At 73.7% G+C, this 55219-nt stretch carries 54 protein-coding genes and 2 pseudogenes (1 of these 56 cut by a window edge); 31 read left to right on the forward strand and 25 right to left on the reverse strand.

Features of this window, described 5'->3' with window-relative positions; translation table 11 throughout:
- Positions 1-304 precede the first annotated feature (304 nt).
- Positions 305-2425 carry a restriction endonuclease gene (locus tag AB0O11_RS32255; RefSeq protein ID WP_363394089.1) on the reverse strand — a complete coding sequence of 707 codons (2121 nt, stop codon included), beginning with the start codon at positions 2423-2425 and terminating at the stop codon, positions 305-307.
- 259 nt (positions 2426-2684) lie between these two features.
- Positions 2685-3314, reverse strand: a complete 630-nt coding sequence (locus AB0O11_RS32260; protein WP_363394092.1) for a maleylpyruvate isomerase N-terminal domain-containing protein — start codon at positions 3312-3314, stop codon at positions 2685-2687.
- A 130-nt stretch (positions 3315-3444) separates the two neighbouring features.
- On the opposite strand from AB0O11_RS32260, the gene AB0O11_RS32265 reads away from it, so the two are divergent.
- Together AB0O11_RS32265 and AB0O11_RS32270 are read left to right on the forward strand one after the other, a co-directional pair.
- Positions 3445-4389, forward strand: coding sequence for a DUF2797 domain-containing protein (locus AB0O11_RS32265; RefSeq protein WP_363394095.1), 945 nt, complete (start codon positions 3445-3447; stop codon positions 4387-4389).
- Between the two features lie 82 nt (positions 4390-4471).
- Positions 4472-5128 (forward strand): hypothetical protein, encoded by a 657-nt coding sequence (locus AB0O11_RS32270; RefSeq protein ID WP_363394098.1) that lies wholly within the window; start codon positions 4472-4474, stop codon positions 5126-5128.
- A gap of 374 nt (positions 5129-5502) precedes the next feature.
- Here AB0O11_RS32270 and AB0O11_RS32275 read toward each other — a convergent pair whose 3' ends face one another.
- The 3 genes from AB0O11_RS32275 to AB0O11_RS32285 are packed head-to-tail and all read right to left on the reverse strand — an operon-like array spanning position 5503 to position 8902.
- Positions 5503-6240 carry a succinate dehydrogenase/fumarate reductase iron-sulfur subunit gene (locus AB0O11_RS32275; protein WP_363394101.1) on the reverse strand — a complete coding sequence of 246 codons (738 nt, stop codon included), beginning with the start codon at positions 6238-6240 and terminating at the stop codon, positions 5503-5505.
- Complete coding sequence (locus AB0O11_RS32280) at positions 6237-8201, reverse strand: fumarate reductase/succinate dehydrogenase flavoprotein subunit (RefSeq protein ID WP_363394103.1); 1965 nt, start codon at positions 8199-8201, stop codon at positions 6237-6239. Before AB0O11_RS32280 ends, AB0O11_RS32275 begins: the two co-directional genes overlap by 4 nt.
- Positions 8198-8902, reverse strand: a complete 705-nt coding sequence (locus AB0O11_RS32285; RefSeq protein ID WP_363394106.1) for a succinate dehydrogenase cytochrome b subunit — start codon at positions 8900-8902, stop codon at positions 8198-8200. The genes AB0O11_RS32280 and AB0O11_RS32285 overlap by 4 nt, the downstream gene beginning before the upstream one ends.
- Positions 8903-8997: 95 nt before the next feature.
- Here AB0O11_RS32285 and AB0O11_RS32290 point away from each other — a divergent pair, with 95 nt between their 5' ends.
- Positions 8998-9918 (forward strand): LysR substrate-binding domain-containing protein, encoded by a 921-nt coding sequence (locus AB0O11_RS32290; protein ID WP_363394109.1) that lies wholly within the window; start codon positions 8998-9000, stop codon positions 9916-9918.
- A gap of 46 nt (positions 9919-9964) precedes the next feature.
- On the opposite strand, the gene AB0O11_RS32295 is transcribed toward AB0O11_RS32290, so the two are convergent.
- The gene (locus AB0O11_RS32295) at positions 9965-10453 is read right to left on the reverse strand and encodes a glutathione peroxidase (RefSeq protein ID WP_363394112.1); all 489 of its coding nucleotides are present in this window, start codon (positions 10451-10453) and stop codon (positions 9965-9967) included.
- A gap of 155 nt (positions 10454-10608) precedes the next feature.
- A complete protein-coding gene (gcl, locus tag AB0O11_RS32300) occupies positions 10609-12390 on the reverse strand; it encodes a glyoxylate carboligase (RefSeq protein WP_363394115.1) in 1782 nt (593 codons plus the stop codon).
- Between the two features lie 737 nt (positions 12391-13127).
- On the opposite strand from gcl, the gene AB0O11_RS32305 reads away from it, so the two are divergent.
- Positions 13128-14609, forward strand: coding sequence for a SulP family inorganic anion transporter (locus AB0O11_RS32305; protein ID WP_363394241.1), 1482 nt, complete (start codon positions 13128-13130; stop codon positions 14607-14609).
- 72 nt (positions 14610-14681) lie between these two features.
- Positions 14682-14993 (forward strand): MTH1187 family thiamine-binding protein, encoded by a 312-nt coding sequence (locus tag AB0O11_RS32310; protein ID WP_363394118.1) that lies wholly within the window; start codon positions 14682-14684, stop codon positions 14991-14993.
- Here AB0O11_RS32310 and AB0O11_RS32315 read toward each other — a convergent pair.
- Positions 14982-15452 carry a DoxX family protein gene (locus AB0O11_RS32315; protein WP_363394120.1) on the reverse strand — a complete coding sequence of 157 codons (471 nt, stop codon included), beginning with the start codon at positions 15450-15452 and terminating at the stop codon, positions 14982-14984. The two genes, AB0O11_RS32310 and AB0O11_RS32315, sit on opposite strands and share 12 nt — an antisense overlap.
- Positions 15453-15605: 153 nt before the next feature.
- Here AB0O11_RS32315 and AB0O11_RS32320 point away from each other — a divergent pair, with 153 nt between their 5' ends.
- From AB0O11_RS32320 to AB0O11_RS32330, 3 genes are all read left to right on the forward strand, one after another.
- Positions 15606-16184 carry a helix-turn-helix domain-containing protein gene (locus AB0O11_RS32320; protein ID WP_363394123.1) on the forward strand — a complete coding sequence of 193 codons (579 nt, stop codon included), beginning with the start codon at positions 15606-15608 and terminating at the stop codon, positions 16182-16184.
- Positions 16185-16261: 77 nt separating this feature from the next.
- Positions 16262-17671 carry an MFS transporter gene (locus AB0O11_RS32325; protein ID WP_363394126.1) on the forward strand — a complete coding sequence of 470 codons (1410 nt, stop codon included), beginning with the start codon at positions 16262-16264 and terminating at the stop codon, positions 17669-17671.
- The gene (locus AB0O11_RS32330) at positions 17671-18432 is read left to right on the forward strand and encodes a glucose 1-dehydrogenase (RefSeq protein ID WP_363394128.1); all 762 of its coding nucleotides are present in this window, start codon (positions 17671-17673) and stop codon (positions 18430-18432) included. The genes AB0O11_RS32325 and AB0O11_RS32330 overlap by 1 nt, the downstream gene beginning before the upstream one ends.
- Before the next feature lie 12 nt (positions 18433-18444).
- Here the strand turns inward: AB0O11_RS32330 and AB0O11_RS32335 are convergent, their stop codons facing one another.
- Positions 18445-19131, reverse strand: a complete 687-nt coding sequence (locus tag AB0O11_RS32335) for an SMI1/KNR4 family protein (RefSeq protein WP_363394131.1) — start codon at positions 19129-19131, stop codon at positions 18445-18447.
- Between the two features lie 311 nt (positions 19132-19442).
- Between AB0O11_RS32335 and AB0O11_RS32340 the strand changes: the two genes are divergently transcribed.
- Genes AB0O11_RS32340 through AB0O11_RS32350 form a run of 3 tightly spaced genes read left to right on the forward strand, consistent with a single transcriptional unit; the run spans position 19443 to position 22626 of the window.
- A complete protein-coding gene (locus AB0O11_RS32340; RefSeq protein ID WP_363394134.1) occupies positions 19443-20282 on the forward strand; it encodes a sugar ABC transporter permease in 840 nt (279 codons plus the stop codon).
- A complete protein-coding gene (locus AB0O11_RS32345) occupies positions 20279-21181 on the forward strand; it encodes a carbohydrate ABC transporter permease (RefSeq protein ID WP_363394137.1) in 903 nt (300 codons plus the stop codon). Before AB0O11_RS32340 ends, AB0O11_RS32345 begins: the two co-directional genes overlap by 4 nt.
- Positions 21182-21231: 50 nt before the next feature.
- Positions 21232-22626 carry an ABC transporter substrate-binding protein gene (locus AB0O11_RS32350; protein ID WP_363394139.1) on the forward strand — a complete coding sequence of 465 codons (1395 nt, stop codon included), beginning with the start codon at positions 21232-21234 and terminating at the stop codon, positions 22624-22626.
- Between the two features lie 161 nt (positions 22627-22787).
- On the opposite strand, the gene AB0O11_RS32355 is transcribed toward AB0O11_RS32350, so the two are convergent.
- Positions 22788-23057 carry a helix-turn-helix transcriptional regulator gene (locus tag AB0O11_RS32355; protein ID WP_363394142.1) on the reverse strand — a complete coding sequence of 90 codons (270 nt, stop codon included), beginning with the start codon at positions 23055-23057 and terminating at the stop codon, positions 22788-22790.
- A gap of 97 nt (positions 23058-23154) precedes the next feature.
- Between AB0O11_RS32355 and map the strand changes: the two genes are divergently transcribed.
- The 4 genes and pseudogenes from map to AB0O11_RS32375 all read left to right on the forward strand — a co-directional run bounded on the left by map (position 23155) and on the right by AB0O11_RS32375 (position 27912).
- A complete protein-coding gene (map, locus tag AB0O11_RS32360) occupies positions 23155-23922 on the forward strand; it encodes a type I methionyl aminopeptidase (protein WP_363394145.1) in 768 nt (255 codons plus the stop codon).
- Between the two features lie 48 nt (positions 23923-23970).
- Positions 23971-24666, forward strand: a complete 696-nt coding sequence (locus AB0O11_RS32365) for an HAD-IA family hydrolase (RefSeq protein ID WP_363394147.1) — start codon at positions 23971-23973, stop codon at positions 24664-24666.
- Positions 24667-25030: 364 nt separating this feature from the next.
- Positions 25031-25432: pseudogene (locus AB0O11_RS32370) on the forward strand (alpha/beta hydrolase); the annotation flags it as partial.
- A gap of 170 nt (positions 25433-25602) precedes the next feature.
- Positions 25603-27912 carry a transglycosylase domain-containing protein gene (locus AB0O11_RS32375; protein ID WP_363394149.1) on the forward strand — a complete coding sequence of 770 codons (2310 nt, stop codon included), beginning with the start codon at positions 25603-25605 and terminating at the stop codon, positions 27910-27912.
- 110 nt (positions 27913-28022) lie between these two features.
- On the opposite strand, the gene AB0O11_RS32380 is transcribed toward AB0O11_RS32375, so the two are convergent.
- A complete protein-coding gene (locus tag AB0O11_RS32380; protein WP_363394243.1) occupies positions 28023-29021 on the reverse strand; it encodes an asparaginase in 999 nt (332 codons plus the stop codon).
- Between the two features lie 239 nt (positions 29022-29260).
- Here AB0O11_RS32380 and AB0O11_RS32385 point away from each other — a divergent pair, with 239 nt between their 5' ends.
- Positions 29261-29911 (forward strand): GntR family transcriptional regulator, encoded by a 651-nt coding sequence (locus AB0O11_RS32385; protein ID WP_363394151.1) that lies wholly within the window; start codon positions 29261-29263, stop codon positions 29909-29911.
- Positions 29912-29942: 31 nt separating this feature from the next.
- On the opposite strand, the gene AB0O11_RS32390 is transcribed toward AB0O11_RS32385, so the two are convergent.
- Together AB0O11_RS32390 and AB0O11_RS32395 are read right to left on the reverse strand one after the other, a co-directional pair.
- Positions 29943-30554 carry a hypothetical protein gene (locus AB0O11_RS32390; protein WP_363394154.1) on the reverse strand — a complete coding sequence of 204 codons (612 nt, stop codon included), beginning with the start codon at positions 30552-30554 and terminating at the stop codon, positions 29943-29945.
- A gap of 19 nt (positions 30555-30573) precedes the next feature.
- The gene (locus AB0O11_RS32395; RefSeq protein ID WP_363394156.1) at positions 30574-31122 is read right to left on the reverse strand and encodes an alpha/beta fold hydrolase; all 549 of its coding nucleotides are present in this window, start codon (positions 31120-31122) and stop codon (positions 30574-30576) included.
- 256 nt (positions 31123-31378) lie between these two features.
- Here AB0O11_RS32395 and AB0O11_RS32400 point away from each other — a divergent pair, with 256 nt between their 5' ends.
- On the forward strand, positions 31379-31945 hold the full coding sequence (locus tag AB0O11_RS32400) for a DJ-1/PfpI family protein (protein WP_363394159.1): 567 nt from the start codon (positions 31379-31381) through the stop codon (positions 31943-31945).
- Positions 31946-32098: 153 nt separating this feature from the next.
- The gene (locus AB0O11_RS32405) at positions 32099-32617 is read left to right on the forward strand and encodes a gamma carbonic anhydrase family protein (protein ID WP_363394161.1); all 519 of its coding nucleotides are present in this window, start codon (positions 32099-32101) and stop codon (positions 32615-32617) included.
- Here the strand turns inward: AB0O11_RS32405 and AB0O11_RS32410 are convergent.
- On the reverse strand, positions 32581-33843 hold the full coding sequence (locus tag AB0O11_RS32410) for an MFS transporter (protein WP_363394164.1): 1263 nt from the start codon (positions 33841-33843) through the stop codon (positions 32581-32583). The two genes, AB0O11_RS32405 and AB0O11_RS32410, sit on opposite strands and share 37 nt — an antisense overlap.
- Positions 33844-33999: 156 nt before the next feature.
- Here AB0O11_RS32410 and AB0O11_RS32415 point away from each other — a divergent pair, with 156 nt between their 5' ends.
- From AB0O11_RS32415 to AB0O11_RS32430, 4 genes are read left to right on the forward strand one after another with little or no spacing between them, the layout of a single operon-like run.
- Positions 34000-34245, forward strand: coding sequence for a DUF2277 domain-containing protein (locus AB0O11_RS32415; RefSeq protein ID WP_363394166.1), 246 nt, complete (start codon positions 34000-34002; stop codon positions 34243-34245).
- 15 nt (positions 34246-34260) lie between these two features.
- A complete protein-coding gene (locus tag AB0O11_RS32420) occupies positions 34261-34497 on the forward strand; it encodes a DUF6296 family protein (protein ID WP_363394169.1) in 237 nt (78 codons plus the stop codon).
- A 59-nt stretch (positions 34498-34556) separates the two neighbouring features.
- The gene (locus tag AB0O11_RS32425) at positions 34557-34841 is read left to right on the forward strand and encodes a DUF427 domain-containing protein (protein ID WP_363394172.1); all 285 of its coding nucleotides are present in this window, start codon (positions 34557-34559) and stop codon (positions 34839-34841) included.
- Between the two features lie 53 nt (positions 34842-34894).
- Positions 34895-35791 carry a hypothetical protein gene (locus AB0O11_RS32430; RefSeq protein ID WP_363394174.1) on the forward strand — a complete coding sequence of 299 codons (897 nt, stop codon included), beginning with the start codon at positions 34895-34897 and terminating at the stop codon, positions 35789-35791.
- 138 nt (positions 35792-35929) lie between these two features.
- On the opposite strand, the gene AB0O11_RS32435 is transcribed toward AB0O11_RS32430, so the two are convergent.
- From AB0O11_RS32435 to AB0O11_RS32450, 4 genes are all read right to left on the reverse strand, one after another.
- Positions 35930-36271, reverse strand: coding sequence for a hypothetical protein (locus AB0O11_RS32435; RefSeq protein WP_363394177.1), 342 nt, complete (start codon positions 36269-36271; stop codon positions 35930-35932).
- Between the two features lie 103 nt (positions 36272-36374).
- Positions 36375-36539: a hypothetical protein gene (locus AB0O11_RS32440; protein WP_363394180.1), complete on the reverse strand. Its 165-nt coding sequence runs from the start codon at positions 36537-36539 to the stop codon at positions 36375-36377.
- 150 nt (positions 36540-36689) lie between these two features.
- Complete coding sequence (locus AB0O11_RS32445; protein WP_363394183.1) at positions 36690-37904, reverse strand: cytochrome P450; 1215 nt, start codon at positions 37902-37904, stop codon at positions 36690-36692.
- A gap of 96 nt (positions 37905-38000) precedes the next feature.
- On the reverse strand, positions 38001-38261 hold the full coding sequence (locus AB0O11_RS32450) for a ferredoxin (RefSeq protein ID WP_363394185.1): 261 nt from the start codon (positions 38259-38261) through the stop codon (positions 38001-38003).
- A gap of 373 nt (positions 38262-38634) precedes the next feature.
- Here AB0O11_RS32450 and AB0O11_RS32455 point away from each other — a divergent pair.
- The 4 genes and pseudogenes from AB0O11_RS32455 (at position 38635) to AB0O11_RS32470 (ending at position 43655) form a co-directional block, all read left to right on the forward strand.
- A pseudogene (locus tag AB0O11_RS32455) lies at positions 38635-40007 on the forward strand (FAD-dependent oxidoreductase).
- A 262-nt stretch (positions 40008-40269) separates the two neighbouring features.
- The gene (locus AB0O11_RS32460) at positions 40270-40749 is read left to right on the forward strand and encodes a GNAT family N-acetyltransferase (protein ID WP_363394188.1); all 480 of its coding nucleotides are present in this window, start codon (positions 40270-40272) and stop codon (positions 40747-40749) included.
- A 115-nt stretch (positions 40750-40864) separates the two neighbouring features.
- Entirely contained in the window at positions 40865-41851 is a 987-nt protein-coding gene (locus tag AB0O11_RS32465; protein ID WP_363394190.1) for a CAP domain-containing protein, read from the forward strand.
- A 199-nt stretch (positions 41852-42050) separates the two neighbouring features.
- Positions 42051-43655 (forward strand): sigma-70 family RNA polymerase sigma factor, encoded by a 1605-nt coding sequence (locus AB0O11_RS32470; RefSeq protein ID WP_363394193.1) that lies wholly within the window; start codon positions 42051-42053, stop codon positions 43653-43655.
- 38 nt (positions 43656-43693) lie between these two features.
- Here AB0O11_RS32470 and AB0O11_RS32475 read toward each other — a convergent pair whose 3' ends face one another.
- Complete coding sequence (locus AB0O11_RS32475; protein WP_363394196.1) at positions 43694-43930, reverse strand: hypothetical protein; 237 nt, start codon at positions 43928-43930, stop codon at positions 43694-43696.
- A gap of 232 nt (positions 43931-44162) precedes the next feature.
- Positions 44163-45716 (reverse strand): M1 family metallopeptidase, encoded by a 1554-nt coding sequence (locus tag AB0O11_RS32480; RefSeq protein WP_363394198.1) that lies wholly within the window; start codon positions 45714-45716, stop codon positions 44163-44165.
- 337 nt (positions 45717-46053) lie between these two features.
- On the opposite strand from AB0O11_RS32480, the gene AB0O11_RS32485 reads away from it, so the two are divergent.
- Positions 46054-47004 carry a carbohydrate kinase gene (locus AB0O11_RS32485; RefSeq protein ID WP_363394201.1) on the forward strand — a complete coding sequence of 317 codons (951 nt, stop codon included), beginning with the start codon at positions 46054-46056 and terminating at the stop codon, positions 47002-47004.
- Here AB0O11_RS32485 and AB0O11_RS32490 read toward each other — a convergent pair.
- On the reverse strand, positions 46976-47515 hold the full coding sequence (locus AB0O11_RS32490) for a GNAT family N-acetyltransferase (RefSeq protein ID WP_363394204.1): 540 nt from the start codon (positions 47513-47515) through the stop codon (positions 46976-46978). The two genes, AB0O11_RS32485 and AB0O11_RS32490, sit on opposite strands and share 29 nt — an antisense overlap.
- A gap of 227 nt (positions 47516-47742) precedes the next feature.
- Between AB0O11_RS32490 and AB0O11_RS32495 the strand changes: the two genes are divergently transcribed.
- Positions 47743-48738, forward strand: coding sequence for a polysaccharide deacetylase family protein (locus AB0O11_RS32495; protein WP_363394206.1), 996 nt, complete (start codon positions 47743-47745; stop codon positions 48736-48738).
- Positions 48739-48782: 44 nt separating this feature from the next.
- Here the strand turns inward: AB0O11_RS32495 and AB0O11_RS32500 are convergent, their stop codons facing one another.
- The 3 genes from AB0O11_RS32500 to AB0O11_RS32510 are packed head-to-tail and all read right to left on the reverse strand — an operon-like array spanning position 48783 to position 51510.
- Positions 48783-49214 carry a YchJ family metal-binding protein gene (locus AB0O11_RS32500; protein ID WP_363394208.1) on the reverse strand — a complete coding sequence of 144 codons (432 nt, stop codon included), beginning with the start codon at positions 49212-49214 and terminating at the stop codon, positions 48783-48785.
- A 52-nt stretch (positions 49215-49266) separates the two neighbouring features.
- Positions 49267-50868, reverse strand: a complete 1602-nt coding sequence (locus AB0O11_RS32505) for an FAD-dependent monooxygenase (protein ID WP_363394211.1) — start codon at positions 50866-50868, stop codon at positions 49267-49269.
- 27 nt (positions 50869-50895) lie between these two features.
- Positions 50896-51510 (reverse strand): TetR family transcriptional regulator, encoded by a 615-nt coding sequence (locus AB0O11_RS32510; RefSeq protein ID WP_363394214.1) that lies wholly within the window; start codon positions 51508-51510, stop codon positions 50896-50898.
- Between the two features lie 204 nt (positions 51511-51714).
- Between AB0O11_RS32510 and AB0O11_RS32515 the strand changes: the two genes are divergently transcribed.
- Complete coding sequence (locus tag AB0O11_RS32515) at positions 51715-52116, forward strand: hypothetical protein (protein WP_363394217.1); 402 nt, start codon at positions 51715-51717, stop codon at positions 52114-52116.
- A gap of 94 nt (positions 52117-52210) precedes the next feature.
- Here AB0O11_RS32515 and AB0O11_RS32520 read toward each other — a convergent pair whose 3' ends face one another.
- Positions 52211-53833, reverse strand: coding sequence for a ubiquinol-cytochrome c reductase cytochrome b subunit (locus AB0O11_RS32520; RefSeq protein ID WP_363394245.1), 1623 nt, complete (start codon positions 53831-53833; stop codon positions 52211-52213).
- Positions 53834-54241: 408 nt separating this feature from the next.
- Here AB0O11_RS32520 and AB0O11_RS32525 point away from each other — a divergent pair, with 408 nt between their 5' ends.
- The gene (locus AB0O11_RS32525; RefSeq protein WP_363394219.1) at positions 54242-54568 is read left to right on the forward strand and encodes a hypothetical protein; all 327 of its coding nucleotides are present in this window, start codon (positions 54242-54244) and stop codon (positions 54566-54568) included.
- A 239-nt stretch (positions 54569-54807) separates the two neighbouring features.
- Positions 54808-55219 carry the 5' portion of an iron uptake transporter permease EfeU gene (efeU, locus tag AB0O11_RS32530; RefSeq protein WP_363394221.1) on the forward strand. The gene runs 1649 nt beyond the window's last position, so only the first 412 of its 2061 coding nucleotides appear in the window; its start codon is at positions 54808-54810; its stop codon lies off the right edge, out of view.

Below are 55219 nucleotides of genomic sequence, written 5' to 3' on the forward strand. Positions count from 1 at the left end.
GTCGAGGGCGACGACGCGGGTCTCCCCCTCCCCGTAGACCTTGTTCAGGCCGGTGGCTCGGGCGGCCGCCAGGCCGGTGTGGACGGCGGTTGCGGAGAACGTCACGTGGACTCCTGGTGCGGATGAACGGAATGTTTGGTTCCGTAACATCATCCCAAGCTGTTCGAATGCGACGCGTATGCCGCGAGGGCGGTCGGCCCCCGCCGACCCGGCGGGGTGGCGGGGGCGCTCTCCTCCTCAGGTATGACCCGACCCCTGAGGACCAAGGGCCCGGCCGGCTGCTGGGGGCCGGGATCGAGACCGCCTATTCCACTGCCACGCCGAAGGCCGACGCCAGCCCGGCCAGACCGTTCGCCACCGCCCGTCCGGACGGGCTGAACTCCCAGCCGCCGCCGGCCCGGCGGAACGCCCCGAGCAGCATCGCGCTGTCCGGTACCCCGCCGGTCGGGCCCGCCCAGGTGCCCGGGCCGCCCGCGCCCGGCCCGTACGCGGCGGCGAGAGCCAGCCCGTGCACATAGCCGAGCGGCAGCGCCGGGTGCTCCTCCTCCTCGGTGGAGACGGCGACCACCACCTCGTCCACGGCGGCCGGCAGCCGGTGCAGGTCCAGGGCCAGCCGGACCGCCCGGGTCGGCCGGCCCGGCACCGAGTGGGTCGGATGCAGCCGGACGGCGCCGTCCGGGTCCTGCGGGCTGTTGAAGAACACGAAGTGCTCGTCGCTCAGCACCCGGCCGCCGGCGCACAGGAAGGCGGTGACGTCCAGCTCCACCGCGTCCCCGCCGGCCGTCCGGCTCTGCCAGCTCACCGTGAGGGCGGTCTCGCCGGCCTCCTCGGGCTTGTCGTCCGCAGCCGTGGCGGCGGCGGCGGCACCGCCGCCGAGCCGGCCGCGCAGGCCCTGCTCGGCGAGCAGGGCGACCAGCTCCGGGCCGCTCACCAGGGTCAGCGGCTTGCCCTCGATGTAGCTGTACGAGCCGCGGCCGAACCCCGCGGTGGTGACCAGGATGCCCTTGATCGCGCCGTGGTGGCGGACGGTGGACTCCAGGTCGCGCACCGCCGTCGGCGGGACGGTCTTCTTGTAGCGCTTCGCCTGGATCACGATCTTGCCGCCGGTCACCGGGTCCAGGTCCTCGGCCACCACGTCCACCCCGACGTCGCCGCTGCGGGCCGTGGTCATCACCCGGAAACCGCGCAGCCGGAACAGCTCGGCGATCAGGTCCTCGAAGTCCAGCGGGTCCATCGCGAACAGGTCCGGCTCGTCCTCGCCGCCGTGTCCGGCCAGGCTCCCGCCGATGCTCTCCGGCCGCCGCTCCGGGCGCACCTCGTCCAGCCGCTCCGGGCGCGCCGACAGCCGGCCGCCCAGGCCCTGGAAGCACTCCACCGGGGCCACCCGGTCCAGCGCCAGGGCGGCGAAGCCGGCCCGGGTGGCGGTCAGGGTGGAGAGGAAGCGCTCGGCCTCCCGGCCGGTCGCCGGGTCGATGCCGAGGACGAAGCCGTTCAGCACCACCGAGTCCAGGAGCCCGTCCCGGTCCGCCCGGAACAGCTCCGCCGCCACCCGCAGCGCCGACTGCGCCAGCACCTCCCGGTACAGCGCCTTGCGCTCCGTCGCCGGACGGGCCACCTCCGCCTCGCGGTCGTCCGTCTTCACGTACCGCACCCGGGCGGCGGCCGGCACCACGTCCGGCCCGGGCAGCTCCCAGTCCACCACCAGCTGGCGGCTCCCGGCGTCGAAGGCCGCCACCAGCCGGTGCGGGAAGCCCTCCGGCCAGGCCGCCGAGGCGTACAGGCCGGCCGTGAAGTACTCCTGCACCGCCTCCGGCTCACCCGCCCGCAGCCGGCGCAGCAGCTCCTCGGTCCGGGCGCCGAGCTCCTCCTGCTGCCGACGGGACTGCTCGACCCGGGCCAGGTACTCCTGGTGGTACGCGGCCAGCCGGTGCTGCCGGTCGGCCTCCCGGGCCTGCGCGGCGTACCAGTCCTGCTCGAACCGCGCACGGGCCTGGGCCAGGTACTGCTCGTACTGCTGCCGCACACCCGGGTTGCGGGCCTGGACCGGGTCCGGCGGCGGCACGAAGTACCGGGCCGAGGACTGGTCCGGCATCGGCACCGGCTCGCCCAGCGGCCCCGGGTCGAACGGCGGCACCGGCTGCGGCGCCAGCAGGGCCTGCGGGCCGAAGGCCGGCGCGGCCAGCCCGGCGGCCAGCAGCCCCCTCAACTCCTCGACCCGGGCGTCCAGCTCGGCCGTCCGCCGGGCGACCTCCGCCTCCCGCGACTGCTGGTAGGCGCGCTGCGCCTCGCGCTCGTCGCGGGCGGCCGCCTTCTGCGCCTCGCGCTGTTCCCGCTCCCGGCGGCGCTGCTCCGCCGCCTCGGCGCGCCACCGGGCCTCCTCCCGGCGCTGCTGCTGTCGCTGCGCCTCCGCCCAGATCGCCAGCACCCCGCTGCTCCGCCGCCCCGACACCGTCCGCCCACCCCATTCGTCTCGCGCCGACTCGGCCGCTGCCGCGTCGCCTCCCGGCCACGCCGCCGACCGCGCCCGCCACAATAGAACGTGAACACCCCGCCCGGCCAAGTGCCGGTGACCTGCGGGCCCGTCCGGCCCCGGCGGGGCGGTGGTGGCGCTCCGTCAGCCCCCTTCCGGGCCGTCCCGCCGGGGTTCCGGCCCCGGGGCGTCGGCCGCGGTGCGCGGGGGACGTTCACTCCGCCGGGGCGGCGTGCCAGCGCCAGTCGGTGCGCGGCGGGTGGCCGGGCAGCGGTGCGCGGCCGGTGGCCCAGAGGAGGGTGGGCCAGGGGTCGGCGATCGGGACGTCGGGGAACAGCCGGGCGAGGGTGCGCTCGCACAGGTGGGCGGGCGGGCTCCAGGGCAGGCCGAGGCCCTGGGCGACGTCGTGGAGGTGGACCAGCGTCTCGACCAGGCTCATGGCCACGAAGCCGGTCGGGTCGGCGAGTCCCCACGGGTGGTAAGCCCGGGCCTCCGGCGGGGTGACGCGGGCCACGGCGACCATCAACCCGCCGCTCGCCTCCAGGACTTCGAGCAGTCCGTCGGGGCCGGCGGCCGGCTCGGCGCGCACGAAGTTGTTCGGCGCCCCGGGCGAGCGGCGGGTCGCCGCGAAGGGCACGTACCGGTCTTGCGGCGGCCGGGCCGGGCCGAGCTGGGCGGCGTAGGCGAGCAGGTCGTCGGCGAGGTGCTCGACCGTTTCCCGGCAGGTCCAGGCGATCGGGCCGGCGGTCCGTGACCAGTCCGCGTCCGCCGGGGCGGCGCGCAGGGTGTCGACGGCGAGGCGCAGGGCGAGGGCGAGGTCGTCCGGGGTGGGTGAATCGATCATGCCGGGACGGTAGCAAGGCCCCGGGGCCGGAGCCCGCGGAAGGTCCGGCCGCCCGGTGCCCTCCGGCGGACCGGGCCGCCCTGTCGGTGGGTCCGGGTAGTCTCGACGGCTACCGACGGCAAGGAGAAACGTGACGATCCCCCCGCAGCACCCCCGGCCGTCCGCCCGGCCCGGCGGCTGGATCTCCACCGGCCTGAGCTGGCGGGACGGCCACGCCGTGCTCGGGGCCGCGTGCGGCGCCCGGGTGCACGAGCGCGCCGTCGCGCCGGGGGCGGAGGTCGGCTGGCTGCTGGGCGGCCCGCGCCGTTGCGTCGGGGCCTGGCTGGCCGGGGCGACGGAGCGAACGCCCTGCCCGCACCACGCGGTGATCGATCCGGACGGCGGCGCGACGCAGTGCCCGGCCTGCCAGAGCGTGGACCGCGGCCTCGCCCTCGCCCGGGACCAGATCCTCGACGACGGCCGCACCTACCTGCTCTACCTCGCCTGGTTCGGCGAGGGCCTGCTCAAGGTCGGCCTGACCGCCGAGCAGCGCGGTGACAGCCGGCTGCTCGAACAGGGCGCGCTGGCCTACGCGTTCACCGCCCGCGGCGCCCTGCCGGCGATCCGGCGCGCCGAACTCACCGTCGCCGCCTCGGGCCTGGCCCGCGAGCGGTACAAGTCCCGGCTCAAGACCGACCACTGGTGGTCGCACGGCGACGCCCCGCACCGCCGCACGGTGCTCGCCGAGGCCCGCGCCCGGGCGCACGGGCTGCTGGAGGGCCACGCCCTGGAACTGCTCGCCGACCGTCCGGTGGTCGACCACGTCGAGCGCTACGGCCTGGCCGGCGGCGCCCCGGAGGCGTACCGGGAGATCGTCGGGCTGGCCGACGGCGCGGTCGTCGCGGGCCGGCTCCGGCCGCCGGTGGGCCGGCACCTCTTCCTCGACCAGACGGACGGCTCGGGCCCGCTGCTGCTGGACACCCGGCTGCTCACCGGCTGGACGCTCAGCCCGGTCACCGGCCGCGGCTGCGAGGGGCTGACCCTCCACGAGCGACTGCGTCCGCCGGAGCCGGACACCCAGGAGGCGCTGTTCTGAGAGCTCCTGCGGAACCGCTCCGAACAACGCCCTGATCACCGACACCTGGCTGGCCGCCTACGGCGCGGCCTTCCCCTCCCGTGTGGAGGCCGCCGGGGCGATCGGCTGGGCGAAGGGCTTCGCGACCGGGGCGCACGCCTTCGAGACCCCGAGCGCCGAGGCCCGCGCGGCGCTCGCCGCCCTGCCCGCGCTCGCCCTGTGGGGTGCGGCCGACCGGACGCTCGCTGCCCGGCATTTCCTGCCGCTGTTCGCCGAGGCCTTCCCGCGCGGCCGGGCCGTCGAACTGCCCGGCGTCGGCCACTACAGCCCCGAGGACGCCCCGGACACCGTGGCCGACCTGGTGGAGCGGTTCTTCGCCGAGAGGAGGGGGAGCGGTGTAGGCCGGCGCCCGGGGGCGCCGGGCACCGGCCGGGCGGTCAGCCGCTGGTCAGGGCCAGGAGTCGGTGGGTCCGCGAGCGTGGCCCGCGGTGGTCAGCCCAGCTTGCTGCGCACCACGCCGGGGCCGGACCTGGCCCGGCGGGACAGCGGCGGCCGGGACGGGCGGACGTCGAAGCGCGCCGGCTGCTCGGCCGCCTCGGCGGCCCGCCTGGCCAGCGCGGCCCGGGCGGCGGCCAGCGCGACCCGGGCGAGCAGCGGGTCCTCCCGGACGCCGGTTGCGTGCTTGGCGCTCTGGCAGGCGGTGCACCAGACCGGCGAGGCCGGCCCGTCCGGGTACACCATCTCCTCGGGCGGCAGGTAGTGCCCACCGCACTCGACGCACTCGAAGACGAACCTCATCCGATGATCACCGTCCCGGATCCGTGGCACCGACCGCAGGGCGACCAGAAGGTGTGGACGCTGGGCACCATGCTTCCTTCCTCGTCCAGTTCGACCGTTGCCTCGGTCTTCTGGGTCCCCCCGGACCCGCCGCAACCGGAACAGGACTGAACCTCGGGCATATGCCGTCCTTCCGTGGCGGAGCACCACCGTAGCGCGATTCTCCGTCAGGAAGCACCGCTCCCGGCGATCCACCACCCGTACGGGTAGCGCGAATCGCCGCCGCACGCCCCGCGGAACGGCGTCGGCCCCTCGCCTGAGCACCGGAGCGAGGGGCCGACCGTACGAGAGGGAGTGTCAGCCGCGGGCGGCCCGCAGGAACTCCCGGTTCATCGCCGCGATGCTGGGCAGCGGGATGCCCTTGGGGCAGGCGGTGGCGCACTCACCGGTGTTGGTGCAGCCGCCGAAGCCCTCGGCGTCCATGGCCGAGACCATGTTCCGCACCCGGGCGGCCCGCTCCGGCGCACCCTGCGGCAGCACGTTGAGGTGCACCACCTTGGCGGAGGTGAAGAGCATCGCCGAGCCGTTCGGGCAGGCCGCCACGCAGGCACCGCATCCGATGCACTCGGCGTGCTCGAAGGCGGTGTCGGCGGCCTCCTTGGGGACGGGTGTGGCGTGCGCCTCGGGGGCGCTGCCGGTGGGCGCGGTGATGTAGCCGCCGGAGCCGATGATCCGGTCGAAGGCCGAGCGGTCCACCACCAGGTCCTTGACCACCGGGAAGGCCGCCGCCCGCCAGGGTTCGACGTCGATGGTGTCGCCGTCCCGGAAGTGCCGCATGTGCAGCTGGCAGGTGGTGGTGCGCTCGGGGCCGTGTGCCTGGCCGTTGATGACCATGCCGCAGGCGCCGCAGATGCCCTCGCGGCAGTCGTGGTCGAAGGCGACCGGCTGGTCGCCGCGGGTGATCAGCTCCTCGTTGAGGGTGTCCAGCATCTCCAGGAAGGACATGTCCGGGCTGATCCCGCTGACCCGGTAGGTGGTCATCGAGCCGGGTGCGTCCGGGCCCGCCTGGCGCCAGATGCGCAGGGTGAGGTTCATGCGTAGCTCCGCTGGGTGGGGTGGACGTACTCGAAGTCGAGTTCCTCGCGGTGGAGGACGGGTGCCGCGCCGGTGCCGGTGAACTCCCAGGCGGCGGCGTAGGAGAACTCCTCGTCGCGGCGGGCGGCCTCGCCGTCGGGGGTCTGGCTCTCGGTGCGGAAGTGGCCGCCGCAGGACTCGGCGCGGTGCAGCGCGTCCAGGCACATCAGCTCGGCCAGCTCGAAGTAGTCGACCAGCCGGTTGGCCTTCTCCAGCGACTGGTTGAGCTCCTGTCCGGTGCCGGGCACCTTGATCCGGCGCCAGAACTCCTCGCGCAGCCGCGGGATCCGCTCCAGCGCCCGCCGCAGCCCGGTCTCGTCGCGGGCCATCCCGCACTCGTCCCAGAGCAGTTCGCCGAGCTCGCGGTGGAAGGAGTCCGGGGTGCGGTCGCCGTCCACCGCGAGGATCAGGTTGAGCCGGTCCTCGACCTCGGCCTCCGCCTCGGCGAGCACCGGGTGGTCGGCGGGCACGGCCGGCAGCGGGTGGCGGGCCAGGTAGTCGTTGACGGTGGGCGGCAGCACGAAGTACCCGTCGGCCAGGCCCTGCATCAGGGCGCTGGCGCCGAGCCGGTTGGCGCCGTGGTCGGAGAAGTTGGCCTCCCCGATCGCGAACAGCCCCGGGACGGTGGTCTGCAGGTCGTAGTCGACCCAGAGCCCGCCCATCGTGTAGTGGATCGCCGGGTAGATCCGCATCGGCACCCGGTACGGGTCCTCGGCGGTGATCCGCTCGTACATCTCGAAGAGGTTGCCGTACTTGGCCTCGACGGCGTCCCGGCCCAGCCGGCGGATCGCGTCGGCGAAGTCCAGGTAGACGCCCTGGCCGCCGGGGCCGACACCGCGGCCCTCGTCGCAGACGTTCTTGGCGGCCCGGGAGGCGATGTCGCGTGGCACCAGGTTGCCGAAGGAGGGGTAGATCCGCTCCAGGTAGTAGTCCCGCTCCTCCTCCGGGATCTGCCCTGGAGGCCGGTTGTCGCCCTCGGCCTTGGGCACCCAGATCCGGCCGTCGTTGCGCAGCGACTCGCTCATCAGGGTGAGCTTGGACTGGTGGTCGCCGGAGCGCGGGATGCAGGTCGGGTGGATCTGGGTGAAGCACGGGTTGGCGAAGTAAGCGCCGCGCCGGTGCGCCCGCCAGATCGCGGTGGCGTTGGAGTTCTTGGCGTTGGTGGAGAGGTAGAACACGTTGCCGTAGCCGCCGCTGGCGAGCACCACGGCATCCGCGGTGTAGGAGCGGATCTCCCCGGTGACCAGGTCGCGGGCGACGATGCCGCGGGCCCGGCCGTCGACCACCAGCAGGTCCAGCATCTCGGTGCGCGGGTGCAGCTCCACGTTCCCGGCGGCGATCTGCCGGGAGAGCGCCTGGTAGGCGCCGAGCAACAGCTGCTGGCCGGTCTGGCCGCGGGCGTAGAAGGTCCGGGAGACCTGTACGCCGCCGAAGGACCGGGTGTCCAGCAGGCCGCCGTACTCGCGGGCGAACGGCACGCCCTGGGCCACGCACTGGTCGATGATCTCCACCGACACCTGGGCCAGCCGGTGCACATTGGACTCGCGGGCGCGGAAGTCGCCGCCCTTGACGGTGTCGTAGAACAGCCGGCGGATCGAGTCGCCGTCGTTGCGGTAGTTCTTGGCCGCGTTGATGCCGCCCTGGGCGGCGATCGAGTGGGCCCGCCGGGGGGAGTCCTGGAAGCAGAACTGGACCACGTGGTAGCCCTGTTCGGCCAGGGTGGCGCCGGCCGCACCGCCGGCCAGGCCGGTGCCGACCACGATCACCGTGTGCTTGCGCCGGTTGGCCGGATTGACCAGCTTGGCGTCGAACCGCCGCTGGTCCCAGCGCTGTTCGATCGGCCCGGCGGGGGCCTTGCCGTCGGCGACCGGCTCGCCGAGGGTGTAGTCGACGTACCTGCTGCTCACTTCACCACTGCTCATTTGACGACTCCGGTCATCACGGCCACGGGGACGGACAGGAAGCCGGCCGTCAGCACCAGCGCCAGGCCGTTCGCGATCAGCTTGAGAGCCCGGTCGCGGCGGGCGTTGTTGGCACCGAGGGTCTGCGCGGCGCTCCAGAACCCGTGCCGGATGTGCAGGCCGACGGCCAGCATCGCGACGACGTAGAACACGTCCACGTACCAGCGGCCGAAGGAGGCCACGACGTTCTGGTACGGGTGGCCGTGCTCGGCGGCCGGGTTCACGGTCAGCGTGGTGAGGTCGAGGATGTGCCAGACGATGAACAGCGCCAGGATCACCCCGCCCCAGCGCATCGTGCGGGTCGCGTAGCTCGCGCGGCGGCGCCGGTGCACGTACGTGCTCGGGCGGGCCGCGAGGTCGCGGCGGCTGAGCTGGTAGGCGGAGACGCCGTGCAGCACCACGGCGGCCAGCAGGCCCGCCCGGGCGATCCACAGGAACCACTCGTGGCCCAGGAAGGGCTGCCCGATGGTGCGCAGCCAGGCCGCGTAGCCGTTGATGTCGTCCGGGCCGAAGAACACCTTGAGGTTCCCCAGCATGTGCGCGACCAGGTACAGCAGCATGACCAGTCCGGTGACGGCCATGACCGCCTTCTTGCCGACGGTCGACCGCCACAGGGTCGCCAGGGTGGACGGATGCCGGGCCGTCCGAGTCGCGGTTGTCATGGCTGCAACGGTAGGGACGGCGGTTCGGTGCGTCCAAGACATGATGCGGCTCGTGACGATAGGCACTGACTATCGATGCGGCCTATCCTGGCCATGTGCAGCTCCAGCAACTCCGCTACTTCCTGGCCGTGGCCGAGACCCGGCACTTCACCCGGGCCGCCGAGGCGGCGCACGTCGCGCAGCCGTCGCTCTCGCAGCAGATCCGTTCACTGGAACGGGAGTTGGGCGCCGAACTGTTCCACCGCACCCGGGGCAACATCGCGCTGACCGACGCCGGGGACGCCCTGCTGCCGCTGGCCCGGCGCATCCTCGCGGACACCGAGAGCGCCCGGCTGGCCGTGCAGGAGACGGTGCAGCTGCGCCGCGGCCGGGTGCGGCTGGGGGCGCCGCCGAGCCTGTGCACCAGCCTGGTGCCGGACGTGCTGCGGGTCTTCCGGGACCGCTACCCGGGGGTGACGCTGATGGTCCGCGAGGGCGGCTCGCGCGACCTGGTGCGCTGGCTGGCGGCGGGGGAACTGGACCTCGCGCTGGTCATCACCCCGCCGAGCGGGGAGTCGGCCCCCGCCCTCGCGGTCACCGAACTGCTGCACGAGGAACTGGTGCTGGTCTCCGCCGTGGGGCGCGCCCGGCGCACCGTGCGGGTGGCCGAACTCAAGGGGCGGCCGCTGGTGATGTTCCGGGAGGGCTACGACCTGCGCGAGGCGACCCTGGCGGCCTGTCGGGCGGCCGGGTTCGAGCCGGAGTTCGCGGTGGAGGGCGGCGAGATGGACGCGGTGCTCGGCTTCGTCCGGGCCGGGCTCGGACCGGCCGTGCTCCCCGGCATGGTGGCGGCCCGCTCGGGCCTGACCGTCACCCCGTTCGCCGGGCCGGGCCTGGGCCGCACCATCGCGGTCGCGCACGGCCACGAGGTGCCGCTCACCCGCGCCGCCGAGGCGCTGCACACCACCCTGCTGGCGCACCTGCGGGACGCCGCCCGGGACGGCGAACTGCCGCCGGGCACCCGGCTGTTGCTGTGACGGAGGCCCGGGGTGGGCTCACCCCGGGCCTCCGCCTGCCGTAGTGTCAGGCCGGCAGCACGCCCTCGATCGCGGCGACCAGCTCCGCCGACTCCGGCTCGATGCGCGGGCGCAGCCGCGCCGCCACGGTGCCGTCCGGGGAGATCAGGAACTTTTCGAAGTTCCAGGAGACGTCCCCGGCCTGGCCCTCCTCGTCGGCGACCTCGGTCAGCCGGGCGTACAGCGGGTGCCGGTCCTCCCCGTTGACGTCGATCTTCTCGAAGAGCGGGAAGGTCACACCGTAGGTGGTGGAGCAGAAGGTGCGGATCTCCTCGGCGCTGCCCGGCTCCTGCCCGGCGAACTGGTTGCAGGGGAAGCCCAGCACGGTGAAGCCGCGCCCGGCGTACCGCTGCTGGAGCCGCTCCAGGCCCTCGTACTGCGGGGTCAGGCCGCACTTGGAGGCGACGTTGACGATCAGCAGCGCCTTGCCCTTGTGGTCGGCCAGCGAGGCGGGCGCGCCGTCGAGGGTGCGCAGCGGGATGTCGTACAGGCTCACGGTGGTGGTCCTTTCGGAAAGTCGTCGGGCCGGGCCTCTTCCGGGGCCACGGTAGCGGGCGCGACCTGATCGACTCCGGTCGGCGTGCCGGTGTTCCGGGCGTGCGGGGGCGTGCGAGCGGCTCGTCGCCCCGCACGACCGGCGCGCGCGACCGGTCAGGGCGCCAGCGGCCTGACCGCCGTCGGGGCGTGCTCGGGGAGGGTGGCGAGCTCCTCGAACTCGTTGACCTTGTCGATGTCAGCGGCGGCCATCGAGATGTTGGTGACCCGTTCCAGGATCGCCTCGACCACGACCGGGACGCGGAACTCGGCGGCCAGCTTCTTGGCTTCCTCGAAGGCCGGCAGCAGGCCCTCCGGTTCGGTGACCCGGATCGCCTTGCAGCCCAGGCCCTCGACGACCTTGACGTGGTCCACGCCGTAGACGCCCAGCTCCGGCGCGTTGACGTTCTCGAACTCCAGCCTGACCTGGAAGTCGATGTCGAAGTTTCGCTGCGCCTGGCGGATCAGCCCCAGGTAGGAGTTGTTCACCAGCACGTGGACGTACGGGATGCGGTGCTGGGCGCCGACCGCCAGCTCCTCGATCATGAACTGGAAGTCGTAGTCGCCGGAGAGCGCGACGACCTGGCCCCCGGGATCGGCGGTGGCGACGCCCAGCGCGGCCGGGATGGTCCAGCCGAGCGGGCCGGCCTGGCCGCAGTTGATCCAGTGCCGGGGCCGGTAGACGTGCAGCAGCTGCGCGCCGGCGATCTGGGACAGACCGATGGTCGTGACGTAGCGGGTCTCCGGGCCGAAGGCCCTGTTCATCTCCTCGTACACGCGCTGCGGCTTGAGCGGCACGTTGTCGAAGTGGGTGCGGCGCTGGAGCCGGGCCCTGCGCTCCTGGGTGGAGGCGGCCCAGGCGCTGCGGTCCTTGAGCGTGCCGGCGGCCCGCAGCTCGCGCGCCACCTCGACGAACAGCTCCAGCGCGGCCTTGGCGTCGGAGGCGATGCCGAGGTCCGGGGCGAAGATCCTGCCGAGCTGGGTGGGCTCGATGTCGACGTGGACGAACGTGCGGCCCGCGGTGTAGACGTCCAGGCCGCCGGTGTGGCGGTTGGCCCAGCGGTTGCCGATGCCGAGGACGAAGTCGGAGGCGAGGAAGTTCTCGTTGCCGTAGCGGTGCGAGGTCTGGAGGCCGACCATGCCGGCGTTCAGCTCGTGGTCGTCCGGGACGATGCCCCAGCCCATCAGGGTCGGGACCACCGGGACGCCGGTGAGCTCGGCGAACTCCAGCAGCAGCTCGCAGGCGTCGGCGTTGATGACGCCGCCGCCCGCGACGATCAGCGGGCGCTCGGACTCCTGGAGCAGTGCGACGGCCTTCTCGATCTGGGTGCGGTTGGCGGCGGGCTTGTAGACCGGAAGCGGCTGGTAGGCCTCCGGGTCGAAGTCGATCTCGGTCAGCTGGACGTCGATCGGCAGGTCGATCAGGACCGGGCCGGGGCGGCCGGAGCGCATCAGGTGGAAGGCCTGCTGGAACACCCCGGGGACCTGGGCGGCCTCCAGCACGGTGGTGGCGGCCTTGGTGACGGGCGCCGCGATCGAGGCGATGTCGACGGCCTGGAAGTCCTCCTTGTGCAGCCGGGCGACGGGCGCCTGACCGGTGATGCAGAGGATCGGGACGGAGTCGGCGATGGCCGAGTACAGGCCGGTGATCATGTCGGTGCCGGCCGGGCCGGAGGTGCCGATGCAGACCCCGATGTTGCCGGCCTCGGCACGGGTGTAGCCCTCGGCCATGTGGGAGGCGCCCTCGACGTGCCGCGCCAGCGTGTGCCCGATTCCGCCGGAGGCCTTGAGTGCGGCGTAGAACGGGTTGATGGCTGCGCCCGGCACGCCGAACGCGACCTCGACTCCTTCGAGCTTGAGGATCTCCACGGCCGCGCGGGCGGCTGTCATACGAGGCATCGGATCTCTCCTGCGTCGGCCCGCAGTGGCTCGGAGGGCTCATCTCTCGAATTCCACCATACGGAAGATTGGTTTCTGTATGCGAAAACAAGGTAGGGCGGGGTTCGTGAGGGCGTCAAGAGGACTTCAACAGAATGTGGAGGCCCGGGGCGGGGCGGCCGGGCAGGGAGATTCGCACGTCAGGACGGTCATCGCGCTGGTGTGCCCGTGGAAGCGGACGCTCCGCGCCGGAAAGCGCAGCCGGTGTGCAGTGCCCGTGAAGGGGCGGTGCCGCCTGTGGGCCCGCCCCGCCACCCTGGGTACCGTCGGTGGCACGCCGGGCCCGTGACGTCCAACTGAGGCCGCGGCAGGGGGGATCGGGAGCGCCGGGGAGCGGGGGAACTCCGCCGGCGGCCCCGCCCAGGACCAGCGTGCCCGGTCCGCCGCACCCGAGCGAGGAGCGCGCCCCCCGGCCGCACCGACCCGACACCCGCCGCCGCGATCCGGTCCGCCCGGACCCGTGGCCGTACCGCTGTCGCCGCCCCTCCGCGGCCCCTTCCCCCTCTCCCTGCTCCCCGCCCTGCAACGGCGCGCCCGCTGCGGCGGGTGCGCGGAAGGAACGTCCCCATGCGCTGCTGCACCCCTGCCCGGTCCCTGGCGGTGACCGGGTGAACCCGCCGCCCCACCGGAGCGACAGCCCGCCGGGCCGCCTCCGCAAGCACGGCCCGCCGGGCCGGCCCCGCACCCCGGCCGCCGCCCTGCGCGCCGTCCCCTGGCGCCATGACCTGCCCGCCTCGCTGGTGGTGTTCCTGGTCGCCCTCCCGCTCTGCGTCGGGGTGGCCGTCGCCTCCGGCGTCCCGGCCGAACTCGGGCTGGTCACCGGGATCGTCGGCGGCCTGGTGGCCGGCCTGCTGCCCGGCAGCAGCCTCCAGGTCAGCGGACCCGCCGCCGGGCTGACCGTCCTGGTCGCCGACGCCGTGCAGCGCTTCGGTGTCGGCGCGCTCGGCCTGCTGGTGCTCGGCACCGGCCTGCTCCAGCTGGCGATGGGCGCCCTGCGGCTCGGTCGCTGGTTCCGGGCGATGTCCGCCTCGGTGGTGCACGGCATGCTGGCCGGCATCGGACTGACCCTGGTGTTCGGCCAGCTCTACGCGCTCGCCGACCGCCGCGCCCCCGCCACCGGGCCGGAGAAGATCGCCGGACTGCCCGAACTGCTGGGCGACGTGCTGACCGCCGAGGCCGACCGGAGCGCGGTCGCCCTCGGCCTCGGCACCCTGCTGGTCCTGGTCGGCTGGAAGTACCTGCCGGAGCGCGCCGCCCGCGCCGTCCCCGCTCCGCTGGCCGCCGTCGGCCTGGCCGCCGCCGTCACCGCGGCCGCGGACCTGCCGGTGGCCCGGATCCGGGTGGCCGGGCTGCTCGACGTGGTCCACCTGCCCGACCGCGACTCGCTGACCGCCCTGGCCGGCACCGCCGGGCTCGGCACGGTCGTCGCCTTCACCCTGATCGCCTCCGCCGAGACGCTGTTCAGCGCCGCCGCCGTCGACCGGATGCACCACGGCCCGCGCACCGACTACGACCGCGAGCTCACCGCCCAGGGCGTCGGCAACGCCGTCTGCGGACTGCTCGGCGCGCTGCCGATGACCGCGGTGATCGTGCGCAGCGCGACCAACGTCCAGGCCGGCGCGCGCACCAAGGCCTCGCGGGTGCTGCACGGCGGCTGGCTGCTGCTGTTCACCGCGCTGCTGCCCGGCGTGCTCGGGCTCGTCCCGATCACCGCGCTGGCCGCCGTGCTGGTGCACGCCGGCGCCAAACTGGTGCCGGTGCGCCGGATCGTCGCCCTCTGCCGCGGACACCTGGGCGAGGCGCTGGTGCTGGCCGTGACGGCGGTCGCGATCATCGCCACCGACCTGTTCGACGGGGTGCTGATCGGCGTCGGTCTGGCGGTGGCCAAGTCGGCCTGGCAGACCTCGCAGCTCCAGATCGCGGTGGAGGAGCAGGTGCAGCCGACCGGTCAGCCACTGCACCGGGTGCGGCTGACCGGCAACGCCACCTTCCTGCGGCTGCCCCGGCTGCTGGACGCCCTGGAACGGCTGCCGGGGGACCGGCCGGTGGAACTGGACTGGTCCGGGCTGCGCCACCTGGACCACGCCTGCACGGTGGCCCTGGTCTCCTGGGCCGACCAGCACCGGGCCCGGTCCACGGCGCCGCTGGCGGTCGAACCGCCGCTGCCGAGCGTGGCCTGACGTCTAGCCTGGTCGTGGCCCGGGGCAGCCCCGGGCCACGACCGTGCCGTCGACCACAAGGAGCGTAGAGCCGTGATCGCAGCCTTTTCGGTGACCCCGCTGGGGATCGGCGAGGACGTGGGGGAAGCGGTGGCCGCCGCCGTCCGGGTGGTGCGGGCGAGTGGTCTGCCCAACCGCACGGACGCGATGTTCACCAGCATCGAGGGGGAGTGGGACGAGGTGATGCCGGTGATCAAGGCGGCGATCGAGGCGGTGAAGGTGCACAGCAACCGGGTGAGCACGGTCATCAAGATCGACGACCGGGCCGGGGTCACCGACGGCCTCACCGCCAAGGTCGCCTCGGTCGAGCGCCACCTGGCCGCGGACGGTCCGTCAGGCCGTTGACGTCGGCCGAACCGCCGGCTCGGCCGTGGCCAGGGGCCGGCGGGCGAACAGGCGGTCCAGGGCGTACGGGCCGGAGCCGAGCGCCGCGATGGCCAGGAAGGCCCAGCAGAACATCACCGAGGGCTCGCCCCCGTTCTGCAGGGGCAGCAGCGCGTGCTCCTGATGGACGGTGAAGTAGGCGTAGGCCATCGAACCGGAGCACAGCAGGGCGGCCGCCCTGGTGCCGGCGCCGAGCAGCACCAGGGCGCCGCCGACCAGCTGGATCAGCGCGGCCCACCAGCCGGGCCACTGGCCGAGCGGGACGGTGCCGCCGCCCTTGGCGCCGCCGAGCACGCCGAACAGCGAGGCGGCGCCGTGGCAGGCGAAGAGCAGACCGACGACGATCCGGAACGCCGTCAGCACGACGGGCCTGACGGCTTCGGCGCTCTGTCGGGGGTGGTTGGGGCGGTGTGCGGGCATGCGGAACGCCTCCTGTGGGGGGAAGGAGGTGGACGGGAGCGGTAAGGGTAGCCATGGTCTAGTCCACTTGGCAATGCTCCGTCAGATGTCAGGTCTGGACCATTGATCGCCCTTTCTTGACCGACCGATCCAGAAAGGGCTACCGTTCCCGCCATGGCGCGAACGAAGGAATTCGACCCGGACGCGGCGTTGCAGGCAGCCCTGGAGCTGTTCTGGCAGCGCGGCTACGAGGCCACCTCGATGGCCGACCTGGTCGAGCGGCTCGGCATCGCCCGGGCCAGCATCTACGCGACCTTCGGCAGCAAGCGCGAGCTGTACCTGCGGGCGCTGGAGCGCTACTGCGAGCAGAGCGACTCGGCGCGGCTGCTCGATCTCTCCCGGCCCGGCCCGGCGCTGCCGGCGGTCCGGATGCTGGTCCGTCAGTACGCCGCCACGGGCGAGCGGGAGCGCCTGCGCGGTTGCTTCGTCACCAACGCGGCGGTGGAGCTGGCCCCGCACGACCCGGACGCGTCCCGTCGGGTGGAGGCGAGCCTCGACCGCCTGGAGACGCTGCTCACCGCCACCCTGGTGCGGGCCGCCGTGCAGGGCGAGCTGCCCGCCGGGCGGGACCCGCGGTCGCTCGCCCGGATGCTGGTGGTGCTGCTCCAGGGCATCCGGGTGGTGGGCAAGACCGCCGACGGCGCGACCCGGGCGCGGGACGCCGCCGAGCAGGCGCTGGCACTGCTGGACTGACGCCCGGTCGGCTCGGACCGGCGCCTTCTGTTGGGTCCATTCTGGATCGAACGGTCTTTATAGGGGGAGGGTTTTACATGGCCGTCATCACTACCCGCCGGTACGGCTTCGCGCTGCTCGGCGTCGTCCAGGCGGCGCTGATCTTCACGATCACGATCCTGACCGTGCCGCTGCCCCTGGTGGCACGGGAGTTCGCTCTCGGCCCGTCCGGGGTGCTGCTGCTCAGCGCCGCCTACGGGCTCTCCTTCAGCTCCTTGCTGCTGTTCGGCGGGCGGTTGACGGACCGTCGCGGCGGGCGCCCGGTGCTCCGGGCGGGCCTGGTGCTGCTGGCCGCAGCCTCTCTCGCCTGCGCCCTCGCGCCCGGCTACCCCGTCCTGCTGGCGAGCCGCTTCGTCCAGGGTGTCGGCGCCGCCCTCACCGCCCCGGCGGCCGTCGCGGTGGTCCGGGTGCTGTACCCCGAACCCGCCGCCTACCGTCGGGCGATGGCCACCTGGGGCGGACTGTCGGTGCTCGGCGCCACCGCCGGCAGCGTGGTCTCGGGCGCGGTCGCCGCCGCGGTCTCCTGGCGCTGGCTGTTCACGGTGCCCGTGCTGGTCGCCCTGGTCGGCCTGGCCCGTTCCGCCGCCCTGCCCGCCGCCGCCGCCGTCGGCCGCCGTCCAGGGCGAGGACCCGCTCTGGACCTTCGCGGCGCCGCGCTCGCCACCGCCGGTATCTGCGCGACGAGTTACGCCCTGGTGGCATCCGCCGAGCACGGCTGGCGCAGCCCCGGGACGTACGGCCCGCTGGCCGCCGGGCTCGCCCTGCTGCTCGCCTTCGCCGCCGCCGAACGCCGCACCGCAGACCCGCTGCTGCCGCCCGGCTTCCTCGCCGACCGGCGCCGCGCCACCGCGCTCGTTGCCGTCATGGCCACCGCCGCCGGCACCGCGCTCACCTTCGTCCTGCTCTCGCTCTACCTCCAGCAGCTGCGCGGCTGGAGCGCCGCGGCCACCTCCGCCGCCTTCCTGCCGTACGCGGCCGCCCTGCTGCTCTCCGGCCGGCTGGCCGGCCCGCTGACGGTCCGGTACGGGCCGGTGGCGGTCACCGCCGGCGGCCTCGCCGTGGCGGCCGCCGGACTCGGCCTGCTGTCCGGGCTCGCCCCCGGCAGCGGGTACACCCCCGGCCTGCTGCCCGGACTGCTCCTGCTGCCCACCGGCGCCGCCGCGGCCTTCGCCGGTGCGGCCGTGCTCGCCACCGGCGGGGTGCCACCCGAGCGCACCGGGCTGGCCGCAGGAGTGTTCAACACCGCCATGGAACTCGGCCCCACGGCCGGCCTGGCCGCCCTGATGGCGCTCGCCGCCACCCGCCCGAGCACCGTCGGCGGCTACGCCGCGGCCTTCGCGGCAGCCGCCGCCGGGCTGGCGCTCACCGCCGTCGCGGTCGCCGCCCTGCCCCGGACCGTCACCCCAACCGCACCCGAACGCACCATCCGAATCAAGGAGTTCACCTGATGAGCACGCGTTTCGCCGACAAGTCCGTCCTGGTCACCGGCGCCGGCAGCGGCATCGGCCGGGCCATCGCGCTCGCCTTCGCCCGCGAGGGCGCCAGGGTCGCGGTCGCCGGGCGCGGCGCCGGCCCGCTCGCCGGGACCGTCGAGCTGATCGAGCAGGGCGGCGGCAAGGCGGTCGCGCTGACCGGCGACGTGACGAACGCCCAGGACGCGGCCCGACTGGTCCGGGAGACCGTCGAGCGGTTCGGCGCCCTGGACGTCGCCGTCAACAATGCCGGAGTGTTCGGCGCCGCCGGCCCGGTCGCCGAGATCGACGAGGCCGAGTGGCAGCGGGTGATCGGCGTCAACGTCACCGGCACCCTGCTCGCCATGCAGCAGCAGATCGCCCACATGCGGGCCCACGGCGGCGGCGCGATCGTCAACGTCTCGGCCAACCTCGGTGCCCACAAGCGGATCGCGGGCGTCGGCGCCTATGCCGCCAGCAAGGCCGCGGTCACCGTGCTGACCCGCGCCGCCGCCCTCGACCACATCGCCGAGGGCGTGCGGATCAACACCGTCAGCCCCGGCGCGGTGGACACCCCGATGTCCTCCCGGCCGGGCGAGGACGCCGAGGCGAAGGCCGAGCGGATGAAGGCCGAGGTCCCGGTCGGCCGGTCCGGCGCGACGGAGGAGGTGGCCGCCGCGGTGCTGTACCTGGCCTCGCCGGAGGCGGGCTACACCGTCGGCAGCGACCTCGTGCTGGACGGCGGCTCCTCCGCCTGACCGCTGGCGGGTCTACCCGCCCAACCACGGCCCGGGCACCGCCTCGTAGAGCGCCTCCAGCGCCTCCGGGGTGCGTGCCCGGGCCGCCACCCAGACGTCCTCCGCCGCCCCGACCAGCACGTCCGGCGCCTGGTACCAGCGGAAGTTGCGGCCGAGCGCGGGCAACTCCCGGAAACAGCCCGGGAGCTCCTCGTCGGATTCCAGGAAGTCGCTCAGCTCGTGGTCCTCCAGCAGTTTCTCCATCAGTGCCATCGCTGCGGCCGCCGTCGAGAAGCGCTCCTCCCAGGGCTCCCACCGTTCCTGTGACTTGTCCGCCAGGTCCGGCCGCATCACCGTCGGCGGGTCCTCCCGGTCGAGCTCCTCCAGCGGCACGCCCCAGTGCGCGCAGCCCTGGTTCTCCGCCCGGTACACCAGCGCGCCGTCCAGCACGTGCAGCTCGTCCGGCGTCAGCAGCACGTCGTGACTGCTGGTCAGGTCCGCCCGGCGGCCGAACAGCCGGTACGCCTCGCGCAGCGCCACCGGCAGCCGCAGGCCCAGCCGGCGCTCGGCGGCGTCCAGCTCCGCGTCCGTGAAGCCGTCACCGGGCACCAGGGGCTCGCCCCAGTACGCGGCGAAGCCCCTGACGAGCGCCCAGGCACCCGCGCGGGAGCGCACACTTTCGGCCATTGCGGCCGGGATGTCGAATTCCGTTTCGTCCACCAGCGCACCGTACGCCACCCCTCCGACAGCGCGGTGAACCGCCCAACTGCCCGTCCGCCGCCCGTCCAAAGCCCCTCCGCGCACGACCGGCCGGATCTGACGCGAACGCGTAATCCCGGCGACACCCGTTGATCACCACGGGGTTTCCGCGCCGTCGTTCGGGCAAGACACGGTTTCGGCCGGAACCGACATCACGAAAGGCGGACGCGCGAAAGATGCCGACCGCACCGCACACCGGGCCCCTTCAGGGCCGCCCACGACCACATCGGCGAGGGCGCTGGGGCGAACACGGGCTCGCCTGGGCCTTCCTGTTGCCCTCCCTGGTGGTCTTCGTCCTCTTCATCGGCTACCCGCTGTGGCGGACGATCTACCTGAGCGGACACGCCAACGACCTCTTCGGCGCGCCCTCCCGCTACGTGGGGACGAAGCACTACACCGACCTGTTCGCCTCGGCCGACTTCAGCCGCACCCTGCTGACCACGGCGCTGTTCACGCTGCTCACCGTGGTGCCCGGGGTGCTCGGCGCGCTGGTGCTGGTGCTGCTCCTGGAGAACCGGATCCGGGGCGTGCGACTGCTGCGCTCGGCCTTCGCGCTGCCCTTCGCGTTCTCGGTGGCCAGCGCCTCGGTGGTCTTCGCGGTGTTCTTCAACCCCGCCAGCGGGGTGCTCAACGGCCTGCTCTCGCACGTCGGCCTCGGCCCGATCGGCTGGCTGACCGACTCCCGGTACGCGCTGGTCTCGGTGGCCGTCACCACGGTGTGGATGAACCTCGGCTACAACGTGCTGGTGCTCTCCGCGGGCATCGGCTCGATCCCGGGGGAGGTCCTCGAGGCGGCCCGCATCGACGGCGCCTCCGGCCTGCGGCTGGCCCGCTCGATCACCATCCCGATGCTCGGCCCGAACCTGTTCTTCCTGACCGTGGTCTCCACCGTCCACGCGCTCCAGAGCTTCGGCCAGATCCACATCCTCACCAAGGGCGGGCCGGACGGTTCCACCCGGACCCTCGTCTACTCCGTCTACGAGAAGGCCTTCGCGTACGGCTCCAGCGACTTCGGCACCGCGAGCGCCCAGGCCGTGGTGCTGCTCGTGGTCGTCCTCGCCTGTACGGCCGTCCAGTTCGGCGTCCTGGAGCGGAAGGTGCACTACGCATGACCACACTGACCACCGAGGCGGGGACGGAGGCCGGGGCGCCCCGCCCGCGCGCCCGTGCCCGCGCCCTCGCCGGGCGCTCCCCGCGCGACCTGCTCGGCCGCGCCGCCGTCTACCTGCTGCTCGCCGTCGCCGTCGTCACCGTGGCCTTCCCGGTCTACTACGCGATCGCCGGCGCCTTCATGGGCCCGTCCGAGCTCTCCTCCTACCCGCCGGCCCTGGTGCCGCACTCGGTCACCGGACGGAACTTCGCCGGCGCCGTGGACTCCATTCCGCTGGCCCGTCAGTACGCCAACTCGGCGATCGTGGCGACCGTCATCACCTTCGCCCAGCTGTTCACCTCCGTCCTCGCCGCGTACGCCTTCGTCTTCCTGCCGATGAAGGCGCGGGCCGTGGTGTTCGGGGTGTTCCTGGCCACGCTGATGGTCCCGTGGGAGGCCATCATCATCCCCAACTACCTGACGCTGTCCGACTGGGGGCTCGGCAACACCTACTTCGGCCTGGTGCTGCCCTTCCTGGCCTCCGGCTTCGGCACCTTCATGCTGCGCCAGGCCTTCCGCCAGCTGCCCGGTGAACTGCGCGACGCCGCCCGGATCGACGGGGCCGGCCACTGGCGCTTCCTGTGGCGGATCGTCGTCCCGCTCAACAAGCCGGCCCTCGCGGCGCTGTCGATCTACGTCTTCCTGTCGGCCTGGAACCAGTACTTCTGGCCGCTGATCATCACCCGCACGGCGAACATGCAGACCCTCCAGATCGGTCTGACCTCGCTGCGCGACTCCGAAATGGCCGACCCCGGGCTGATCCTGGCCGGTGTCGTGCTCTCCCTGCTGCCCACCCTCGCCCTGGTGGTCTTCGGCCAGCGCTTCATCGTCCGCGGCCTCACCGCGGGTGCGGTCCGCTGACCCGTGTCCCGTCCACGTCCGTCGCTTTCCCGGATAGAGAGAGAACCCTCGTGAAGAAGAGTGCGCGCGCGCTCGCGGCCCTGCTGGTGGCCGGCCTGTCCCTGACCGCCTGCAGCTCCAACGGCTCCGGTTCCGGCTCCGGCGGCTCCTCCGACGCCGGCGCACCCGGCGCCCAGGCGCTCGACCAGGCCTCCGGTGTCACCACCGTCGAGTTCTGGCACTCGATGACCGGCAAGAACGCCGACGTGCTGAACGGGCTGGTCAGCCAGTTCAACGCCGCCCACCAGGGCAAGATCGAGGTCAAGGCGCAGTTCCAGGGCAAGTACGACGAACTGGTCACCAAGTACAAGGCCGCGGTGCAGCAGAAGGGCACCCCCGCCCTGGCGCAGGTCTACGACATCGGCACCCGGTTCATGATCGACTCCAAGCAGACCGTCCCGGCCCAGGCCTTCGCCGACAAGGACGGCTACGCGCTGGACGACCTGGACGCCAACATCCGCAACTACTACTCGGTCGGCGGCAAGCTCCAGTCGATGCCGTTCAACTCCTCGATGCCGCTGCTCTACCTGAACACCGACGCCTTCAAGGAGGCCGGCCTCGACCCGGCGCAGGCGCCCAAGGACCTCAACGAGCTGGGCGAGCTGGCCAAGAAGCTGACCAAGAAGGACGCCGACGGCAAGACCGTCCGGTACGGCTTCGGCGCCGCCATCTACGGCTGGTTCGTCGAGCAGCTGCTGGCCGAGTCCGGCTCCATGTACTGCGACAACGACAACGGCCGCAGCAACAAGGCGGGCAAGGCCGTCTTCGACTCCGCCCAGGGTGCCCAGATCGTCCAGTGGTGGGCCGACCTGGTCAAGGGCGGCTACGCGGCCAACACCGGGCGCACCACCGACGACGCCCAGGCCGCGTTCAAGGCCGGTACGGTCGCGATGCACCTGGAGTCCACCGGTGTGCTGCGCGGCTACACCGAGGCGGCGAAGTTCGGCGTCGGCACCGCGGCCTTCCCGAAGGTGACCGCCGCCGACCAGGGCGGCCCGGTGATCGGCGGTGCCTCGCTGTGGATCAGCGGCCCCGGCCACTCGGACGCCGAGAAGCGTGCCGCCTGGGAGTTCGAGAAGTTCGTCTCCGCCCCCGAGCAGCAGGCCGTCTGGCACACCGGCACCGGCTACTTCCCGGTCAACAAGAAGTCCCTGGACGACCCCAAGGACAAGGAGTGGGTGGCCAAGTACCCGCAGTTCCAGACCGCGATCGACCAGCTGAAGGCCACCAAGCCGACCCCGGCCACGGCCGGCTGCCTGCTCGGCGTGATGCCGCAGGCCCGCAAGGGCGTGGAGACCGCGATCGAGCAGACCATCGCGGGCACGAAGCCGGCCCAGCAGGCCCTGGCCGACGCGGCGAAGGAGCTCCAGCCGGCGATCGAGAGCTACAACAGCTCGGTCGGCTGAGCCGCGCCGCCGAGCGGCACCACGACGACGGCCCGCCCCGCGCACCGAGCGCAGGGCGGGCCGCCGCCGTCGAGGGAGGTCCTGTCCCGCGTGGCTCCCGCCCGGCGCGGCGATGCCCACCGCGCCCGGCACGACGCCGCCGGCAGCGCCGGGCGGGGGCCCTAGGCGGAGAGCGCCTCGCCGTTGTCCGAGGGCGCGCAGGCGGCCGCCAGTTCGTCCAGTGACAGGTCGAGCGCGAAAGCCAGCGCCGCGATGGTGAAGAAGGACGGCGTGGGCGCCCGGCCCGTCTCGATCTTCCGCAGCGTCTCCGCCGAGACGCCGGCCACCGCCGCCACCTCGACCATGCTGCGCTCGCCGCGCGCCTCGCGCAGCAGCGCCCCGAAGCGCTCGCCGCGCTCGCGCTCCCACGGGGTCAGCGGAGTCCTCACCATGCCGATGAGTCTAGGCCCTGTCGCCGCCGGGCGGTCCACACCCGCGACCGTGATACAAATACCGGTATAAGAATTGGATCCAGGGGAGAGATGCACCATGGTCGAACTCAAGACGGACGCCGGGCTGGCCGCGATGCGCGAGGCCGGGCGGGTGGTGGCGGACGCGCTGGCGGCCGTCCGGGAGCAGGCGGCGGTCGGGGTGAGCCTGCTGGAACTGGACGAGGTGGCGCGGGGGGTGCTCAAGGCGGCCGGGGCCGCCTCGCCGTTCCTCGGCTACCGCCCGTCCTTCGCGCCCGTCCCGTTCCCGGCGGTCATCTGCGCGTCGGTGAACGACGCCGTGGTGCACGGCATCCCGAACGGCTACCGGCTGCGCGACGGTGACCTGGTGAGCATCGACTGCGGTGCCGTCCTGGACGGCTGGGCCGGGGACTCGGCGGTCAGCTTCACCGTCGGCGCCGCCCGCCCCGAGGACACCGCCCTGATCGAGACCACCCGGCGCGCCCTGGAGGCGGGCATCGCCGCCGCCGTGGTCGGCAACCGGATCGGGGACATCGCCCACGCCATCGGCACCGTCGCCCGCTCCGGCCGGTACGGCATGCTGGACGGCTTCGGCGGGCACGGCATCGGCCGCCGGATGCACGAGGACCCCCACGTGCCCAACGAGGGCCGCCCGGGCCGGGGTTACCCGCTGCGCCCGGGCCTGGTGCTGGCGATCGAGCCGATGCTGCTGGCCGGCGGCCGTGACGACCACCGCACCGATCCGGACGGCTGGACCCTGCGCACCACCGACGGCAGTCGGGCGGCCCACGTCGAACACACCGTCGCCGTCACCGAGGACGGCCCGCGCATCCTCACCCTGCCCTGATCCGGACAGCCGGCCACGAGTGACGGGGGCGCGGTTAGGCTGTCGGTCGTGATCAAAGGCGTGATGTTCGACTTCTCCGGCACCCTCTTCAGGGTCGTCTCCACCGCGGAGTGGCTGGCGGCCCACGTCGCCGCCACCGGCCTCGATCTGCCCGTCCGGGAGGAGGCCGAACTGGTGGCCCGGCTGGAGGAGTTCGGTGCCCTGCCCGGCGGCGCGGCGCCGCGCCGCATCCCGCCGGAGGTCCAGCAGGCCTGGGACACCCGGGACTTGACCCCCGAGCTGCACCGCACCGCGTACACCGCGCTGACCCGGGCCGCCGAGCCGCCCGCCGGCCTCGACGTGGACGCCCTCTACGACACCCACATCGCGCCCGCGAGCTGGCGGCCGTACCCGGACGCCCTCCCCGTGCTGCGCGAGCTGCGCCGACGGGGCGTGCCGGTCGCGGTGGTGAGCAACGTCGGCTGGGACCTGCGTCCGATCTTCCGCGTGCACGGTCTGGGCGAGCTGGTGGACGTCTACGTGCTGTCCTGCGAGGTGGGCGCCCAGAAGCCCGATCCGGTGATCTTCGAGACAGCCTGCGAGCGGCTCGGCCTCGCCCCGGCCGACGTCCTGATGGTCGGCGACGACCGCACCTGCGACGGCGGCGCGACCGCGCTCGGCTGCGGCTTCCACCCCGTTGACCACCTGCCCGTCGACCAGCGCCCGAACGCCCTCATGCCGCTCCTGGAGACCCTGTCCGGGTGAGCCGGGAGGCCGCCCGTGGACCCGCGCGAGCCGCTGCGCGCCCCGGCCACCGACCCGGGCCTGCTCGGCCTCTGAGCGAACCGGCTCCCCACCCCCACCCTCCGAGGCCGGAGGGTGGGGCCGGAAGCGGTCCCGGCCCCGTCCCGGCACCCGGGGGATTTCCCCACCCTCGGCCGGCCCGCTGTCCGGACGGGCCCAAGTGCCCATCCGCAGCAGACTCTTGGGCATGTCGAAGCCCACCCGTGCCATCATCGCCGCGGTCACCGCGGCCGCCGCCCTCGCCGTCACCGCGCTGAGCGCCCTGCCCGCCGGTGCGGCCGACACCGCGCCGCCCGGGCGGGACGGCCTCGCCTGGACCGCTTTCGGCGCCCTCTGCAACGACGTCCGGTGGCCCGGCGACCCGGCCGGCTACGCCGAGGCCGCTGCCGCCGACCGCGCCGCCCGTCCACTCACCGCCGGCATGCCGGTGAACGTGATGCCCTGCGGCTTCTGGCCGTTCGCGCCCGCCGAGCCGCCGGTGCGGATCACCGGCCACGGCCCGGACAACGTGCTGCTCACCCAGAACCTGCGCGACCCTGCGACTCCGTACTCCGGCGCGCTCGAGCTGCGTGCGGCGTTCGGGGACCGGGCCCGGATGGTGACGGTGGACTCGGGCGGCCACGACGTGTACCGGGCCAACGGGAACGCCTGCGGCGACGAGGTGGTGACGGACTACCTGATCACCGGTCGCCGTCCGGCCCGGGACGTCTTCTGCCCGGCCCGCTGAGCCGGCGGGGAGGTGTGCGGGCGGGGCAACGGGCCGTGGACGAACGGCCCTTGCCCTGCCGTGCACGCCCGTCCGGCCCTCGGGAATGAGTCGAATCCGTCGCGATTTTGTGACAATCCTTCGCCAACACCCGTCCCCCACGGCCTGTTCGCGGCCGTAATGTTCGATCTATGTCACCGAAGAGCCGCATACCCGCTGCCTCGGACCCGGGCGACACCTGGGTGCCGCGCTCGAGGCGCCGCGAGACCCCGATCGGCATGCTGGGCCACGCGGCCACCTTCCTCGGCGCCAGCGTGCTGGGCGGTGTACTGCTGGCGGGCCTGATCCTCCCGGCGGCCGGGGCGGTCGGACTCGGGGCGAAGAACGGCGCCGAGGGCTTCGAGAGCATCCCCGACGACTTCAGGACCCCGCCGCTGAGCCAGGCGACGCAGATCTTCGACGCCAAGGGCGGCCTGATCGCCAAGGTGTACGAGCGCGACCGCACCGTCATACCCGCCGACCAGATGTCCCCGCTGATCCGCACGGCCCAGGTCGACATCGAGGACGCCCGCTTCTACGAGCACGGCGCCGTCGACCTCAAGGGCATCCTCCGCGCGATCACCAAGAACGCGGAGAGCGGGGCCGCCGTCCAGGGCGCCTCCACCCTGACCCAGCAGTACGTGAAGAACGTCAACGTGGAGAAGGCCGGGGACGACCAGGACGCGGTGCGCGAGGCGCAGCGCAAGACCCTCGGCCGCAAGATCCAGGAACTCCGGTACGCCATCAAGCTGGAGGAGGACCTGACCAAGGAGCAGATCCTCACCAACTACCTCAACATCACCTTCTACGGCCACCAGGCGTACGGCATCCAGGCCGCCTCCCAGCGCTACTTCAGCAAGGACGCCAAGGACCTCAACCTGCCCGAGGCGGCGATGCTCGCCGGGCTGGTGCAGAATCCGTCCCAGTACGACCCGAAGCTGCACCCGGTGGCCGCCCAGAAGCGCCGCGACACCGTCATCGACAAGATGGTGGAGAACAAGCACATCACCGCGGAGCAGGCCAGGGAGGCGAAGGCCGCCCCGCTCGGCCTCAACTACAAGGACCCGCGGAACGGCTGCATCACCGCCCAGGCCGGGATGGGGTTCTTCTGCGACTACGTGCGGCACGTGGTCAAGCAGGACCCGGCGTTCGGCAAGAACTCGGCCGAGCGCAAGAAACTGTGGGACACCGGCGGTCTGAACATCTACACCACGCTGGACCCGGACAAGCAGGCCGCCGCCCAGAACGCGGTCTCCACCAAGGTGTACGTCACCGACCCGGTCTCGGCCGCGATGACGATGGTCGAGCCCGGCAGCGGCAAGATCCTGGCGATGGCGCAGACCCGCCCGTACGGCCTGGCCAAGGAGAAGAACGAGACCGTCGTCAACTACAACGTGGACGCGGTGATGGGCGGCGGCATCGGCTTCCAGCCCGGCTCCAACTTCAAACCGATCGTGGCCGCCGCCGCCCTGGAGGCCGGTCTGTCGCCCACCCAGCGGTACGACTCGCCCAACCGGATGGACTGGCCGACGATGAAGACCTGCGACGGCACCTGGAAGAACCTCAGCAAGGGCAAGAAGGAGGGGAGCATCCCCAACGAGAGCCCGACCGAGGTCGGCCCGTACGAGCTCAAGCAGGCCATGGCGCTCTCCGTGAACACCTACTTCGTGCAGATGGAGCAGGAGATCGGCCTCTGCGCGGTCAAGCAGATGGCCAACAAGCTGGGCGTGGAGGGCAAGGCGAGCGGCGATCCGCTCCAGGAGCTGCCCGCGCTCGGCCTCGGCACCCAGGAGGTCAGCCCGCTGACCATGGCCAACGTGTACGCGACCTTCGCCGCCCGGGGCACGTACTGCGCTCCGCTGGCGATCAACCGGATCACCACCGTGGACGGCACCGACGTCCCGGTGCCCCCGGCCCGGTGCACCCCGGCGATGTCCGAGGACACCGCCGACGTGATCAACAGCGTGCTGCTCGGGGTGACCGAGAAGGGCGGCACCGCGCGGGACCTCGGCCTGGACGACCGCCGCCAGATCGCCGGCAAGACCGGGACGACGGACGAGAAGAAGTCGGCCTGGTTCACCGGCTACACCGGCAACCTGGCGGGCTCGGTCTGGCTGGGCAGTCCCGGCACCAAGGTGCCGATGCGCAACATCCGGATCGGCGGCAAGTACCAGCCCGAGGTCTTCGGCGCCACCGGCCCCGGCCCGATCTGGCAGCAGGCGATGAGCGACGCGGTGCGGGACATGCCGGAGAAGGACTTCACCACCGTCTACATCCCGGACCCGGTGCGGCGGGACGCCAACTGCACCACCTCCAGCGGCTCGCCGGGCCCGGTCACCTGCACCGGCGCCCCCGCCACCGGGGGCCCGGGCAACGGCGGCAGGCCGCGCGGCGTCAACCCGGCCCCCGGCCGCACCGGAGCCTCCGTCCCGCCCGGCACCACCGACCCCGAGGACCACTGACCGCCCGGCCCCGCACGAGTGCGGCCACTCGTGCGGGGCCGTGGCCCGTCGGCGGACAGCCGTCCTGTTGACCCGGTTCGGCGCCGGTCCGGTCGTGCGTCCGAGCTGCGTCAGGTCGCCGGGGCGGTGTCGGCGGGTGCGGTGTCCTGGAGCGGCGAAGGGTCCAGGAGCGTCCGGGCCGGGCGCACGGCGCCGACCGGTTCGCCGTGTCCGAGGACGGGGACGGTGGCCAGTTCGGCGAGGGTGTCGTCGGTGTCCACCGGCACGCCGAGCCGCCGTAGTGCGGCGGCCATGACCACGGTACGGGCGCGGGTGGAGCCGTCCGCGATCTTGAGCGCGACGGAGGAGCCGTCGGGGAGCGCCAGGGCGTAGACCCCCTCCGCGCCGTCCTTGGCGACCGAGCCGGGAAGTGCACGCATCAGGCGGGTCACGTCCCGACCGGTCCCGCCGACGTACTCGGCGTGCCGGTTCATCGCCTGGGCGACCCGCCGTTCCGGGGATCCGGCAGGGCCCGTCGCCAGTGCGGCGAAGGCCCGGGCCAAGCCGCGGTAGCCGATGGCGAACAGCGGCGCTCCGCAGCCGTCCACACCGGTCGCGGCGACCTTCTCGTCGGCCAGGTCCTCGACGGTCTCGCGCAGGGCTCGCTGCAGGGGATGGCGGGGGTCGAGGTAGGTGGCCGTGTCCCAGCCGTTGGCGACGCAGGTGGCGAGCATCGCGGCGTGCTTGCCCGAGCAGTTCATCGTCAACGGAGTGGGACCGCCGCCGGCCGCCAGGTGGTCCCGCAGCGCGGTCTCCCCGATGGGCAGCGCGGCCGTGCACCGCAGTGCGCGGGTGTCGAGGCCGGCACCTTCGAGGACCGCGCGTACGCCGTCGAGGTGGAAGGCTTCGCCGGAGTGGCTGGCGCAGGCCAGGGCCAGCAGTTCGCCGTCCAGGTCGAGTCCGGCACGCAGCATGCCGAGGGCCTGGAGCGGCTTGTTGGACGACCGGGGGTACAGCGGGCGGTCGGTCTCGCCGACGCTCAGCACGGTCCGCCCGTCCGGTCCGGCTGCCAGGACCGTCCCGTGGTGCACCGACTCCAGGAAGTCACCTCGCCACACCTCTGCCACCATCGCGTGCACAGCGCATTCCCCTCTCCTCGGCCCCACGGCCGACAGGACAACTCAAAGTGTCAACAGTTATCACTTTAACGCCGCCCGTGCCGATGTCCTCGCCGGGTACTGACATACTCGGGGGAGGCCCTGTCCACTGTCGTCCACCGACACCCCGGCGTTGCGGCCACCACCCCGGACACGCCCCCTCACCTGGCCGGACGACAGAGCGGCCAGTCCCGAACGGACGGACACCACCCATGTCAGAGACCCTCCGGCGCGGCCTGGCGGGCCAGCTCGTGGGCGCGCTCCGCGAGCGCGTCCTCACCGGTGAGATCCCGTCCGGAACCCGGATCAACGAGGTGGAGATCGCCCGCGAGCTGGGCATCAGCAGGGGACCCCTGCGCGAAGCCATCCGGCAGCTCGTCAGCGAGGGCCTGCTGGTGCACGTGCCGAACAAGGGCGCCGTCGTCTTCGAGGCCGGTCCGGAGGAGGTCGAGGCGCTCTTCGAGCTGCGGTCCGCGCTGGAGACCGCGGCCGCGCGCCTGGCCGCCGGGCGGCGCGACCGCAAGGACGTCACAGCCCTGCGCCGGGCGTGCGAGCAGTCGCGGAAACTCATGACCGGGGGTCGTCGGTTCGCCCACCGCAGCAGTCTGGACTTCCATCGCGCACTGCTCGACGCGGCCCGCAGTCCCCGTATCGCCGAACAGGTGGAGCGCGTGCATCAGCAGATCACCGTGCTCCGCAGCCGGCACAACGTGCCGGCCGCGCACACCGAAGCCTCGATAACCGACCACGAGCACCTTGCGGAGGCCATCGCCGAGGGCCGGGCCGACCACGCCGCCGAGGTGATGGCCCGTCACCTCGACCGGGTCCGGGAACAGATGATCGCGCACATGGCAGGTCGGTGACGCCGCGGTGTCCACCGGCGACGGGCTCGGGCTAACGCGCCTCGACCGGTTCGCCGCTGTCCTGGTCGAGGTTGAACACCCGCCGGTAGGAGTCGGTCACCACGGTGATCTGCGAGCGTCCGGTCCAGCTCGCCCCCACCAGCCGGGCGTCGCCCGGGCCCGAGCCGACGTCCGCCAGCGACCAGCGCCGGGCCGCCCAGCCCTCGCCGCTCTCCAGCAGCACCTGCCAGCGCTCGCCCGCCGTCGGCCCGGTGGCGTACGAGCGGTGGACCACCACCAGGGCTCGCTCGGCCCCGGCCGGGGCGTCCTCCCGGCTGCGGGTCTCGGCCGCCGACACCTTGTGCGCGGCCAGCACACCGAGCAGGAACACCACGCCGGCGGTCACCGTGACCGCCCGGGTGGCCTTCCGGACGGTGCTGCGCAGGTCGCCCAGCCAGGCGGCCGCGATCAGCGCCGCCAGCGCCCCGCCGAGCAGCAGCTCCGGCCGGTTGAGCAGGTCGGCGACCAGCATCCGCCCGCCCGACCTGCTCTCCCACTGCCCCTCGGTGTAGAGCAGTACGGCGGCCAGCCCGCCGGCCGCCAGCAGCCGGACCAGGACGCGCCTGGCCCGGGGCGTCCGTCGGTCGATCGTTGCCCGGTTCATCGTTCCCCCGTTCCCCCGGTCACAGTTCGGCGAGCAGCTTGCGGCCCTCCGGCCAGTCGCCCAGCCCGGAGTCGGAGTTGAGGTGCCCGTACGCGCCCGGCTCGACGTACCGGGCACCCCACGCGGCGGCGAACGCGCGGGCCCGCTCGGTGGAGACCCACGGGTCGTCGGCCGAGGCGACCACGACGGCCGGGAACGGGAACCGCTCCAGCGTCACCGGGCGGAAGTTCACCAGCTCCGGGACCTCGGCGGTGTCGACGTCCGCCGGGGCCACCAGCAGCGCGCCCCGGACGGTGGCGGTCCGCTCGGCGGACGCGGTGGCCACCCAGTGGGCCGCTGTGACGCAGCCCAGGCTGTGGGCGACCAGCACCACCGGGCCCTCGGCGGCGGCCGCGGCCACCGTCTCGTCCACTCGGGCCACCCAGTCCGTCCGCTCCGGGTGGTCCCAGTCCGCCTGCTCGACCCGGCGGAAGGACTCCGGCTCGGCCACCTCCCAGCGGGTCTGCCAGTGCTCGGGGCCGGAATTCTGATAGCCGGGGAGGACGACGTAGGTGGTGCGGTCGGGCATGGGCTCCTCCGGGAGAGGGACGGTAGCGGGCAGCAGGAGTCTAGGACGCGGGCCGCCGGCCCCCGAAGCCGGGCGCCAGACCGGCGCGCACTCCGCGCAACCGGCGCGCGCACCTCCACATGCGCCGTTGTGTGCCCGGTGCGCCCCGTTGCCAACGGTGTCGCCGGTACGGGAGGTTGGGCCGGGCCGGGGCCGGCCGCCACCGCCCGGCGCCCGTACCCGACCTGAGGCTCGACCACGTGGAGGGATGTCGGCGATGACATCGAAGATCCTGCTCGTCACCGGAGACGCCGCCGAGTCACTGGAGGTGTTCTACCCCTACCAGCGGCTGCGGGAGGAGGGCTACCAGGTCGACATCGCGGCCCCGAGCAAGAAGCGCCTCCAGTTCGTGGTGCACGACTTCGTCGAGGGCTTCGACACCTACACCGAGAAGCCCGGCTACACCTGGCCCGCCGACGTGGCCCTCGCCGACGTCGACCCGGCCGACTACGTGGCCCTGGTCATCCCCGGCGGCCGCGCCCCCGAGTACCTGCGCAACGACCCGGACGTGCAGCGGATCGCCCAGCACTTCTTCGCCGCGGACAAGCCCGTCGCCCAGATCTGCCACGGCCCGCTGATCACCGCCGCCGCCGGTGTGCTGGACGGCCGCCGCACCTCGGCCTACCCGGCGCTGGCCCCGGACATCAAGGCGGCGGGCGCCGAGTTCGTGGACGGCGAGGCGGTGGTGGACGGCGTGGTCGTCTCGGCCCGCGCCTGGCCCGACCACCCGGCGTGGCTGCGGGCCTTCATCGAGGTCCTGCGCACCAAGGCGCCGCTCGCCTGACGCCCGCCCGAGCCGCCGCCGGGCCGCGTTCCCGGAGCCACCACCCCGGCCGTCGCCGGGAACGCCGTACCGGACCTCGCCCGCACCGCGCCGTGACCGACCCCCTACGCTGACCGGCGGGCGAACGGCCCACCGTCACCAGGAGGACGAGACATGGCAGAGCCGCTGATCGCCGCAGTCGGGGGCAGGGCGCCCGCCGTCGACCCGGGCGCCTTCGTGGCGCCGAACGCCGTCGTGGTCGGGGACGTGACCGTCGCCGCCGGAGCCAGTGTCTGGTACGGCGCGGTGCTGCGCGGCGACGCCGAGTCGATCAGCGTCGGCGCGGGCAGCAACATCCAGGACAACTGCACCCTGCACGCCGACCCCGGCTTCCCGCTGGTGGTCGGCGAGCGGATCTCGGTCGGCCACAACGCCGTGCTGCACGGCTGCACCGTCGAGGACGACGTGCTGGTGGGCATGAACGCCACCGTGCTCAACGGCGCCCGGATCGGCACCGGCTCGCTGGTCGCGGCCGGCGCGGTGGTGCCGCAGGGCATGGCCGTCCCGCCCGGCTCGCTGGTCGCCGGCGTCCCGGCCAAGGTGCGGCGGGAGCTGACCGAGGAGGAGAAGGCGGGCATCAGGACCAACGGCGCCGGCTACCGGCTGCTCGCCGAGGCCCACCGGGAGATCTGAGCCCGGGCCCGACGGCGGCCGCAGGGCACGTCCTGGACCGCGACCATCGCGGCCGCCGCCGGTTCCGTGGCTCCGGAGGCGGGCGGGCGCCGGTCGACCGCCCAGGCGAGCACCGCGACCAGCGTCCCCACGGCGGCCAGGCCCGCGCCGACCACTGTCGGCGAGGTCCAGCCGAGCCCGGCGTCCAGCGCCAGCCCGCCGAAGTACGCTCCCTGGGCGTTGGCCAGGTTGAAGGCGCCCTGGACCGTCGCCGAGGCCAGGGTCGGCGCGCTGCGCGCCTTCTGGAGCACCAGGGTCTGCACGGCCGGCACGATCGCGAAGCCGAACAGGCCGATCAGCACCACCGTGACGGCCGCCGACCAGCGGGCGTGCGCGGTCACCGAGAACAGGGCCAGGGTGGCGGAGAGCAGCACGAAGGCCGCGCAGACGGTGGGGCGCAGTGCCCGGTCGGCGGCGAACCCGCCCAGCACGTTGCCGATCGTCATGCCGACCCCGAACAGTGCCAGCACCAGGGTCACCGAGCCGGTGGCGTACCCGGAGACCTCGGTGAGCAGCGGCGTGATGTAGCTGTAGCAGGCGAAGAAGCCGCCGCAGCCGAACACCACGGTGGCCAGCGCCAGCCAGAGCTGCCCGCTGCGGAAGGCGCGCAGCTCGTGCCGGAGCCCGGACTGGCCGGGGGAGGGGAGCACGGGCACCAGCCGGGCGATGGCGACCGTCCCGGCGGCCGCGATCAGCACGACCACCAGCATGGTCGCCCGCCATCCCAGGTGCTGGCCGAGCAGGGTCGCGGCCGGGACGCCGACGATGTTGGCGACGGTCAGCCCGGAGAACATCACGGCCACCGCCCGGGCCCGCCGGTCCGGCGCGACCAGCTCAGCCGCCGCCACCGCACCCGCGCCGAAGAAGGCGCCGTGCGGCAGCCCGGTGATCAGCCGGGCGGCGGCCAGCGTCCAGAAGTCCGGCGCCACCGCGCACAGCAGGTTGCCGGTCGCGAACAGCCCGGCCAGCCCCACCAGCACCGCCTTGCGCGGCCGTCCTGCGGCCAGCGCGGTCAGCAGCGGCGCACCGACCACCACCCCCAGCGCGTACGCCGAGATCAGCCAGCCCGCCTGCGGGATCGAGACGTGGAGGCTGTCGGCGACCTGGGGGAGCAGCCCCATGGCGGCGAATTCGGTGGTTCCGATGGCGAACGCCGTGACGGCCAGCGCGAGCAGCGCGAGAGGCAAGGGGGTGACTCCGGGGTGATGCCGACGGACCGGGAATCCGGCGCGGCGGGATGAATTCGTTCGTCCGGCATCCTAATCCGGCCGGATGACGGCCCCGTGAGGTGCGCGTGACGAAAGGGGGTCGCCGACACGGCTCCCGCGCGCGAGACTGGGAGCATGTGCCGCAACATCAAGACGCTGCGACCCCCCGTCACGTCCGACGCGGACGAGGACGACTTCCGCGCCGCCGCGCTGCAGTACGTCCGCAAGGTGTCCGGGTTCCGCGCCCCCGCGGCGCACAACCGGGAGGCCTTCGACCGGGCCGTGGACGCGGTCGCGGAGGCCACCGCCAGGCTGCTCGCCGAGCTGGAGGTCCGCGGCTCGCACGCCCGGGCCGTCGCGCCGGCCGAGGCCACCGGGTAGGCGGGAGCCGGTGTGATGAAGCCCTCCGAGCGTTACGCCCTCACGTTTCCCGGCACCCCGGGCAGCCAGGCCCCGCAGGACGTCATCGTGGTCTCCCGCACCGACGCGACCGGCCCGGGCGGCCACCCGGTGTACCAGGACGAGAGCGGCATCGTCCGGGCCGAGATCAGCGACGCCGGCGAGGTCCGGATGCTCGCCAGCGGCGGCCACCAGAGCCCGCACCTGCCGGTGCACGCCCAACCGCTGTCCTGACCGCCGGCCGGTACCGGGAACCATGGGCGCGGCACTCTTCCGTCGGGCACAATCGCCTTATGACCAGAGCGAGTTGGCAGGGCGTCGTGATCGCGGAGAGTGACGACACCGTCGTCGTCGAGGGCAACCACTACTTCCCGGCGGAGGCGGTGCGCACCGAGTACCTGCGCCCCTCCGGGACCACCACGGTGTGCGGTTGGAAGGGCACCGCCGGCTACTACACCCTGGAGGTGGACGGGCGGACCAACCCGGACGCCGCCTGGTTCTACGCCGACCCGAAGCCCGAGGCCGAGCACGTGCGCGGCCGGGTGGCCTTCTGGCGCGGGGTGGAGGTCGCCGAGTAGCCGACCCGGGGCACCGGGCGGTGCCGTCGTCGCGAAAGGGGTACCGGATTCCCATGGCAGTCTTCCGCAGGCCGGGCCGCTCCCGGCCGGCCCCCGGGCCCGACCTGAGCGAGCAGATCGCCGAACTGGTCGAGGAGTCCGAGCAGCCGGCCGGCCAGGGCCCGGTCGCCGAGTACGCGGCGAAGCGGCGCGGCCGGGCCGTGGTCCTGCACGCCGCCCGGCTGCTCGCCCACGGTGGCCGCGCCGCCGCGAGGGGAGCGGCCAAGGGTGCCGTGTACGGCGGCAAGGCCCTGACCGAACAGCTGGTGCAGGCCGCGCCGCGGATCCCGGTGCGCGACCTCGCCACGCTGCGGGCGCAGTACCCGGACGCGGCCTTCCCGGAGCAGTTGGCCGACCTGCTGGTCACCGGTGCCGTCCGGGCCTCCGGTGCGCTCGGCGCGGGCGTCGGCGCGGCGGCGATGCTGCCGGTGCCGCCCGCGATGCCGCTGGAGATCGCGGCCGAGACGCTCGCGGTGGCGGCCGTGGAGATCAAGTTGATCGCCGAGCTGCACGAGGTCTACGGCACTCCGGCGCAGGGCGCCGCCACCCAGCGGGCCGGCGCCTACCTCGGCGCCTGGGCCAACCGCCGGGGGATCGACGCGGGCCTGCTGGTCCGGCCCGCCGGCTTCGCCGCGCTGGCGATCAGCTCGGAGGTGCGCCGGCAGGTCCGCCGCCGGCTGACCCGCAGCTCGCTGCGCCACCTGCCGGCGGTGGTCCCGCTGATGGTCGGCGCCGGCATCGGCGCCACCATGAACCGCCGCGACACCCGTCGGCTGGCCGGCGAGGTGCGGAAGGACCTGCGCGAGCGCCGCCCGTCGGACGGCGCCTACTGGGCCTCGGCCGCTCCGTCACCGAAGGGCGGGACGGAGGAAGGGGGCAGGGCGGTGGACGCGGACGGGACGGCTCCGTAGCTAGCCGGCCGGGGGCGGCAGTCAGGCCCGTGGCCGCAGGGGCATCAGGCCCGTGGTTGCAGGGAGCAGCGGCGCGGCGCGCCCGGGACGGTCCCCATCGCGGGCGCGCCGCCGTTTCGTCACTGTTCCTGGAGGTTCCTAGAGCTTCGGTGGTGCCGGCGGGGCCCCCGCGCCCCGGCCGGCCTTGACGCCGTTCACCATCGCCTGGTGGATCGCCCGCGCGGTGGTCTCGTCGTCCGCCGGCACCGGGCTGCCGGCGACCGTGTACCAGTCCAGCGCACCGGTGTACTGGACGGTCAGCCGCGCCTCGCCGTCCACCCAGGTGGTGTGCACGGTGAGGTCGCCGGAGATCGGGCCGACCTCGGTGGTGGTGACCCCACCGGGGCCGCTGATGATCGACTGGGTGGTCCAGGTCGCCCACGACGTGCGCGGGTCCGCGGGCGGCCGGGCCTGGCGGGTGCTTTCGTCGTGTTCGGTCATGCGCCTCTCCTCCCTCGCGGGCGGACCGCCGCCGGAGCGGCGACACCCACGGTCGCGGCGACCGCCCGGTCCCACCGGGCGGTCGAGTCGGTACGCCGGACGGTCAGCCGGACTGGCCGGGCTGGTCCGGCATGGGGGCGCCCTCCGCCTGGGAGGTGTCCTGGGCGTGCAGGTTCTGCATCGAGGGGACGCCCTCCTCGGGGTCCGCGGCGCGGATGTCCTCGTCGTCCTCGGTGCTCACCTTGGACCGGTCGCTCATGTCGGTCATCGCGGGCTCCGTCTCCTAGCCCGGTCCGGGCGCGCCGGGTCGGGGGCGCGGCCGGGCCGGTGGTGTCTCTTCGCCCTTCCAGCCTGCCCCCGCCCCGGCGCCAGGGCCAGCCGGGTGACCCGGCGAGCGGCCGCGGACCTCACCCGGGAGTCACCAGGTGACGGGCAGGGACCGCATGCCGTAGATGAACGAGTCGGTGCGGAACGCCAGCTCGCTGCGGGGGACGGTCAGCCGCAGCCCGGGCAGCCGCCGGAACAGCGTGGCCAGCGCGATCTGGAGCTCGGCGCGGGCCAGCGGCTGGCCGAGGCACTGGTGCACGCCGAAGCCGAAGGCCATGTGCCGCCGGGCGTCCCGGTCCAGGTCCAGTTCGTCGACCGGCGGCCGGCCGGCACCGCCGAACATCTCCTCGTCCCGGTTGGCGGTGGAGAGCATCGCGATCACGCCCTCCCCGGCCCGGACGGTCACGCCGCCCAGCTCCACGTCCTCCAGCGCCACCCGGGGCACCCCGGTGTGGACGATGGTGAGGTGGCGCAGCAGCTCCTCCACCGCGCCGGGCAGCGCGGCCGGGTCGGCCAGCCTGGCGACCTGCCCGGGCCGGTCCAGCAGCAGGGCGGTGGAGAGCGAGATCATGTTCGCGGTCGTCTCGTGTCCGGCGATCAGCAGCAGGATGCCGGTGCTGGCGACCTCGCGCACGGTCAGGTCGTCCCGGGCGGCGAGCCGGCTGAGGATGTCGTCCTCCGGCTTCTCCCGCTTGCGGGCCGTCAGCCCCTCCAGGTAGTCCAGCAGCTCGTCCTGGGCCTCCAGGAGCCGCTCGATCGTGCTGGAGTTGCTGAGCAGCGTCCGGCTGATGCTCTGGAAGAACTCGCGGTCCTCGTACGGAACGCCGAGCAGCAGGCAGATCACCAGCGAGGGGACGGGCAGCGCGAAGTCGGCGACCAGGTCGGCCTCGGTGCGGCCCGTGGTCATCCCGTCCAGCGCCTCGTCCACGATCCGCTGGATGTCCGGGCGCATCGCCTCGACCCGCTTGACCAGGAAGTCCCCGGTGACCATCCGGCGCAGCCGGGCGTGCTCGGGGTCGTCGAGCCGCAGGAAGCTCGGGTTCTCGGCGATCCGCTCCCGGCGGCCGGCGACCAGCAGGGGGAAGGACGGGTGGCGCACGTCCGCGCTGAACCGTCGGTCGGACAGGACGGTGCGGACCTCGGCGTAGCCGGTGGCCAGCCAGCAGGACTCGCCCCCGGGCAGGTCGGCGCGGGTCAGTCGGGCGGTGGCGGCGGCCTCGGTGTACGCGGGCGGGGGGCCGAACGGGCAGCCGGCGGAGTGCGGCGACGGCAGTGGGACGGCGGGGACGGTCGGTGTGCTCGTCAAGGCGGGGTCTCCTTGTGTCGCGAGGTTCTCCGATGGGGGTCGTGTGGTGACTGGACGTCCGGCAGGGGCGGTTGCGGTGGCCGGGACCGGCGGCGGTCAGCCGTCGACCGGGGCGGACTGCGTCCCGGCGGGTCCGGCCTCGGCCTCGACCGCGGTCGACTCGTCCTCGACCACGGTGATCGCGCCGCTCGGGCAGAGCTGGGCGGCCAGTCTGAGATCGCCGAACTGGTCGGGCCGGAAGGTGGTCTGACGGAGCCTCACCAGACCGTCCTGGTCGTCCTGGTCGAACACGTCGGGGACGTTCATGACGCACATCCCGGAGCTGCAGCAGCGGTCCCGGTCGACACTCACCCGCATGGTCGGGCACCTCTCGCCAGTGCGCCGCCGGCTGCCCGGCGGCCGCCTCTCGTTGTCATTGCCAACCTAACCGTCGCTACTCCGCCCACGGAGGGTGCCGCGGCGAGATCGCCGAGAATGGCCGATTCGGGTCCCGTCGGAGCCGCCGGGCGGCGACGCAGGTTTTGAATTGACGTTACTCGGACAAGCGTACGTCCCCCCGGCCCCCGGCTCACCCGATCCGGACCGGCCCGCAGCCCCGCCACAGCACCACCTCCACCCCCTCAGCATCCGCCCCCGCCCCCACCCCCGCACGGCGGCGGCCGGGGCCGGGCCCGCCCGGAGACCGCCGAGTTGTAAGATCATTTCGCAACACGACGCGAAGGGGAGTTCGGTGGCGCGGGTTGCGGTGGTCGGCGGGGGCATCAGCGGGCTGGGGACGGCGCTCATGCTGGGCCGGCGGGGCCATCCGGTCACCTTGTTCGAACAGGACACGCGGCAGGCCGGAGAGGACCCGGAGCGGGACTTCCTCCACTGGCACAGGCCCCGGGTCCCGCAGGCCGTCCAGCCCCACTCGTTCCTCGCGCCGGTGCGCACCGTGCTGCAGAGCGAGGCCCCCGATGTCCACGCGGACCTGCTGGCCCGCGGTGCCCTGGAGTACCACGACTTCGACTGGTTCGGTGAGCATCCGCCGCACCGGGCCGGCGACGAGGACCTGGTGACCCTGCGCACCCGGCGCATCGTGCTGGAGGCCGCCCTGACCGCGGCCGTGCGGCGCGAACCCACCGTCGAGGTGCGGCGGGGCTCCCGGGTGCGGGCCCTCACCTTCGACGAGGGCCACCCCGTCCGGGTCACCGGTGTGCAGGTGGGCACCGACACGTACCGGGCGGACCTCGTCGTCGACGCCTCCGGCCGTCGCTCTCCGGTTCCCGACTGGTTGGTCGCGGCCGGCTGCCGCCCGCCCGTGGTCGACAGTCACCGCACCGGGATCGCCTACGTGTGCCGCTGGTACCGCCTGCGTGCCGACGGCCCGCGCGACCCCGGGCGGGTGAAGCCCGGCTCGGCCGCACCGTTCGCGCTCGCCGGCGTGTTCCCGTCGGACAACGACACCTTCGCGGTGAGCGTGATGCTCTCCACGGGTGATCCGACCCGCGGCGCGCTCACCGACCCCGCCGTGTTCGAGGCCGTCGCCCGGAGCTTCCCCGCCACCGCCGCCTGGCTCGACCTGGACCCCGAACCGCAGTCGGCCGTCCTGGTCATGGGCGGTCTGGACAACCGCTGGACCGCCCTCGCCGACGATGCCGGACCGGTCGTCACCGGCCTGATCAACGCCGGGGACAGCCTCGTCCACACCAACCCCACCCTGGGTCACAGCGCGGCCCTCGGCCTGCGCGCCGCCCAGTACATCGCCGCCCATGTCGAACGGATCGCCACGGACCCCACCTGCTACCACGCCTGGGCGACGCAGACCCTCCGTCCGTGGTTCGACGCGCAGGTGACGGCCGACCGCGGCAACGAGCAACGCCTCACCGGGGCCCAGCCGTCCGCGGACCGGCGGGCCGGCGCCCTGGCTGCCTGCGCGTTCGACGACCCGTCGTCATGCGGGCCAGGGCCCGGGTGCGCCATCTCCTGCAACCGGCCGAGGAGGCCTACGGAACCGACGAGGTGGACCGTCACGTCGCCGCCTGGCTGGCCGCCCACCCCGGCTTCTCGCCAGGGTTCGACGGCCCGACCCGGGACCAGTGGGACGCCCTCATCCCGGCCTGAGCGCCCGCCCGGCCCCGCATCCCCGGCAGCCGGGCCCTCGCCCGGCTCCGACGCGAAGTGATCGTGACGGACGCGGTCGGCGGTCCCGCCCCCGCCCGGACTCGTCGAGCTCGGCGTCCGGCTCGGTGCCGAGCCGGGCCGGCGCCGCAAGGCGCCGCAGTGGCGCAGGTGACGGGTGGTCTTGGCCGGGGAGGTGATCAGCGATGGGGCGACGGGGCGTCATGCTGGGGGTCCGCACTTCCGCTGAGTGATGGAGACCGAGATGAACGACACCCCCACGGCCCGCTGGAGCGTCGGCGCGCCCGAGGCCGGTGACTACGCAGGCTGGCATGAACTCTTCCGCGGGTACTGCGAGTTCTACCGCGTGCCGATTCCGGAGGAGAAGGCCGAGCTGGTGTGGTCCTGGCTGACGGATCCGGGCCACGAGCTGGCGGGACTGCTGGTGCGGGACGAGACCGGCCGACCGGTCGGGCTCGCGCACTACCGGCCGTTCTCGCGACCGTTGCACGGGGCCGTCGGGTGCTTCCTGGACGATCTGTTCGTCGCGCCGGAGGTCCGGGGCGGCGGAGCGGTGGACGCGCTGTTGGGCCGGCTGCGGGAAATCGCGGCGGAACGCGGGTGGAACACCGTCCGCTGGATCACCTCCGAGGACAATTACCGGGCCCGCGGCAAGTACGACCAGGTCGCCACCCGGACCAGGTTCCTCACCTACGACATGGCCCCGGAGGCCCCGGCCGGCTGAGCCCGCGGCCCGACCGCCGGACATTCGTTCGGAGTTTCTGTTATCGGCGTCCCGCCGGGAGGTCTCCCAAGTGTCGACACCCGACCAGTCGACCCGGAACAGAAAGCGTGGCCACGTGAACAGCGACGACAGGACGACCATCCTCCCGGCGAGCGGAGGCGCCGGCGGCGAGAGCAGGAGCGGGGTCCACGGCCGCTCCGGCGGCCGGGCGGCGCGGCGGGCTGCCGAGCGGCACACCGGCCGGGGCCGGCGGGTGCGGCGGCGCGGCGGGATCGTGCCGGTCGCCGCGGTCGTCGCCGCGGTGGCCGGCACCGGGCTGTTCGCCGCGTTGGCCGGCGCGGGCTACGCGGCGTACGCCGGCAAGCAGACCGACCACGACATGGCCGGCCAGTCGCTGGCCGCCGACGCGCTGATCTCCGCGGAACTGGGCACGCACGAGGGCATCCAGGTGCCCGGCGCCGGCGGAACGATCCCGGACGTTCCGCCGGCGGCCACCCCCACCGCCACCGACCCGGCGGCCACCCCGAGCGCCTCGGCACCGCCGACCGCGACCGCTCCGGCCTCCCCGACGGCTTCGGCCGTCGCCACCCCGACCGCCGTGCCCACCCCCACGGCCTCCGCGGCGAAGACGACCCCGAGCGCCACCCGCACCGCCCCTGCCGCCCAGGCCGCTGCCGAGCGGACCGCCGCGGCCGCACCGGCGGGCGGGGGCGCTGCCCCGTCGTACGCCCAGAAGGTCGTGGACCTGGTCAACGTCGAGCGTGCCAAGGCCGGCTGCGGGCCGGTCAGTGCCGAGCCCCGGCTGGCGAGTGCGGCCCAGTCGCACAGCGACGACATGGCCGACCGCAACTTCTTCGACCATGCCAGCCCGGAGGGCTATCACGCCGATCACCGGATCGAGGCGGCCGGCTACAGCTGGAGCACCTGGGGCGAGAACATCGCCCGCGGGCAGAAGGACCCGGCCGCGGTGATGAGCTCCTGGATGAACAGCCCCGGCCACCGGGCCAACATCCTGAACTGCTCGTTCAAGCAACTCGGCGTGGGCGTGCGGACCGGCACCAACGGTCCGTGGTGGACCCAGGTGTTCGCCGCCCCGGCGTGAACCGGCTCCGGACCGGCCGCGGTCCGCGACTGACCGCCCCCGCTCGGATCCCCGCCCCGGCCCGGTCCGCCTCCCGGCTCGGGCCGATCGGTCCGGGCCGATTTTCCGATTCCGTGCACATTGTTGTTATCTGATCACTCCCCACGGGTCTCCGAGGAGGCAGCGGCGGACGGAAACACGGCAAGACGGAGCGCGGACCATGATGGCTGATGTGCAGAACAGGACCGGGACCACCCTGGTGCTCGCGGCGCAGGCAGGTGACCGGCAGGCCCGGGAGGCGCTGGTCGCCACCTGGCTGCCGCTCGTCTACAACGTGGCCGGCCGGGCCCTCGGCGGCCACGCCGACGTGGACGACGTCGCGCAGGAGACCATGATCCGGGCCCTGGACGGCCTGGACGGGCTCCGCGATCCGGAGTCCTTCCGGTCCTGGCTGGTCGCCATCACCATGAACCAGGTGCGCCGTCGGCATGCCGCCGGTCAGCAGCAGCCGACCGTCGGCGGCCTGGACGAGACCTGGGAGGTCGCCGACCCCCGGGCCGACTTCACCGACCACACCATCCTGCGCCTCGGTCTGTCCGGCCAGCGCCGCGAGGTGGCCGAGGCCACCCGCTGGCTGGACCCCGACGACCGCGAGCTGCTCGCCCTCTGGTGGCAGGAGGCCGCCGGCGAACTGACCCGCGCCGAACTCGCCGGGGCGCTCGACCTGACCCCGCAGCACACCGCCGTGCGCGTGCAGCGGATGAAGAAGCAGCTCGAAGCGGGCCGCATCGTCGTCCGCGCGCTCGGCGCCTACCCCCGCTGCCCCGAACTGACCGAGCTCACCGCGGGCTTCGACGGCACCCCGAACTCGGTCTGGCGCAAGCGCATCGCCCGCCACATCCGCGACTGCTCCGACTGCGGCGGCCTCGGCCGGGACCTGTTCCCGGCCGAAGGGCTGCTGGCCGGCCTCGCCCTGGTGCCGATCCCGCTCGACTCGCCCGTGCTGTTGCACTTCCAGCAGGCCGCGGCCACCGTCACCTCCCCGGCGGCCGCCACCGGAGTGGGCTCCAGCGCGGGCTCCGGCGCGGGAACGGGTGCCGGAGCCCACACCGGTACCGGCGCGCACGCGGGGGCGGGAGGTCACGGTGGCTGGGCCGGCACCGCGGCCCGCAAGGCCGTCCTGGCGAGCGGCGCAGCCGCGGCAGTCGCCGTGACCACCCTCGCCCTGGTCTGGCCGCAGGCCGGCGAGCCCCCGCGGGCGACGGCACCGGAACCCACCGCCCCGGCCGCGGCCCAGGACACCCCGACGGCCGCCGCCGCACCCGCTGCCGTCGCCCCGGCACCGGTGCCGACCCCGATACCCGCGGAGAGCCCGACGCCGACGACGCCCACACCCACGCCGACCGTGACCCGCACCGCCGCCGCGACACCGCAGCCCAACCCGGAGCGCCAGTTGGTGGACCTGGTCAACGCCGAACGCGCCAAGGCCGGTTGCCCCCCGCTGCGGATCGACGCCCGGCTGCACGGCTCGGCCCAGAAACACGCGGACGACATGGCCTCCCGCGGCTTCTTCGACCACGTCAACCCGGACGGCGTCCGGGCCGAAGCCCGGATCACCGCCGCCGGCTACCGCTGGTCCCAGTGGGGTGAGAACCTCGACCGGGGCCCGACCACCCCGGCCGCCGTCTTCGCCCGCTGGATGGACGGCGGAATCCACCAGTCCAACATGCTCGACTGCGGATTCAAGGACATCGGCGTCGGCTTCGCCACCAGCTCCGCCGGCACCCCCTACTGGACCCAGGACCTCGGAGCCCCGATGTCCTGAGCCGCGGCCGGGGGCGGCCGGGCGGTGGACCGCAGGGACTACGCGGGCGTGGCCGCCACCAGGCCGTTCGCCGACCCGGTCACGTAGCCGGTGGACTCCCCGAGGACGCCACCCGCGTCACCGACCTGCCCGGACACCACGTCCGGCGCGCTGCTCAGCGGCCCGGGCAGCCCCTCCTGCCCGCCCACGGCACTGGCGTGCGCACTCGGCGCGGTGAGGGAGGCCACGACACCAACGGCGAGCGAGGCGACGGCAAGCATGCTGCGCTTCTTCATGGCCGGTCCAACGAGGCTGCGCCGGAAGGGTTACGGCCCGCCGCGTGCTACCGCCGCCACCGGAGCGCGCGGAGACGTTGGACGGCCCGCGAGCCGACCGGGACTCTGCCGGGCGGCGGGCGGGCCGTGGGAACCACCATGGCCCCACCCGCCCCTGCCGGTCAGGGCGTGCAAGGTGTGAGCGGACGCACGGTGGCGCGCCGGGCGTACACCAGCAGCCCCAGCCGCGCCGTCAGAGCGTCCCGGAGCCCCGCGCCACCGCGGGCCCGACCGTCCCGGTGGCCCCACCCTCCCAGGCCGAAGCCTCCGGAGCCGACGCTCCCGGAGCCGCCCCCACCAGGCCCACCGGACCCACCACCCAGTCCGGATGCCCCGGCATCGGCGGGGTCCGCAGCCCGTACAGCCAGTCGTCCAGGAAGCCCCGCAGGTCCTGCCCGGACACCGCCGAGGCCGTCCGCACGTAGTCCTCGGTGGTCGCGTTGCCGTACCGGTACGTGCCGAGGAAGGCGCGCTCGATGCGGTCGAAGGTCTGCGCCCCGACCTTCTCCCGCAGCGCGAACAGCACCAGCGCGCCGCCCGTGTACCGCTGGTCGTGGAAGAGGCCGGCGGCGGTGGGGGAGGCCACCGGCCCGGAGCCGTGCCGCGACCGGTCGCCCATCCCGTAGAGGTGGCGCATCCGGTCGACCAGCGTGGTGTGGCCCCAGGCGTCCGGCCACCCGCGCTCGTACTGGTACATCAGGGCGTAGAAGGTGGCGTGGCCCTCGTTGAGCCAGAGGTCGGACCACCTGGCGGGGGAGACGCTGTTGCCGAACCAGGAGTGGACCAGCTCGTGCATCATGTGCGAGCCGATCGCCGGCTCCGCCTGCCGTAGGAAGTTCGGCTTGTAGAGGGTGAGCGTCTGGCTCTCCAGACCGGTGAAGGCGAACGCGGCCGGGTCGTCCGTGTCGGCCGGCAGGATTCCGTACGTCTCGAACGGGAAGGGCCCCAGGTGCGCTTCGGCCCAGACGAGTTGGCCGGGGGTGAGGGCGAGCGCGGGTTCCAGCTCGGCGGCGCGTGCGGTCGGCACGACGTCGCGCAGCGGCAGGCCGTGCGGGCCGGTGCGCTCGCGCACGGTGTAGTCGCCGACCGAGATCTGGACCAGCTCGGTGGCCATCGGCTCGCGGGAGACGTACCGGCGGGTGGTGCGGCCGTCGCCGAGTTGCTCGGTGGCCGCCAACTCCCCGTTGGCGACGCCGAGGAGACCGTCCGGGGCGGTCACCGCGATGGTGAACCGGGCCTTGTCGCCCGGGTGGTCGTTGCACGGGAAGACGGTGTGCGCGCTGTTCGGCTGGCCGGCCACCGCGAAGCCGTCCGGGGTGGGCACCCAGCCGGTGTGCGGCAGCCCGGCGCGCGGGTCGGCGGTGTACTCGACGGTCAGCCGGGTGACGGCGCCCGGGAGGAAGGGCCTGGCCGGGGTGACCGTCAGCTTCTCGTCGTGGGTCGCGAAGTCCGCCGGCCGCCCGTCGACCCGGACGGAGCGTACGGTCAGTCCGAGCGCGTCCAGCTCCAGCCGGGCCAGGGTACGGTCGGGCCGTACCGTGAGCACGGCCGTGGCGTCCACCGTCCTGGTCCCGGCCCGGTAGTCGAAGGCCAGGTCGTACCCGAGCGCCCGGTACCCGGTGTTCCCGAGCGAGGGGAAGACCGGATCGCCCAGCCCGCCGGCGGCGCCGGCGGTGGGCACGCTCGCGGACAGCAGCGCCGTACTGAGCGCGAGCGACAGGACGAGACCGGCGCGGGGCCTGAACAAGGGTGATCACCGTGCTTCACGAGCGGGAGCGGAGGCAGGAGCCGCCCGGACGGGAGAGCCTGGCCAGGGATGCTAGTGGATCGCCGGGCCGGCACGGGCGCGGCCGGCGCGGTTCGACGACATGCCGTCGTCCCCCGGACGGCCCAAGGTGATGGCGGCGCCCCCGCCCGCGGTCTACCGTGGGGAGTGCTTCGTCCCCTGACGGACGAGCCACGGCCGTCGGAAAACCTGGCCAGGTCCGGCGGCCGTACTCTTCTGCCCTGGCGCTGCACGCCCGGACGCGCCCCGTAGGCTGGCATCCGATACGACGCCCGCGTACCGGATGCCAGGAGCCGCCGTGACCAGCCCAGCTTCCTCCGTTCTGGTGATCGGCGAGTGCGTCGCCGACATCGTCCGCACGGGTGACGCCCCGGACCGGGTGCACCCCGGCGGCAGCCCCGCGAACGTCGCCTACGGGCTGGCCCGACTGGGCCGCCAGGCCACGCTGCTCACCGAGCTGGGGCCGGACGCCAACGGCCGGCTGATCCGGCAGCACCTGGAGTCGGCCGGGGTACTGGTGCGGGCCGCCGAGGTCGCCCGGACGCCCTCCGCGGTGGTGGAACTGGACGGGCAGGGGCGGGCCCGCTACACCTTCGACATCCGCTGGACGCTCCCGCCGACCGAACTCGCCGAGCCGCCCGCGGCGATCCACCTCGGCTCGATCGCCGCGGTCACCGAGCCCGGTGCGGGATCGGTGCTGGCACTGGTGGAGCGCTGGCGCGGGCAGGCACAGATCAGCTACGACCCGAACGTGCGCCCGGCGCTGATGGGCGACCGGGCCGAGGCCGTCCGGCGGGTCGAGTGCTGGGTGGCGCTGAGCGACGTGGTCAAGGCCAGTGACGAGGACCTGGCCTGGCTCTACCCGGGCGAGCGGCCCGAGGCGGTTGCCGAGCGCTGGCTGGCCCTCGGCCCCTCGGTGGTCGCGGTCACCCTCGGCGCCGAGGGGGCGTTCGCCCGCACCAGCGAGGGCGGACACGTCGAGGCCGCGGCCGTTCCGGTGCCGGTCGCGGACACCGTCGGAGCCGGTGACTCCTTCATGGCCGCCTTCCTGCACGCCCGTGCGACCGGCGCCGACCTCGCGACCTGCCTCACCCACGCGGTGACGGCGGCCGCGCTCACCGTCGCCCGACCGGGCGCCAACCCGCCCTCGGCGGCCGAACTGACGACCGCCCTGGCGGAGGGGCCGCAGTCCCACTCCGGCGGCCGCCGGGTGGACCGGCTCAACCGCCAGGCCGCGCAACCGCGGTGAGGTCCTTCCCGTACCAGATCTCGGCGTACGGCCTGCTGCTGTAGGCGGGGATCTCCCGGTACCCGTTCCGCAGGTACAGCGCGCGGGCCTCGACCAGGTCGAGTCGGGTGTCGAGGACGATCCGGTCGGCGCCCAGGGAGCGGGCGGCCCGGTCGACGGCGGCCAGCAGTACGGCGCCGCCGCCGGTGCCGCGCAGGCCGGGGCGGACGAAGACGCGGGTGAGCTCGGCCGTGGTGGCGTCGAGCCGCCGCAGGCCGGCGCAGGCGTGGGCGACGCCGTCGTGACGGCCGATCAGGAACGAGCCGCCCGGGGCGGCGAGGTCGTCGCTGGGGGAGCCGTCCAGGCCGGACTCCAGCTCCTCGGGGGTGCCCTCCCGGTCGAAGTGCAGGCGGTAGTAGCGGTTGGCCACGTCGTAGTAGTACTCACGCAGCAGGTCCAGGGCCTCGGGGGTGGTCACGTCGGCCGTGGCGACGGTCCAGAGGCCGGAGTGGCCGGGTGCGGTGTTCGTCATGCGCGCATGATCCACTTCACGGCTCCGGCACCGCAATCGGTTTTCCCGGCCGTCCGGACCCGGCCACCCGGGCAAAGGAGCCGCGGGGCCCCGGTGCGTCGTTGCCCCGCGCGAGTGACGAGGGGATTGGCGCTGGTGGACGGCGGGGGAGCAGTGCATCTATGAACAGACCATCAGGTTGTCACATTAATAGGAGTCTGAAAGGTCGTCAGCAGCGCCGGAGCGGTGTGCGGACCGGTCTGCTGGCCACCGCCTGCCTCTCCGCCGTCCTCGCCGGCTGCGCCGGTCCGGCGGCTCCCGCCGGTCCGAAGCCCGCGCCGGCCGCTCCCGCCGGCCCGAAGCCCGCCCCGGCCGCCGACGCGAAGGCGAACCCGGCGCCCGCCGCCGGGGGCACCGCAGCTCCCTGGGGCGCCGATCGCGCGGGCGCCCCGCCCGAGGCGCAGCAGCAGCTGCCCGGCCTGGCCCGGAAGGAGGAGAGCAGCGGCGAGACCACGGCCCGTCAGAAGGTGGCCGCCCGCGCCGAACTGGAGACCGCCCAGCGCTGGGGCCTGGAGCGCCCGCCGCTGAAGGCCCCGCCGCGCCCGGCGGCCAAGGCCGCGCTCACCCAGGGGCAGGGCGTCAAGCTCGCGGACGGCCGTCCGCCCGTCGTCTACCGGGTGCCGACCAACGACAAGGTGGTCTTCCTGACCGTCGACGACGGCGCCGAGAAGGACCCCGAGTTCTCCCGGATGGCCCGGGAGCTGGGCATCCCGCTCAGCACCTACGTCTCCGACTACGTCGCCCGTGACAACTACGGCTACTTCCGCGACCTGCACGCCCAGGGCGTGGAGATCAACAACCACACGATCAACCACCGCAACCTGAAGGTGCTGGACTACGAGACCCAGCGCGAGGAGATCTGCACCCAGCAGGACCAGCTGGAGCGGCAGATCGGCGTGCGCCCCCGGCTGTTCCGGCCGCCGTACGGCGAGTACAACGACGACACCCTGCGCGCGGCCGCCTCCTGCGGGGTGGAGGCGGTGCCGATGTGGAACGAGGAGGCCTTCCCGGACCGGATGGAGTGGCGCTACGACGACCAGAAGCTGCATCCGGGCGACATCATCCTGACCCACTTCCGGGGCACCGACGTCTGGAAGGCGTCCATGCCGGACCTGCTGCGCAAGGTCGTCAACGACGTCACCGCGCAGGGCTTCGCGCTGGCCCGGCTGGACGACTACCTGTAGCGGCCACCGTCAGCGGCCGTCGCAGCGGCCGAGGGCCGGGCGGCTCAGCCGAGCGAGAGGGCGTCGAGGTACACCCAGGCGCCCTCGTGCCGCACGAAGCGGCTGTTCTCGGTGAGCACGCCCTCCTCGCCGCCCTCGGTCCAGTGCGCCCGGAACGCCACCGTGCCCTCCGCGTGGAACGCGCCGCCCTCGGTGGTGGAGACCACCTCCAGCCTGGTCCAGCGCAGCCCCGGGTCGAAGTCGACCTCCGCGGGCCGGGTGTCCGGGTGCCAGGTGCGCAGCAGGTACGCCTCGTCCTGCGCGGCGAAGGCGCTGAACCGGGAGCGCATCAGGGACTCGGCGGTGGTGGCCGAGGCCTGGCCCCGGTGCAGCCGGCCGCAGCAGTCGCCGTAGGCGGCGGGCAGGCCGCACGGGCAGGGGGAGGAGGGCAGCAGCCGGGGCGCGGCGGGGCGGGGCGCGGAACGACGTCGGGACATGCCGCCCATTGTCCCCCACCCGTGGGGCGGCTTCCCGGCGGCCCCGGGGTACTCAGAGCGGCCGGGCGTTCGTCCTCGGGTGCGTGTCCTCAGGGGCCGGGCGCTCGTGCGCAGGAGCGGGTGTGCCGAACCAGGTGTGCAGCGCCCGGACCAGTCCGTCCGTGTCCGCCCGGTCGGGCTCGGTGGCCGAGGCGACGTAGCCGTCCGGGCGCAGCAGCAGGGCGCCGGCCGGCGGCTGTGGGCAGCGGGCCGTGACGAGGTCCACCCGGTCCTTCCAGGCCGCCGCCGGGTCCGTGAGGCCGAGCTCCCCGTCGGTGAGGTCGATGAGCAACGGGCGCCCGGTGCGGGCGAGTTCGGCGATCCGGACGGGGCCGTCCGGGGTGGTCGCGGTGAGGTCCGGCACGAACCGCCCGGCCAGCGGGTGCGGGCAGTCCGCGTCGTAGCGGACGTCGCTGCCCGCCATCAGCGCGGCGATCCGGCCGAGGTTGTCCGGGTGCGCCAGCAGCTCGCCGAACAGGGCGCGCACGGCGGTGGTGCCGGGGCCGGGGGCCATCAGGGCGGTCTGGGCCTGGGAGTGCATGAACACCCGCTCGCCGACCGGGTGGCGTTCGCGCTGGTAGCTGTCCAGCAGGCCGGGCGGGGCCCAGCCGTGCAGCTCGGCGGCGAGCTTCCAGCCGAGGTTGGCGGCGTCCTGGAGGCCGAGGTTGAGGCCCGGACCGCCGGTCGCGGCGTGCACGTGGGCGGCGTCGCCGACCAGCAGCACGCGGCCCTGCCGGTAGCTCTCGGCGAGCCGGGTGTTGTGGCCGACCTGGCGGCGAGGGGTGAACGGTCCGGGCGTGCGGGCCGGGGCGAGCGCCAGGTCGGCGCCGGTCACCCGGCGGATGCTGGCGCGCAGCTCGTCCAGGGTGAGCGGCGCCGTCTCGTCCACCGGCCCTGCGCCCCACTCCATCGTCGCGACCATGGTGGTGTCCGGGCCGAGCGGGGCGAGGACGATGACGCCGTGTTCGGTGCGGGTATGGGTGAACGGGCGGAACGGGACCGGGCAGCCGGGCAAAAGGAACTCGCCGTCGGCGGTGGTGCGTACGTCCTCGGGGAGCAGCACGTGCGCGATCCGCGAGACCGGGTCGGGCGAGGTCACCCCGGGGAAACCGATCCCGGCGAGCTTGCGGACGGTGCTGCGGCCGCCGTCCGCGCCGACCAGGTAGCGGGAGCGCAGCCGCTCGGGGCCCGCCGGGCCGCGGAGTTCGACCGTCACCCCGGCCTCGTCCTGGGTGAAGCCGGTGAGCTCGTGGCCGTGGCGCACGGTGATGCCGAGTGCGTGGGCGCGTTCCTCCAGCACCTCCTCGATGCGGTGCTGCGGTACGGGCAGGGCGTGCAGCGGGTTCTCGTCGAGCTGGTGCAGCTCCAGCGGGAAGGCGCCGAACACGAAGCGGGGTACGGGCCGTGGCGCGCCCGGGGTGCCGGTGAGCGGCTCGTACAGGCCGCGGTGGTCGAGCAGCCGGAGCACCTGGCCGACCAGCCCGTTGGCCTTCTGGACCTGCGAGCGTGCGGGCAGCCGTTCCAGCACCACCGGCCGGATCCCGGCCAGTGCGAGTTCGCAGGCCAGCAGCAGCCCGTTCGGGCCGGCGCCGGCGACGACGACGTCGTGGTCCATCTGGAGTCCCCCTCCGAGAGCGTGAGTTCAACGTGGCGACGGGGCCGGAAGCCCGGCGGCCAGCTGCCGCAGGGCGTCCTCGAGCAGCGACTGGAACGGCACCGGCGGGTCGGCGGTGAGGTACTGGTCGTTGGCGGCCTTGATCGCGGCGAGCGCGGCCGCGGTGACCAGCTTCGGGTAGAGGTCCCGGTCCGGGTCGGTCCCGGTCCGGGCGGCCACCGCGGCCGTGAGCCCGGCCGCGGTCCGCGCCGCGTCGCGTATCAGCTCGGCCTGGAGCACCGGCTCGCGCAGCAACTGCCGTACGGCGGCGGTCCACTGCGGGTCCGGCTGCTCGGCCGCTTCGTGGTACGGGGCGAGCAGGGCCCGGGTGAGCGCCTCCCAGAGCGGTTCCCCGGCGGGCCGCTCCCGCAGTGCCTCGGCGGACTGCCGGATGCGGTCGCGGTGCCGGTGGACGATCGCTTCGGCCTTGCTGGAGAAGTAGTTGTTGTACGTGCGGGGGGACACCCCGGCGGCGGCCGCGATGTCCTCCACCCGGACGTTCTCCAGCCCCCGCTCCACTGCCAGGCGCAGGGCCGCCCAGCTGAGTGCCTCCCGCGTCGCGGCCTTCTTCCGTTCCCGCAGACCGGGCTGACCCTTCGTCATGGCCACCACTGTCCCGCAAAGAGTGCGCGGAACGCAATAGTGCGCGGCGCGCAAGTTTTTCGTGGGCGGGCGGGTTGTGGCGAGCCGTCCGCCACCTGCGGTTCGTCGCTGATAGTAGTTGCCTGGTCGCGGAGCGATCCCCGCCAGGAGCCCGTCCCCGCAGGCTTTCCGGCGGGACGACTCGACAGGACTTGAGGAGCGGTCATGGGTGGCAGACAGCGTCCGCCGAGAGTGCGGACCCCTCGCCAGGGCAGGCCCGCCGGCGCCGGCGCCCGGGTGAACCCCCGGGCGGAGTTCGCCCGCATCGAGGGATTCCTGGCCTGGGAGGCGGAGGTCGCGGCGGCCGAACGGGACGCCCGCGCGTTCGCCGCGCAGTTCCCGTGGCTGCCGGCGCCGGAGCGGGAGAGCCTCGAACAGGCCTACACCGCCGACCGCTTGCGCTACGCCGAGGAGGTCGTCGACCGCGCGGTCGAGCGCTGCCGCCGACTGGCCGCCCGGTACCGCGCCGAGTGCCGCCGGATCTGCGCCCGCTGGGCGGCGCTCTGCCTCTCCGTCACCGTGGCGGCGGCGCTGTTCGCCGTCGTCCCCGCCGTCCTGCGCGGCTGAGCGGCTCCGGGTCCGTCGTTGACGGGCCCGGGTGCGACGAGGGCCCGCTGTGCCGTTCCCGGCGCAGCGGGCCCTTTTCGACGTCGGGGCGGGATCAGTGGTGGCCGTGGCCGCTGCTGATCTCCTCGCGCTCCTCGACGGTGGGCTTGGTGATCTGGCCGTACTCGCCGTAGAAGCCGCGGGAGAGCTTCACCCGCGCGCGGGTCCACAGCCCGGTCTTGCGGGCCACTCCGTTCTCGTCCACCGCCGGCGGCAGCTCGGAGGGCTGCGGCTGGTCGTGCGCGGTGAGGGTGTAGAGCCGGCCCGGCGGCAGTGGGGCGTGCACCTCGACGAACTCGCCGTGCTGGAGCCGGTTGATGACGCCGGTCTCCCGGCCGTGCAGCACCTTCTCCCGGTCCCGCCGCTGGAGGCCCAGGCACCACCGCTTGGCGATCACGAAGACGATCACCGGCACGGTGAAGAAGCCGATCCGCACCGCGTAGGTGATCGCGTTGATCGAGAGGTGGAAGTGGGTGGCCAGCAGGTCGTTCCCGCCGCCGGCCAGCAGGAGCAGGTAGAGACCGATCCAGGCCGCGCCGAAGGCAGTGCGGACCGGGGCGTTGCGCGGCCGGTCGGCGATGTGGTGCTCGCCCCGGTCCCCGGTGATCCAGGCCTCCAGGAACGGGTAGCCCCAGATGACCAGCAGCACGAGCGGGAAGACCATCAGCGGGATGAACACCCCGAGGTTGAGGGTGTGGCCACCCCAGACGCTGATCTCCCAGCCGGGCATCACGCGGATCAGGCCCTCGGAGAAGCCCATGTACCAGTCGGGCTGGGCGTCGGTGGACACCTGGTCCGGGCGGTACGGGCCGTACGCCCAGATCGGGTTGACCGTGGCGATCGCCGACATCACCGCGACCACGCCGAAGACCAGGAAGAAGAAGCCGCCCGCCTTGGCCATGTAGACCGGCATCAGGGGCATTCCGACCACGTTCTGGTTCGTCCGGCCGGGCCCGGCGAACTGGGTGTGCTTGTGGTAGAAGACCAGGATCAGGTGCGCCGCGAGCAGGCCCACCATGACGCCCGGGATCAGCAGGACGTGGACGGTGAACAGCCGGGGAATGATGTCGGTGCCCGGGAACTCGCCGCCGAAGAGGAAGAACTGAAGGTAGCTGCCGACGATCGGGATGGCCAGGATGGCTCCCTCCATGAAGCGGATGCCGGTACCGGAGAGCAGGTCGTCCGGCAGCGAGTAGCCCATGAAGCCGTCGAACATGCCGAGGATCAGCAGCAGCGCGCCGAAGACCCAGTTGATCTCGCGGGGCTTGCGGAACGCGCCGGTGAAGAAGACGCGCATCATGTGGGTCAGCATCGAGGCGACGAAGACGATCGCCGCCCAGTGGTGGATCTGGCGCATCAGCAGGCCGCCGCGCACGTCGAAGCTGATCCTGAGCGTCGAGGCGTAGGCCTCGGACATCGGGATGCCCCTGAGTGGGACGTACGCCCCGTCGTAGACGACCTCGCCCATGCTCGGCGTGAAGAACATGGTGAGCCAGACGCCGGTGAGGATGATGATGACGAAGGTGTAGAGCGCGATCTCGCCCAGCATGAAGGACCAGTGGTCGGGAAAGATCTTGCGGAGATTGGACTTGGCGAGGGAGTAGATGCCGAGCCGACCGTCGGTCCAGTCGGCCAGGGCCTCGGCCTTGTTGGCGGGCTGGGTGCGCGTGCTGGTCACCGGTCCCGGCTGCGACTGCTGATCGGCTCTCACGACGGGCTCCCCGGCGTCCTCGGCGTGCCGTGCTGGAGGCCCGCCGGCGAGAACGCCGGCCGGCGAAGTGTTGTGATCATGGGACCTCTCGATACGGATCCGCCGGCCGCACCGGCGCGCGGACCAGGTGTTCCACCGGACCCGTTGCTCAGGGTGATGGAGCGCTTACTCTGTCATGCTGTCGGCAGGGGGCCGACTGTGCACGTCCATCGGCCCGTCCGGCCGCTCGTGTCGGGCCGGACGGGGGTTCCTGACCTCCGATCGGCTGGCCGCCGCTCGGCCCAACGGGTGCCGATGCTGCGGTCGGGTGCCGCTGAACCGTTTCGGCGCGCGCCGCGTCCGGGGGTTGCGCGGTCCTGGGCCTACGCTGCGCCAATGGTGGATCACCGTGAACTCTTCGAGGACGTCACCGAGGCCCTGGCCCGCGCCGGGTTCGACACCGGGCCGGGTCCCTCACCGCTGTGGATCGACCGTCACCCCGAGGGTGTGCTGGTCGGCTGGAGGCCGGGCGCGGAGCCGGGTGCGCCGCCCTCCCGGGAGGCGCTCGCGGCGTTGAGCGGCGCGGCCGCGGTCGTACTGCGCGAGTGCGGCTACCTGGTCGCCGGGACGGAGGAGGGTGATCTGCTGGTGCGTTGCGCCGAACCGGTGACGGTCCCGGAATCGTCCGACCCGGAACCGGTGCCGGAGCAGTGGTGGGGGTGACGCGGTCCTCTCGGAGACCCTCCGGCCCGGCGGTTCGGTCGACGCGGGGGGTCTCATACCGAATCCTTACCTGAAGCGGGGGTGCAGTTGACCTCGTCGGCTCTAAGGTTTGCCTAAGCTAAGCCGAGACGCCCCGGACGCAGTGTCCGGGGCGTTCGGCTGTGCCGCTCCGCCGCCACCGCAGCGGGGCCGAGGACAGGTGAACGACCCGGGCCGGGCCCGGAGGAGGAGCCCGCCGCATGTGGGATGAGGCGTTTCCCAGCTTCCTGATCGGGCTGCGCGAAGGCCTGGAAGCCGGACTGGTCGTGTCGATCCTGATCGCCACGCTGGTCCGGGCGGAGCAGAAGGCCCGGCTGCCCCAGGTGTGGACGGGCGTCGCGGCGGCCGTCGCACTCAGCCTGAGCTTCGGCGCGGTGCTCACCTTCACCGCCGCCAACCTCTCCGGCCACGCCCAGGAGGCGTTCGGCGGAGCGCTCAGCCTGATCGCCGTCGGCTTCGTCACCGTGATGGTGTTCTGGATGCGACGCTCGGCGCGCACCCTCTCCGCCGAGATCAAGGAGAAGGTCCGGGCCTCGCTGGCGATGGGCGCCGGCGCGCTGGTGCTCACCAGCTTCCTCGCGGTCGCCCGCGAGGGCCTGGAGACCTCGCTCT

The organism is Kitasatospora sp. NPDC093102 (genome assembly GCF_040683915.1).
In the GTDB taxonomy this organism is placed as follows: domain Bacteria; phylum Actinomycetota; class Actinomycetes; order Streptomycetales; family Streptomycetaceae; genus Kitasatospora.

Coding starts and splice junctions, on each gene's coding strand:
- AB0O11_RS32490 (WP_363394204.1), bottom strand. CDS start 47,515: ATGACGAACACCGCACCCGGCCACTCCGGCCTCTGGACCGTCGCCACG.
- AB0O11_RS32315 (WP_363394120.1), bottom strand. CDS start 15,452: ATGCCCGCACACCGCCCCAACCACCCCCGACAGAGCGCCGAAGCCGTC.
- map (WP_363394145.1), top strand. CDS start 23,155: ATGGTCGAACTCAAGACGGACGCCGGGCTGGCCGCGATGCGCGAGGCC.
- AB0O11_RS32415 (WP_363394166.1), top strand. CDS start 34,000: ATGTGCCGCAACATCAAGACGCTGCGACCCCCCGTCACGTCCGACGCG.
- AB0O11_RS32320 (WP_363394123.1), top strand. CDS start 15,606: ATGGCGCGAACGAAGGAATTCGACCCGGACGCGGCGTTGCAGGCAGCC.
- AB0O11_RS32500 (WP_363394208.1), bottom strand. CDS start 49,214: ATGTCCCGACGTCGTTCCGCGCCCCGCCCCGCCGCGCCCCGGCTGCTG.
- AB0O11_RS32470 (WP_363394193.1), top strand. CDS start 42,051: ATGATGGCTGATGTGCAGAACAGGACCGGGACCACCCTGGTGCTCGCG.
- AB0O11_RS32375 (WP_363394149.1), top strand. CDS start 25,603: ATGTCACCGAAGAGCCGCATACCCGCTGCCTCGGACCCGGGCGACACC.
- AB0O11_RS32515 (WP_363394217.1), top strand. CDS start 51,715: ATGGGTGGCAGACAGCGTCCGCCGAGAGTGCGGACCCCTCGCCAGGGC.
- AB0O11_RS32325 (WP_363394126.1), top strand. CDS start 16,262: ATGGCCGTCATCACTACCCGCCGGTACGGCTTCGCGCTGCTCGGCGTC.
- AB0O11_RS32275 (WP_363394101.1), bottom strand. CDS start 6,240: ATGAACCTCACCCTGCGCATCTGGCGCCAGGCGGGCCCGGACGCACCC.
- AB0O11_RS32345 (WP_363394137.1), top strand. CDS start 20,279: ATGACCACACTGACCACCGAGGCGGGGACGGAGGCCGGGGCGCCCCGC.
- AB0O11_RS32385 (WP_363394151.1), top strand. CDS start 29,261: ATGTCAGAGACCCTCCGGCGCGGCCTGGCGGGCCAGCTCGTGGGCGCG.
- AB0O11_RS32475 (WP_363394196.1), bottom strand. CDS start 43,930: ATGAAGAAGCGCAGCATGCTTGCCGTCGCCTCGCTCGCCGTTGGTGTC.
- AB0O11_RS32405 (WP_363394161.1), top strand. CDS start 32,099: ATGGCAGAGCCGCTGATCGCCGCAGTCGGGGGCAGGGCGCCCGCCGTC.
- AB0O11_RS32380 (WP_363394243.1), bottom strand. CDS start 29,021: ATGGTGGCAGAGGTGTGGCGAGGTGACTTCCTGGAGTCGGTGCACCAC.
- AB0O11_RS32435 (WP_363394177.1), bottom strand. CDS start 36,271: ATGACCGAACACGACGAAAGCACCCGCCAGGCCCGGCCGCCCGCGGAC.
- AB0O11_RS32425 (WP_363394172.1), top strand. CDS start 34,557: ATGACCAGAGCGAGTTGGCAGGGCGTCGTGATCGCGGAGAGTGACGAC.
- AB0O11_RS32430 (WP_363394174.1), top strand. CDS start 34,895: ATGGCAGTCTTCCGCAGGCCGGGCCGCTCCCGGCCGGCCCCCGGGCCC.
- AB0O11_RS32510 (WP_363394214.1), bottom strand. CDS start 51,510: ATGACGAAGGGTCAGCCCGGTCTGCGGGAACGGAAGAAGGCCGCGACG.
- AB0O11_RS32395 (WP_363394156.1), bottom strand. CDS start 31,122: ATGCCCGACCGCACCACCTACGTCGTCCTCCCCGGCTATCAGAATTCC.
- AB0O11_RS32460 (WP_363394188.1), top strand. CDS start 40,270: ATGAACGACACCCCCACGGCCCGCTGGAGCGTCGGCGCGCCCGAGGCC.
- AB0O11_RS32280 (WP_363394103.1), bottom strand. CDS start 8,201: ATGAGCAGTGGTGAAGTGAGCAGCAGGTACGTCGACTACACCCTCGGC.
- AB0O11_RS32400 (WP_363394159.1), top strand. CDS start 31,379: ATGACATCGAAGATCCTGCTCGTCACCGGAGACGCCGCCGAGTCACTG.
- AB0O11_RS32505 (WP_363394211.1), bottom strand. CDS start 50,868: ATGGACCACGACGTCGTCGTCGCCGGCGCCGGCCCGAACGGGCTGCTG.
- gcl (WP_363394115.1), bottom strand. CDS start 12,390: ATGCCTCGTATGACAGCCGCCCGCGCGGCCGTGGAGATCCTCAAGCTC.
- AB0O11_RS32260 (WP_363394092.1), bottom strand. CDS start 3,314: ATGATCGATTCACCCACCCCGGACGACCTCGCCCTCGCCCTGCGCCTC.
- AB0O11_RS32525 (WP_363394219.1), top strand. CDS start 54,242: ATGGTGGATCACCGTGAACTCTTCGAGGACGTCACCGAGGCCCTGGCC.
- AB0O11_RS32440 (WP_363394180.1), bottom strand. CDS start 36,539: ATGACCGACATGAGCGACCGGTCCAAGGTGAGCACCGAGGACGACGAG.
- AB0O11_RS32285 (WP_363394106.1), bottom strand. CDS start 8,902: ATGACAACCGCGACTCGGACGGCCCGGCATCCGTCCACCCTGGCGACC.
- AB0O11_RS32330 (WP_363394128.1), top strand. CDS start 17,671: ATGAGCACGCGTTTCGCCGACAAGTCCGTCCTGGTCACCGGCGCCGGC.
- AB0O11_RS32420 (WP_363394169.1), top strand. CDS start 34,261: ATGAAGCCCTCCGAGCGTTACGCCCTCACGTTTCCCGGCACCCCGGGC.
- AB0O11_RS32355 (WP_363394142.1), bottom strand. CDS start 23,057: ATGGTGAGGACTCCGCTGACCCCGTGGGAGCGCGAGCGCGGCGAGCGC.
- AB0O11_RS32450 (WP_363394185.1), bottom strand. CDS start 38,261: ATGCGGGTGAGTGTCGACCGGGACCGCTGCTGCAGCTCCGGGATGTGC.
- AB0O11_RS32390 (WP_363394154.1), bottom strand. CDS start 30,554: ATGAACCGGGCAACGATCGACCGACGGACGCCCCGGGCCAGGCGCGTC.